The 43,904-nt window shown below is 64.0% G+C and carries 38 protein-coding genes and 1 pseudogene; 12 read left to right on the top strand and 27 right to left on the bottom strand.

Annotated features, from left to right (window positions below):
- The 16 genes and pseudogenes from PKA57_RS03205 to PKA57_RS03130 all read right to left on the bottom strand — a co-directional run.
- A partial coding sequence (locus PKA57_RS03205) for an ABC transporter ATP-binding protein (protein WP_324297487.1) occupies positions 1-557 on the bottom strand: 557 nt, incomplete at its 3' end.
- 32 nt (positions 558-589) lie between these two features.
- Positions 590-1,417: pseudogene (locus tag PKA57_RS03200) on the bottom strand (ABC transporter ATP-binding protein); the annotation flags it as partial.
- Entirely contained in the window at positions 1,414-2,721 is a 1,308-nt protein-coding gene (gene livM / locus PKA57_RS03195) for a high-affinity branched-chain amino acid ABC transporter permease LivM (protein ID WP_324297486.1), read from the bottom strand. The gene livM and the pseudogene PKA57_RS03200, both read right to left, overlap by 4 nt.
- A gap of 3 nt (positions 2,722-2,724) precedes the next feature.
- On the bottom strand, positions 2,725-3,639 hold the full coding sequence (locus PKA57_RS03190) for a branched-chain amino acid ABC transporter permease LivH (protein ID WP_324297485.1): 915 nt from the start codon (positions 3,637-3,639) through the stop codon (positions 2,725-2,727).
- A 138-nt stretch (positions 3,640-3,777) separates the two neighbouring features.
- On the bottom strand, positions 3,778-4,686 hold the full coding sequence (locus tag PKA57_RS03185; RefSeq protein ID WP_324297484.1) for a protein-glutamate O-methyltransferase CheR: 909 nt from the start codon (positions 4,684-4,686) through the stop codon (positions 3,778-3,780).
- Positions 4,683-5,834 carry a chemotaxis response regulator protein-glutamate methylesterase gene (locus PKA57_RS03180; protein WP_324297483.1) on the bottom strand — a complete coding sequence of 384 codons (1,152 nt, stop codon included), beginning with the start codon at positions 5,832-5,834 and terminating at the stop codon, positions 4,683-4,685. Before PKA57_RS03180 ends, PKA57_RS03185 begins: the two co-directional genes overlap by 4 nt.
- 107 nt (positions 5,835-5,941) lie before the next feature.
- Positions 5,942-6,451, bottom strand: a complete 510-nt coding sequence (locus PKA57_RS03175; RefSeq protein ID WP_324297482.1) for a protein phosphatase CheZ — start codon at positions 6,449-6,451, stop codon at positions 5,942-5,944.
- Positions 6,451-6,837, bottom strand: coding sequence for a response regulator (locus tag PKA57_RS03170; RefSeq protein ID WP_324297481.1), 387 nt, complete (start codon positions 6,835-6,837; stop codon positions 6,451-6,453). The genes PKA57_RS03175 and PKA57_RS03170 overlap by 1 nt, the downstream gene beginning before the upstream one ends.
- A gap of 35 nt (positions 6,838-6,872) precedes the next feature.
- On the bottom strand, positions 6,873-7,346 hold the full coding sequence (locus PKA57_RS03165) for a chemotaxis protein CheW (RefSeq protein ID WP_324297480.1): 474 nt from the start codon (positions 7,344-7,346) through the stop codon (positions 6,873-6,875).
- Entirely contained in the window at positions 7,343-10,405 is a 3,063-nt protein-coding gene (locus tag PKA57_RS03160; RefSeq protein ID WP_324297479.1) for a chemotaxis protein CheW, read from the bottom strand. Before PKA57_RS03160 ends, PKA57_RS03165 begins: the two co-directional genes overlap by 4 nt.
- 193 nt (positions 10,406-10,598) lie before the next feature.
- Entirely contained in the window at positions 10,599-11,087 is a 489-nt protein-coding gene (locus tag PKA57_RS03155; RefSeq protein ID WP_324297478.1) for a carboxymuconolactone decarboxylase family protein, read from the bottom strand.
- An 89-nt stretch (positions 11,088-11,176) separates the two neighbouring features.
- Positions 11,177-12,568: a carbohydrate porin gene (locus PKA57_RS03150; RefSeq protein WP_324297477.1), complete on the bottom strand. Its 1,392-nt coding sequence runs from the start codon at positions 12,566-12,568 to the stop codon at positions 11,177-11,179.
- 117 nt (positions 12,569-12,685) lie between these two features.
- Positions 12,686-14,404 (bottom strand): DUF87 domain-containing protein, encoded by a 1,719-nt coding sequence (locus tag PKA57_RS03145; RefSeq protein ID WP_324297476.1) that lies wholly within the window; start codon positions 14,402-14,404, stop codon positions 12,686-12,688.
- The gene (locus PKA57_RS03140; protein WP_324297475.1) at positions 14,401-15,324 is read right to left on the bottom strand and encodes a HAMP domain-containing sensor histidine kinase; all 924 of its coding nucleotides are present in this window, start codon (positions 15,322-15,324) and stop codon (positions 14,401-14,403) included. The genes PKA57_RS03145 and PKA57_RS03140 overlap by 4 nt, the downstream gene beginning before the upstream one ends.
- Positions 15,325-15,489: 165 nt before the next feature.
- The gene (gabT, locus tag PKA57_RS03135) at positions 15,490-16,776 is read right to left on the bottom strand and encodes a 4-aminobutyrate--2-oxoglutarate transaminase (protein ID WP_324297474.1); all 1,287 of its coding nucleotides are present in this window, start codon (positions 16,774-16,776) and stop codon (positions 15,490-15,492) included.
- A 250-nt stretch (positions 16,777-17,026) separates the two neighbouring features.
- The gene (locus PKA57_RS03130) at positions 17,027-17,611 is read right to left on the bottom strand and encodes a polymer-forming cytoskeletal protein (protein ID WP_324297473.1); all 585 of its coding nucleotides are present in this window, start codon (positions 17,609-17,611) and stop codon (positions 17,027-17,029) included.
- A 269-nt stretch (positions 17,612-17,880) separates the two neighbouring features.
- Here PKA57_RS03130 and PKA57_RS03125 point away from each other — a divergent pair, with 269 nt between their 5' ends.
- Together PKA57_RS03125 and PKA57_RS03120 are read left to right on the top strand one after the other, a co-directional pair.
- Complete coding sequence (locus PKA57_RS03125; protein ID WP_324297472.1) at positions 17,881-18,729, top strand: sterol desaturase family protein; 849 nt, start codon at positions 17,881-17,883, stop codon at positions 18,727-18,729.
- Between the two features lie 108 nt (positions 18,730-18,837).
- On the top strand, positions 18,838-21,219 hold the full coding sequence (locus PKA57_RS03120) for a heavy metal translocating P-type ATPase (RefSeq protein WP_324297471.1): 2,382 nt from the start codon (positions 18,838-18,840) through the stop codon (positions 21,217-21,219).
- Between the two features lie 37 nt (positions 21,220-21,256).
- Here the strand turns inward: PKA57_RS03120 and arcC are convergent, their stop codons facing one another.
- Genes arcC through ptcA form a run of 4 tightly spaced genes read right to left on the bottom strand, consistent with a single transcriptional unit; the run spans position 21,257 to position 25,738 of the window.
- A complete protein-coding gene (gene arcC, locus PKA57_RS03115; RefSeq protein ID WP_324297470.1) occupies positions 21,257-22,159 on the bottom strand; it encodes a carbamate kinase in 903 nt (300 codons plus the stop codon).
- A gap of 1 nt (position 22,160) precedes the next feature.
- Positions 22,161-23,258, bottom strand: coding sequence for an agmatine deiminase (gene aguA, locus PKA57_RS03110; protein WP_324297469.1), 1,098 nt, complete (start codon positions 23,256-23,258; stop codon positions 22,161-22,163).
- A gap of 4 nt (positions 23,259-23,262) precedes the next feature.
- Positions 23,263-24,666: an APC family permease gene (locus PKA57_RS03105; RefSeq protein ID WP_324297468.1), complete on the bottom strand. Its 1,404-nt coding sequence runs from the start codon at positions 24,664-24,666 to the stop codon at positions 23,263-23,265.
- A gap of 43 nt (positions 24,667-24,709) precedes the next feature.
- A complete protein-coding gene (gene ptcA / locus PKA57_RS03100; RefSeq protein WP_324297467.1) occupies positions 24,710-25,738 on the bottom strand; it encodes a putrescine carbamoyltransferase in 1,029 nt (342 codons plus the stop codon).
- Positions 25,739-25,853: 115 nt separating this feature from the next.
- On the opposite strand from ptcA, the gene aguB reads away from it, so the two are divergent.
- Positions 25,854-26,741, top strand: a complete 888-nt coding sequence (gene aguB / locus PKA57_RS03095; RefSeq protein ID WP_324297466.1) for an N-carbamoylputrescine amidase — start codon at positions 25,854-25,856, stop codon at positions 26,739-26,741.
- 354 nt (positions 26,742-27,095) lie between these two features.
- Complete coding sequence (gene folE / locus PKA57_RS03090; protein ID WP_324297465.1) at positions 27,096-27,680, top strand: GTP cyclohydrolase I FolE; 585 nt, start codon at positions 27,096-27,098, stop codon at positions 27,678-27,680.
- Positions 27,681-27,682: 2 nt separating this feature from the next.
- On the opposite strand, the gene PKA57_RS03085 is transcribed toward folE, so the two are convergent.
- The 4 genes from PKA57_RS03085 to PKA57_RS03070 all read right to left on the bottom strand — a co-directional run bounded on the left by PKA57_RS03085 (position 27,683) and on the right by PKA57_RS03070 (position 31,163).
- Positions 27,683-29,077, bottom strand: a complete 1,395-nt coding sequence (locus PKA57_RS03085; RefSeq protein WP_324297464.1) for a peptide MFS transporter — start codon at positions 29,075-29,077, stop codon at positions 27,683-27,685.
- Positions 29,078-29,119: 42 nt separating this feature from the next.
- Positions 29,120-29,719, bottom strand: coding sequence for a TetR/AcrR family transcriptional regulator (locus tag PKA57_RS03080; protein WP_324297463.1), 600 nt, complete (start codon positions 29,717-29,719; stop codon positions 29,120-29,122).
- Between the two features lie 108 nt (positions 29,720-29,827).
- Positions 29,828-30,247: a DUF1330 domain-containing protein gene (locus PKA57_RS03075; RefSeq protein WP_324297462.1), complete on the bottom strand. Its 420-nt coding sequence runs from the start codon at positions 30,245-30,247 to the stop codon at positions 29,828-29,830.
- Positions 30,248-30,257: 10 nt separating this feature from the next.
- Positions 30,258-31,163 carry a haloalkane dehalogenase gene (locus PKA57_RS03070; RefSeq protein ID WP_324297461.1) on the bottom strand — a complete coding sequence of 302 codons (906 nt, stop codon included), beginning with the start codon at positions 31,161-31,163 and terminating at the stop codon, positions 30,258-30,260.
- Positions 31,164-31,271: 108 nt separating this feature from the next.
- On the opposite strand from PKA57_RS03070, the gene PKA57_RS03065 reads away from it, so the two are divergent.
- Positions 31,272-32,588 (top strand): DsbA family protein, encoded by a 1,317-nt coding sequence (locus tag PKA57_RS03065; protein ID WP_324297460.1) that lies wholly within the window; start codon positions 31,272-31,274, stop codon positions 32,586-32,588.
- Positions 32,585-34,321 (top strand): sulfatase-like hydrolase/transferase, encoded by a 1,737-nt coding sequence (locus PKA57_RS03060; protein ID WP_324297459.1) that lies wholly within the window; start codon positions 32,585-32,587, stop codon positions 34,319-34,321. Before PKA57_RS03065 ends, PKA57_RS03060 begins: the two co-directional genes overlap by 4 nt.
- Positions 34,322-34,367: 46 nt before the next feature.
- Here the strand turns inward: PKA57_RS03060 and PKA57_RS03055 are convergent, their stop codons facing one another.
- Both PKA57_RS03055 and PKA57_RS03050 read right to left on the bottom strand, forming a co-directional pair.
- Positions 34,368-35,399, bottom strand: a complete 1,032-nt coding sequence (locus PKA57_RS03055; RefSeq protein WP_324297458.1) for a glutathione S-transferase N-terminal domain-containing protein — start codon at positions 35,397-35,399, stop codon at positions 34,368-34,370.
- A 44-nt stretch (positions 35,400-35,443) separates the two neighbouring features.
- Complete coding sequence (locus PKA57_RS03050) at positions 35,444-37,720, bottom strand: arylsulfatase (RefSeq protein WP_324297457.1); 2,277 nt, start codon at positions 37,718-37,720, stop codon at positions 35,444-35,446.
- Positions 37,721-38,285: 565 nt separating this feature from the next.
- On the opposite strand from PKA57_RS03050, the gene PKA57_RS03045 reads away from it, so the two are divergent.
- Together PKA57_RS03045 and PKA57_RS03040 are read left to right on the top strand one after the other, a co-directional pair.
- Positions 38,286-38,789 (top strand): hypothetical protein, encoded by a 504-nt coding sequence (locus PKA57_RS03045; RefSeq protein WP_324297456.1) that lies wholly within the window; start codon positions 38,286-38,288, stop codon positions 38,787-38,789.
- Positions 38,790-39,077: 288 nt separating this feature from the next.
- Complete coding sequence (locus tag PKA57_RS03040; protein ID WP_324297455.1) at positions 39,078-39,761, top strand: response regulator transcription factor; 684 nt, start codon at positions 39,078-39,080, stop codon at positions 39,759-39,761.
- 63 nt (positions 39,762-39,824) lie between these two features.
- On the opposite strand, the gene PKA57_RS03035 is transcribed toward PKA57_RS03040, so the two are convergent.
- The gene (locus PKA57_RS03035) at positions 39,825-40,367 is read right to left on the bottom strand and encodes a hypothetical protein (RefSeq protein ID WP_324297454.1); all 543 of its coding nucleotides are present in this window, start codon (positions 40,365-40,367) and stop codon (positions 39,825-39,827) included.
- Positions 40,368-40,770: 403 nt separating this feature from the next.
- Between PKA57_RS03035 and PKA57_RS03030 the strand changes: the two genes are divergently transcribed.
- The 4 genes from PKA57_RS03030 to PKA57_RS03015 all read left to right on the top strand — a co-directional run bounded on the left by PKA57_RS03030 (position 40,771) and on the right by PKA57_RS03015 (position 43,601).
- On the top strand, positions 40,771-41,598 hold the full coding sequence (locus PKA57_RS03030) for a CsgG/HfaB family protein (RefSeq protein WP_324297453.1): 828 nt from the start codon (positions 40,771-40,773) through the stop codon (positions 41,596-41,598).
- Between the two features lie 19 nt (positions 41,599-41,617).
- Positions 41,618-42,640, top strand: coding sequence for a hypothetical protein (locus PKA57_RS03025; protein ID WP_324297452.1), 1,023 nt, complete (start codon positions 41,618-41,620; stop codon positions 42,638-42,640).
- A 70-nt stretch (positions 42,641-42,710) separates the two neighbouring features.
- The gene (locus PKA57_RS03020; RefSeq protein ID WP_324297451.1) at positions 42,711-43,127 is read left to right on the top strand and encodes a hypothetical protein; all 417 of its coding nucleotides are present in this window, start codon (positions 42,711-42,713) and stop codon (positions 43,125-43,127) included.
- Between the two features lie 171 nt (positions 43,128-43,298).
- The gene (locus PKA57_RS03015; RefSeq protein ID WP_324297450.1) at positions 43,299-43,601 is read left to right on the top strand and encodes a transposase; all 303 of its coding nucleotides are present in this window, start codon (positions 43,299-43,301) and stop codon (positions 43,599-43,601) included.
- Positions 43,602-43,904 lie beyond the last annotated feature (303 nt).

The following is a 43,904-nucleotide window of genomic DNA, read 5'->3' as shown; positions in this document are numbered from 1 at the left end:
GTCATTTTCCGCTCGCGGTTGATGCGCAGGATGTTTCCAAAGAGCTGCTTGGTGACGAGAGGCGCGAGGCCGAGTGACGGCTCGTCGAGAAGAAGAAGCCTCGGCCGGCTCATCAGCGCCCGGGCGATGGCGAGCATCTGCTGTTCGCCGCCCGAAAGCGTGCCGCCGCGCTGGGAAATGCGCTCCCTGAGGCGCGGAAAGAGCGTCAGCACGTCTTCGAGATCCTCCGCGAAATGAGAAGGATCGCAAAGGATCGCGCCCATCTGAAGATTTTCGAGCACGCTCATGCGAGGGAAGATGCGCCGCCCTTCCGGCGCATGCGCGATGCCGAGCGCGGCGATCTCATGCGTGCGCAGGCGCGTGATGTCGCGCCCGTCGAAGCGGATGCTTCCGCGAGTTGCGGCGGGCCGCCCGCAAATCGTCATGAGAAGCGTCGTCTTGCCCGCGCCATTGGCGCCGATAAGCGACACGATCTCGCCCTCCGGCACATCGAGGTCGATGCCGTGCAGCGCTTCGATCTTGCCATAACCGGAATGAAGGCCGCGGATTTCGAGCATCAGACATGCCCTCCCTGCGGATCGCCATGCAGCACGGCTTCGGCGGTTTCCTCATCCTCGACGCCGAGATAGGCGCGGATGACCTCCGGGTCCGCCCTGACCTCGGCGGGCGCGCCATCCGCGATCCTGCGTCCCTGTTCCAGCACGACGATATGATCGGAGATCTGCATGACCACGCTCATATCGTGCTCGATGAGAAGAATGCTCGTGCCGTGCCCGTCGCGTATATCGACGAGGAGTTCGTTCAGTTCCTGGGATTCGCGCGGATTGAGACCGGCCGCGGGCTCGTCGAGACAGAGAAGCACGGGCCCGGCGCACATGGCGCGCGCGATCTCCAGACGACGTTGCGATCCATAGGGAAGGCTTGAGGCGGGAAGATCCGCATCGGCGAGAAGCCCCGTCTTGTCGAGCCAGTAGCGCGCGCGCTCGAGCGCCTCCGCCTCGGCCCGCATATAGGACGGCAGGCGAAGAAAGCCAGCGACCGAAAACGACGAGGCCCGCATGAGCGCAACATGCTGCGCCACCATGAGGTTCTCTATGACGCTCATGCCGGGAAAGAGACGGATGTTCTGGAAGGTGCGCACGATGCCCGCATCGCGCGCGATGCGGTGGCCGTCCATGCGCTCGAGCAGAAATTCCCGCCCGTCCTCGCGGCGAAGCGTGAGCCTGCCGATATCGGGTTTGTAGAAGCCGGTGATGCAGTTGAACGCCGTCGTCTTGCCCGCGCCGTTCGGGCCGATGATGGCAGTGATGTCGCCCCGCGCGGCGGAGAAGCTGAGATCGTCGATGGCGACGAGGCCGCCGAAACGGATCGTCAGATGCTCGACCGTGAGGATCGCCTCTCTCGCGCCGCCGTTCACGCTTCTGCCCTCTTTGCGGGGGCGCCGGGCCGGTCGCCGCCGAGACGAAGCGTCGGCTCGCGATGAGCGAGCAAGCCTTGCGGCCGCCACAGCATGATGAGCACCATCGCGGCGCCGAAGGCGAGCATGCGGAATTGCTGCAACTCGCGGAACCACTCAGGAAGGCCGACGAGAAGGAACGCGGCGAGCACGATGCCGATCTGGCTTCCCATTCCGCCCAGCACGACGATCGCGAGAATGATCGCCGATTCGATGAAGGTGAAGCTCTCTGGACTGATGAAGCCCTGCCGCGTGGCGAAGAACGAGCCGGCAAAGCCCGCAAAGCAGGCGCCGATGGCGAAGGCGGAAAGCTTCACCGTCGTCGGATTGATGCCGAGGCTGCGGCAGGCGATCTCATCCTCCCGCAGCGCCTCCCAGGCCCGGCCGATGGGAAGCCGCCTGATGCGAAGCGTGAAGAAGTTGGTCACGAGCGCCAAGGCGAGAATGAGATAGTAGAGAAAGATGATGCGCTGGTCCGGCGAGAAGGCGATGCCGAAGAAATCGGCGAAGGTGGTGGCGCCGGGCGCGCTCGGCTGCATCGGCAGGCCGAAGAAGGACGGGCGCTGAATGCCCGAAATTCCGTTCGGCCCGCCCGTCATCTCGTCCCAGTTGATCAGCACCTCGCGCACGATCTCGCCGAAGCCGAGCGTGACGATGGCGAGATAGTCGCCGCGGAGCCTGAGCACCGGAAAGCCGAGCGCGACGCCGAAGGAAGCGGCGAAAAGCCCGGCAAGCGGCAGGCAGAGCCAGAAGGAAAGGCCGAAATATTGCGAGAGCAGCGCATAGGAATAGGCGCCGACGGCATAGAAGGCCACATAGCCGAGATCGAGAAGCCCTGCGAGCCCGACAACGATATTGAGCCCCCAGCCGAGCATCACATAGATGAGGATGAGGGTCGCCTTGTCGATGATGTTGCGGTCGGCGAAAGGCAGCATGGGCAGCACGAACGCGACTGTCACCATCGCGATGCCGATGACAATCCGCGATCTGCCCGTGGGCGTGGCCGCCGCCCCGGCGCGCCCGAAACGCTGGCGGAGGCGCGGGGCGAGCGCGATGCCGCCCAGCGAGAGGGCGAGGCGCCCCAGAAAGACCGCGCCCGACGCATAGACGACCCAGATGAGCCGCATGTCGAGGGAGAGCCCTTGCGCCGTCGCATTGAGCTTGAAGCCGAGCAGCGGGAAGGCGAGCAGCGCCGCAACGAGGGCCGCCATGCCGGCGTCCCGCAGGAGAGCGGTGATGGAGATCTCCGGGCGCGCCGCCGTCATCGGTCAGACCTTCTCGATTTCGGGTCTGCCGAGAAGGCCGGTCGGCCTGAAGATCAGCACCAGAACGAGGATGGAGAAGGCCGCGACATCCTTGTATTCGATGCTGAAATAGCCGGACCAGAAGGCTTCGATGAGGCCGATGAGCATGCCGCCGAGCATGGCGCCCGGCAGCGAGCCGATGCCGCCGAGCACGGCCGCCGTGAACGCCTTGATGCCGACGATGAAGCCTATATAGAAGTCGATGACGCCATAATAGAGCGTGACCATGAGCCCGGCGACGGCGGCGAGCGCCGCGCCGATGATGAAGGTCATGGAGATCGTCCGGTCGACATCGACGCCGAGAAGCGCCGCCATGGTCTTGTCCTGCTCGGCGGCGCGCTGCGCCCTGCCGAGAGAAGTGTACCGCAGCATGAAGGTGAAGCCCGCCATCAGCGCGACGGTGACGAGGATGATCCCGATCTGCAGATAGCTGATCGTCACCGCGAATGCGCCTTCGGAGGAAAGGGTGAAGGAGCCGCCGATCATGGGCGGCAGGGGCTTCACGCGCGCGCCCTGCGAAAGCTGGACGAAATTCTGCAACACGATCGAGACGCCGATGGCCGAGATGAGGGGTGCAAGCCGCTGCGATCCGCGCAAGGGGCGATAGGCGACGCGCTCGACCGTCCAGCCGTAAACGGCGGTGAAGGCCATGGCGAAGATGAGCACAAGAAAGCAGGCGAGCGGCACGTTGGTCACGCCGAAAAGCGCAAGCAGAAGGAAGCCCACGAGCGAGATGAAGGCCCCGACCATATAGATGTCGCCATGCGCGAAATTGATCATGCCGATGATGCCGTAAACCATCGTGTAGCCGATGGCGATGAGCCCGTAAGTGGCTCCGAGCGTCACGCCATTGATCAATTGCTGCAGAAAATAAGCCATCCGCCCCGTCCCGGCCCCCTCCGATCACCTCGCGCGCCCCAGCGCGAAGATGCCCGAACACTGCCATTCAATTAACGGACGGACAAGCGCGTCGAGGCGCGGCACCGGCAGGGATGCCGGCGCGGGGAAATGGTTTCCTCAGCGCTGGCCGGACACAGCCGCGAGCGGTGGAACGGAGGCAGCGGGCCTCGGTGCGGCGGCAGGCTGGCCCGCAGCCTGCGCGGCCGGTACCTCGCCAAGGCCGAAGAGCCCCCGCTCGCCCGGCAGGATGCGGAAGGCATCCGATATGCCGATGACGGTCTCGGCGCCGCCGAGGCAGAGATAGCCGCCCGGCTTCATCACCCGCGCCATGCTGGCAAAGACCTTGCGGCGCGTCGCCTCGTCGAAATAGATGAGGACGTTGCGGCAGAAGATGAGATCGAGCCCGGTGATCCCGGCCGCCGCCGGATCGTGCAGCAGGTTGAAATTGCGGAACTTGACCATGGCGCGCAGCTTCTCGCTGATGAGCCAGCCGTCGCCGTCCTTCGTGAAGTATTTCTTCAGCAGGTCAGGCGGCAATCCGCGCTGCACCTCGAAAGTCGAGTACCAGCCCTTGCGGCAGCGCTCGAGCATTTCGTCGGAAATATCCGTGGCGATGATCTCGATCTGCCAGCCCGCGAGCTTGCCGCCCGCTTCGGCAAGCAGCATGGCGAGCGAATAGGGCTCCTGACCGCTCGAACAGGCCGCGCACCAGATCCTGATCCGCCGCGTATTCTTGTTCAGCTCCATCAGTGTCGGGAGGATCATCGCGCTGAAGCGATCAAACGGCCAGCGGTCGCGGAAGAAGAGCGTCTCGTTCGTCGTCATGGCCTCGACGACCGCGATGGTCAGCGCCTCATCGCCCCCCTTGCGCAGATGCGCGACGAGTTCGGAAAGCGTCTTCATCTTGAGCTTGCGCGCTATGGGCGCGAGCCTGCTCTCAAGGAGATAACTTTTGTCGGGCGTCAGCGCGAGCCCGGACCGCTGATAGAGAAACTGGCGCAGGAATTCGAAATCGTTCGTATTCATAACGCTTCCCCGCGCGCAATGCGCCCTATGGCCTTGCCGATCTCGGAAAGCGGCAGCACCGCATTGCAGATGCCTGCCTGCGCCACCGCCCCCGGCATTCCCCAGACGACGCTCGATGCCTGATCCTGTGCGATCAGCGCCGCGCCTGCCTCGACCGCGACCTTTGCCCCCTTGAGGCCGTCATAGCCCATGCCTGTGAGGATCACGACGAGGAGCTTCTGCCTGTAGATGGCCGAAAGGCTCCGCAACATGGGATCGACCGCCGGCCGGCAGGAATTTTCCGGTGGCGCGTCACTCAGCCTGACGACGGTGCCACTCGCGCCCGGCTCCATGACCATGTGGAAGCCGCCCGGTGCGACATAGATGCGGCCGGGCTGAAGGAGTTCGCCATCGACCGCCTCGGCCGCGTTCCGGCCCGCATAGCGCGTCATATGCTCGGCGAGGATCGCCGTGAAGGTCGGCGGCATGTGCTGCGTGATCACGATGGGCTGTGTGACGCCGGGCCCGATGCTCTTCAGAACTTCGGCAAGGGCCTGCGGTCCGCCCGTCGAGCTTCCGATCGCGATGACCGAGGGCCTGTCGATCGCCGCCTTGCGCAGCACGACCGGACGGGCCGGCGCCTGCGTTCGCGCGGGCTGCGCCGCGCTCGGTACCGTCGTGGGCCGCACCTGCCGGCCGCGCGGCGCGCGCGCGGCATATGCCTTGACCTTGGTGACAAGCTCGAGCCTGAACTGATCGGCACTGCCAAGCCCCGTGGCGGGCTTCGGCAGATAATCGGCCGCCCCGAGCGAAAGCGCGCGAAGGCTGATCTCGGCATTCCGCCGCGTGAGCGAGGAAACCATGATGATCTTGACGCCGGGGCTGATCTCGAGAAGGCGTGGCAGCGCCGTCATGCCGTCCATTTCCGGCATCTCGATATCGAGAACGATCACATCGACCGGCGTCGACGGCAGCATCCTGACCGCTACCGCGCCATTGGGGCAGGAGGCGACGACGCGAATGGCCGGATCGGCTTCGAGGGACTTGGTGATGATGCCGCGCACGACGGACGAATCGTCCACCACCATGACGCGGTAATGATCGTCGGCCGCTGAGGGAGCCGGCGTTCTTTCTGTCGCGGCCGGGGCCTTGGCTCGATCGTCAATCATCCTCGCGCCCATTCTCGCGCCTGTCCACGCGCATTGTTCTTATTCCGCTTCAACCGGCCGATATGTGCGGGCGAACGGTGTGACCCGGCCCGGAAAATCGCGCGGGATCAGGCGAAAAGCTGGTCGATGTCATCCTGCGCGATGCCTTCGCCCTCGAGCGCCGGCCCGTTGAGCAGGGCGGCGTCTCCGGTGGCGGGCTGCTGTTCGGCCTGGAGCGCGGAGGTGTTCGACCACGCCGTCTCGATCTGCTCGACCTTCGCCTCGACGAGTTGCAGCGTCTTCAGGACGTTGGAGATGCGCTGCCCGGTAATATCCTGAAAGGAGCACGCCTCGAAGATGCGCATGCAGGAATCGTTCACCAGCTCCTGCGCGCGGTCGGGATCGGAAAAATCGGCCGCCATCATGTCTTCGGCTGCGAGCATGATGTCGTTCGTCGCCGACTCGGTCAGGCTCAGAATGGCGCCGATCTCTTCCGTCGCGCGGGGAAGATGCACATCGCGCAGCGACGGGTCGTGCAGCTTCGACATTTCGCGCCGGGCGATGAGGATCGTCCGCACGATATCCACGCATTCCTGCGTGAGCTTCTTGATCCGCTCCGAAGATTCATCGCTGTTCATCAGAAATCTCCCAGCACGGCTTTGAGCTTGGCTTTGAGCACGGCCGCGCTGAAGGGCTTTATGATGTAGTTGTTGACGCCCGCCTGGCGCGCGGCCACGACGTTTTCGACTTTCGATTCCGCCGTCACCATGATGAAGGGGGTTGCCTTCAGCCCCTCATCCGCCCGCACCGTCTTCAGAAGCTCGAAGCCCGTCATCGGCTGCATGTTCCAGTCGGAAATGACGAGGCCGTAATTGCGGGCCTTCATCATCGCCAAGGCCTGGCTTCCGTCCGAAGCCTCGTCGATATCCGTAAAGCCGAGTTTCGAAAGAAGGTTGCGGACGATCCGCAGCATGGTCCGGTAGTCGTCCACGATGAGGATGGGCATACCCATATCTACAGCCATTACCTGGTCTCCTTGGCAGTGACCCGTCGCGCGCCCTAGGCGTCAGCGCGGATTGCGCCCAGCACGGCGCCGATGTTGAGAACGATGAGAAGGGTTCCGTCGAGGCGATAGAGCCCGTCGGCGATCTGCCGCCACTTCGCGTCGAGCGTCGCCGGGTTCGGCTCGCGCTGACTTTCCGAAAGGCTCAGAACCTCGCCGACTTCATCGACGAGAAGGCTGTAGGGCTCGTCCTCATGTTCGACGACGACCGCCATGGCCTTCTCCACGAAGTCCTCCGACGGGAGGGAAAGACGCTGGCGCATGTTCACCGCGGTGACGATGCGGCCGCGCAGATTGAGCGAACCGGCGATTTCCGGCGGGGCCAGCGGCACCCGCGTGATCCGCTGCGGCCCCAGCACATCGCGGACGTGGAGGACCGGGATACCGAAAGTCTGGCCCGCGACCGACATGGTCACGAAGTCTTCGGAGCGCTCGCGATCGAGCACCGCATCAGCCTGCTGCACACTCATGCCGCTGTCTCCTCACGCACGTTGCCCTCGCCTGTTCCATCGACCGAGAGCACCCGCGACAGCGCCGCCAGCAGCGCCTTCGGGTCGAGCTTGGTCACATAGTCGTTGAAGCCCGCATTGCGTCCGCGCTCGAAGTCCTGCGGATTGGCGTGGGAGGAGAGCGCCACCATCGGCACCTTCTTCCAGCGCTCGTCCTGGCGGAGCGTGCGGGCGAGATCGAAGCCCGACAGGCCCGGCATCTCGATATCCGAGATGATGATGTCGAAGGCATCGCCACTGCGGCAGATCGAAAGCGCCGCCTCGCCATCCTCCGCCGTCGTCACCCGGTAGCCGGCCATCTTCAGCATCGGCATCAGCAGATTGCGGAAGAAGCTCGAGTCCTCGACGAGCAGAACCTTGCGTTCGCGCTCGTTGCCGAAGGGTTCGCGCGTCTGAAGCTCGAACCAGGCATCGTCGCTCTGGCGCAGATAATAGACCGTGTCGATGACATCGGTGGAGCGGCCGGCGATGATCGAGCTGCCGAGCACGCCCGGCTGGGCGCTGCCGACGAGCTGCAGATCGAGCGAGCCTTCGACGATATCGACCACCTCATCGACGACGAGGCCGAGCATACGCTCGCCTTCAGCGAAGACGAGGATCGGATGCTTGCCCTCGCGCGGCGCGGGCGTGCCGTCGATGCCGACGAGCGGCATGAGCCCGCCGCGATACTGAAGCACGGTGCGGTGGCCCGCTTCCTCGGCCGTCGCGAGATCCGCCTCTTCGAGACGCGCGATGAGCGAGAGCGGCACGGCTTTGGTGCTGTCCCCGCCCGCCTTGAAGACGAGCATGGATACCGTCTCGCGCTGATCGCGGCGTTCGCCATGCGCATCGTCGTCGGTCTTCGCTTCCGACTGGGCCGAACCGCTCGTCGCGGCGGCAATTCCGTTCGGATCGAGGATCATGATTACCCGCCCGTCGCCGAGAATGGTCGTGCCCGAGAAAAGCGTGATGTGGCGCAGCGTCCGCGAGGTGGGCTTCACCACGATTTCTTCCGTGTCGAAGACGCGGTCGACGATGATGCCGAAGACGAAGCTGCCGACCTGCGCGACGACGACATAGAGTTCCGCCGCATCTGCCGCGTCATCGCCTGTCTCCTCAAGGCCGAGAAGCTCGCTCAGGCCCACCAGCGGCAGGAGCCTGTCGCGCAGGCGATAGACGGGCCTGCCATTGATGAGTTCGACGCCCTGCTGCGAATTCTTGCTGATGCGCACAAGCTCGATGACGCTGCTCTGCGGCATGGCGAAGCGCTCGCCACGGCATTCGACGATGAGCGCCGAGACGATGGCGAGCGTCAGCGGAATCTTGATGACGAAGCGCGAGCCCTGCCCCTCGGTCGAGGAGAACTCGATGGCGCCGCCGATCTTTTCGATATTGGTACGGACGACATCCATGCCGACGCCGCGTCCGGAAACGCTCGTCACCTGGCTCGCGGTCGAGAAACCCGGGCGGAAGATGAACTGCTGGATCTGCTGTTCGCTCATGCCCTCGAGCTGCGCCTCGGTGGCAAGCCCGTTCTGGATCACCTTGGCGCGGATGCGCGCCGTGGCGAGGCCACGGCCGTCATCGCTCACCTGAACGATGATGTGCCCGCCTTCATGGCGCGCGCTCAGATGGATCGTGCCGTGCTCGGACTTGCCGGAAGCGCGACGCTCATCCGGCTCCTCGATGCCGTGATCGGCCGAGTTGCGGACCATATGCGTGAGCGGATCGCGGATCGATTCGAGAATCTGCCGGTCGAGTTCCGTATCGGCGCCCGACATGACGAGGTCGATCTTCTTGCCGAGTTCCTGCGCGAGATCGCGCACCACGCGCGGCAGCTTCGACCACGCATTGCCGATCGGCTGCATGCGCGTCATCATCACGCTTTCCTGCAGCTCGGTCGTGACCTGGTTGAGCCGCTGCAAGGGCGCGGAGAAGGGGCTGTCGCCCACGCCGCGCAGGATCTGCAGGAGCTGGTTGCGCGTCAGCACCAGCTCGCTGACCATGTTCATCAGGTTTTCGAGAACATTGATGTTGACCCGCAGCGTCTGCGACTGCGCCTGAGCGGCGGCCAGGGCGGCGGAGGCCGCCGGATGATCCCCCTGCTGCTCGGCCGGCGCGGAGCGGGCAGCGCTCTTCGCGGCGGCGGGCTTCGCAGGCGGGGCTGCGACCGGCTCCGGCTCGACGATTTCTTCGGCGACCTCTTCGACAACCGCTTCCGCCATCTCAGGGACGGGGCTCGCCGCAGGCATCGCCGCCGCGACATTGAAGCGCGAGAGAACGGCCGCGACATCGGCATCGGCCACTTCGAGCGTCGACAGCGCCTTGCCGAATTCATCGCGAAGCATGTGAAGCTCGCGCTCGGTCCAGCCGCTGGCGAGAAGACCGGCGATCACGCGGTCCATGTCGTCCGTCGCGCCGGCCTTGCCGGTCAGCGCCGAGGCGAAGGCGCCCGCAAGCGCGAACTGGAGATTGAGAAGCTCGCTCTCGGGATCGGGATGATCGGAAATGGCGGCCAGCAATTCCGCGCAGGCCTGCTCGCAGGCCGAATCGAAAACGGAAGCGCCGCCGATCCGTTCATAAAGGCCATCGACCGAGATGGGCGCGGCCGGGCTGGCCGTCTCGAACGTGGCTTCTTCCGCCATTCCGGCCTCGGACACCCACTCGCCGCTCGCCATCTGGCGAAGCGCCGCGATGACATCCTCGTCGCTGCCCTCGGGCTCGGCTCCGGAGACGCCGAGCGCCGCGATCAGTTCCTTGATCCTGTCGAGAGCCGCGAGAACCAGCGACACCGCATCCGCGCTGACATCGAGCTCGCCATCGCGGATCTTGCCCAGCACATCCTCGGCGGCATGCGCGACCGCCTCCAGGCGCGGCAGCCCGAGGAAGCCGCAAGTGCCCTTGATCGTGTGCATGATGCGGAAAATGCTGGCGAGCAGCACCGGATCGGCCGGGCGCTGTTCAAGCTCGACAAGCTCGCTGTCGAGCATTTCCAGCGCTTCGGTCGTCTCGGCGAGAAATTCTTTGAGGAGGTCGTCCATTGTCAGGTACCCACTTGGCCGAACCCGAGGATTTGGGGTTCGAATGAGCGGCAAGTATTCCCGGCAATGCTTAACAATTAGGGAAGCCGCATCGCGGCTTCCCTTACGAGATCGGCAAGAACTGGGCCTCGCCGCGGCCCGCAATCCGCGTTGCCGTTACGGCAACCGCAAGCGGAGACGCGGCTCGGCGAATTCAGGAAGCGGCGCGTTCCCGGAGCGAGCCCGCCTTGTAGTGGCCCGCCTCGGCGCCGAAGGCGATGCTGAAGCGGTTCCAGCCATTGATGGCGACCACCGCCGCCGTGAGATCGACGAGGCCCGCCTCGCCGAACTGCGCGAGCGCCTCGTCATAGATGGCGTCGGAAACACCCTCCTCGCCAAGCCGTGTCAGCGCCTCCGTCCAGGCGAGGGCGGCCCGCTCGCGCGGCGAATAGAGGGATGTCTCCCGCCATACGCTTAGAAGATAGAGCTTCTGCTCCGACGCGCCTGCCGCGCGCAGCTCTTTCGTGTGCATGTCGATGCAGAAGGCGCAGCCATTGATCTGCGATGCGCGAAGGCTGACGAGTTCGATGAGTTCTTCCTCGAACCCGGCCGCATGCGCGTGGCCGCTGAGCTGCATCATGGCCTGAAGGGCTTTGGGGGATGCCGCCGGATAGTTCAAACGGCGGAAATTGCGTGTCGTCATCTTGTCCTCGCTTGTTGAGCGTGTGATCTGCGGACAAGACGAAGGCAGGCCCGCACGTGTGACAGCCCGCCGCAAAAAAGATCGCCTGATCAGAAAGTGAGGTTCGCCCTTACGCCAACGACGGTGGCGTTTCCGGCAACGCGGCCCGCGGAGTCGTCCGCATCACGCACATGGCCGCCGGGATGAACGATGTACTGGAAATCGGGCTGCACCGACCACCAGGGCGTGAGCTGCGCAGTATAGCTCACCTCGAACACCATCTCGTAATTGCGAACGGGAAAGGCCGGGTCCGCGTCGAACACCCTTGTGTCGCGGTCAAGATCGGCGGCCCTGCCGCTGATCCTGGAATAGGCGACGCCAAGCGCAAGGACATCATTCTCACGTTCGGGAATGAGCCCCTTGAGGCCCAGACCGCCATCGACATAGAAGGAAACGAGATTGCGGTCGTCAGGCGCTGCGCCCACGCGCGAAAACAGCGAAAGACTGCGTGCGCCCCTTGCCCACACGGTCTGATCCGCGGCCGCGTAAATGCCCTTGTCGCCCCGATGATAGTAGGGCTCGATGACGCTGGGATCGGCAAGCGAGACGGTCAGACCGCCAGCATCGAGACCGAAGCGCTGGTCGGCGAAGCGGCTGTTCTGATACCACGCGCCGATCTTGTAGACCCCCGGAAGGCCCGTCGCGCCCTCGCCCTGATTGAGCGCGTATTGAAGCTCGCCCATCCAGAGCGCGCCGCCGCTCATGCTGAATGCTGTGCCATGCCGGTTGCAGACTTGCGGGTCCTCGAAGCAATTCTTCCCCGCCGGATCGCCACTGAATACGGCGCCGAGGATGGTCACGTCCTGCACTGGCCGAATCTGAACGCGAAGGCCGGGGCTCGCCAGCGGATAGGCGGGCCCACCCCCGGTCATGTTGGCCGAAGCGATCGGCGCCCAGCCGAACGTGCCGTTGAGGAGATGCGCGCCCGTATCGCTCGTCATGAACTCGTCATCGGCCGCGAGTTGTCCGGCGCGTATGGAGAGCGCGTCATTGAAGAAGCTTTGCTCCAGCCAGAGCGTGAATAGCCGCGTGGATTGCCGTGCTTCGATATTGCTCGGACCGGCAATGCTTCCGGTGTAATTCACCGCGGGCGAACCGTTCGCATGATGGATCTGGAAGCCGCTCGCATGGGCGCTTCCGCCTTGCCAGCCTGCAAGTTTCTCGAGATCGAGGTCGAGTGAAAGCTCCACCCTCCCCCCGTAGCTCCAGCCGCTCTTGACGCCGCCTGAAAGATTGCCGAACGCCTCGCTCGCATAGTTGAGGCCGACCTCGATGCCATGCGCGCGCATCGCATCGCGGGCCCCGCCCCAGTCGCCGGTCATGTAGTCCTGCTCCTGCCCGGCGAAGGACGGGGAACCGGCCGCCAGCCCCTCCGCCTTGGCAGGAAGGGCAGCGCAGGAGCACAAAATGGCAACCGCGATCGAATAACAATTCCGCTTCATCGAGAGTTCTCTGGCTTGACGGCTGTTGCCGACCAAATTGCAATTAACTCTCGATAGCAAATAGGCGGCCCCTCCACAACCCCGGGAAGGGCGAGGCCCGCGCCATATTTGGCGGCTTTAGCGGCCGGAGCCCGAATCCGTCCTTTCGCGCCCGGCGACCCGCCATCTGGCGATGATCGTTTCGAGCTGCTGACGGTCCATGTTCGGCGATTTCCAGTGATGCGAGAAACCGGCCTGAAGGTTATGCGGCGCGTGCTCCTTGCCGAGATCCTCGAACCTTATGCGCATGGGCATGGCGACACCTTGCCCGAAGACGATCGCCTCCCGGTCGCCGAGCAGCGGCAGGAAATCGAGAAGATCGAGGGCGCCGTCATGCGTGTTCGCGCGCATCACCGTCTGGTCGCGCTCGGTCGAAAGGCGCATGGCGACGGCGGTGCTGCACTGGGACAGCACGGTCGGATCGAGATCGGAGGGACGCTGGGTGACGAGCGCAAGCGAGAGCCCGTACTTGCGGCCCTCCTTGGCGATCCGCGAAAGCGCCTGACGGGTAGGCGCGAACTTGTCGGCTGGGCCGGCGGGCGCGTAGCGATGCGCCTCCTCGCAGACGAGCAGCATCGGCAGGCCGCCCTTGCTCCAGACGGCGAGGTCGAAGGCGAGCCGCGAAATGACCGAGATGACGACGTCGAGGATTTCCGACGGCACGGTGGAGAGATTGATGACCGTCACCGGGCGCCCGTCGCTCGGCACGCGGAAAAGCTGCCCGAGCGTTTCCGTCATCGTATCCTGCACGGTCAGGCTGCCGAACATGAAGCTGTAGCGCTGATCGGCGACCAGCGTTTCGATGCGGTTCTTGAGCCGGCGATAGGGAACGGTCGCCTGCACGCGTTCGAGCTTGCCGAGCTGCTCGTCGATATAGGCGACGACATCGGAGAGGCGGAAGGGCGTCGGCGTCTCGACGGTGATGCCGCCGCCATCGAGCGGCCTGCGGATCATGGTCGGCGTTCGCGTCGTGCCCGCATCGACGAAACGCCTTTTGGCGACGACGACGGCATCGCGCAGGATCTCCGCTTCCGCGTCGCGATGCGAGTCGGCGCTCGTCAGCGCCTCCGTCAGTTCCTGGAAATTGAGCAGCCAGATCGGCAGATGCAGATTGCCCGGATCGATGAGTTCGGCCTGATCGCCAAAGGCGCTCGGATATTCGTTGTGCACGTCCAGCACCACGATATGCGCATATTGATGATCTTCGAGAACGCGCCTCAGGATGGAGGTGAGCGCGGACGACTTGCCGCAACCCGTCGTGCCCACCACGATGAAGTGCTTGGCGAGAAGCTCGTCAATCAGCAGCCGCGCCGGCACGGCGGGGTCCTGGTAGAGCGTGCCGACCTTGATGCTCGGAACGGCGGGCTGCGCATAGACGCGCGTGAGGTCGTGCCGGTCCGCGATCAGAACCGCATCGCCGAGGCTCGGAAGCGAGGCGACGCCGCGCCGGAAGGAAAGCCGGCCGGTCGCCGGATCGGCCACCAGCTCGCCCGCCAGATTGATTTCGATAAGGCCGAGTTCGGGGTTTCCGGCGTCGATCGAAGGCGTCGGCGACGAAATCGCCGAAACGAGCCCGACGACCGAGGAAGTCGGCGTGGAAATCTTCAGGAGCGACCCGATCTGCACGCGCGAGTCGCGCCGTCCCATCTCGTCGAAGATCGCGCGATCGAGAACGGCGACCGCCTGGGAGCCGGACACCGAGACGATATGCGCGATCCGCTTCGGCTCGGCGATGGGTACGCCGCGGCGCTCCTGCTCGGGAGCCGACGGTCGGGGTGCCGCTGTAGGAATGGTCATGAGCTTAGGCCTGACTGGAGGGATACCGCCTCGAGGGACGGCGGGCGGGAGGGAGTGACGGGGGGCGCGGCCCGGTTCACATGATCGGTGCCGGGCACGGCCGGGCGCAGCGTCACCACCACGGTCGTGCCGGTGCCCTGCTCGCTGGAAATATGGAAGTCTCCGCCATGCTGCCTTGTGAGCGCGGCCGCGATCGGAAGCCCCAGGCCCGTGCCCTCATGCGCGCGGGAATAGCTCGACTGGACCTGCCCGAAGGGCTGCATGGCAAGGGCGAGCTGATCTGCCGTCATGCCGATGCCGGTATCGGCGATGGCGATCGTTGCGCCGCCCTCCGGCGTGCGCTGCGCGACGACCAGTATCCGCCCGCCATCCGCCGTGAACTTGCTCGCGTTCGAAAGAAGATTGATGAGGATCTGCTTCATGCGCGCGGCATCCGCCGGCAGGATCGGCAGGTCGGGCGCCGCCTTGAATTCGAGCGACTGCCGCTTGGCGCGGGCGCGATCGCGGACGAGCAGCAGGCTCGCATCGACGAGTTCGCGAATGCTGCACTCCTCGATATTGAGGGTGAAGGTGCCGCTCTCGATCTTCGAGATGTCGAGAATGTCGGAGATGATGTTGAGAAGGTGACGGCCAGCGCCCGAGATATGCGCCGCATATTCGAGGCTCTTGCCGGGGTCGCGCCCCTCCGAGGCAAAATGCCGCATGAGATCGGCAAAGCCAATGATCGCGTTGAGCGGCGTCCTCAGCTCATGGCTCATATTGGCGAGAAATTCGGACTTCGTCCGGCTCGCCGCATCCGCCTCGAGCTTCGCCGCCCTGAGTGCCTGTTCTGCCTGCTTGCGCGAAATCAACTCGCCCAGATTGGTCGAATACTGCGCTAGAAGACCTTTTTTCTTTGCCGGAGTTCTTTGTGCGCTCAACATCATCTTTGTGCACCTGAATGGTGCCCAAGATTAGCGTTCCGAGTGTTGAGCTAGTGTAAATGCATCCCTAAAGTGAACATACTGTTTCGCGGCAAATTCGGCTTATTGCACTCGTCAGTTGAGGCGCAAAAGGGGTAGGCATTTCGAGCGGCTGTTCCGGGTCTAGCTTCGCGACGAGACGAGCGCACGCTCGAGCTTGTCGAGCCCTTCGTCGAGGATCGCATCCGTCGCCGTCAGCGGCACGAGGATGCGGATCGCATTGCTGAAGACGCCGCACGAAAGAAGGATGAGCCCCTCCGCAAGCGCCGCATTGGTGACGCGCTTCGTCGCATCCGCATCCGGCTCATAGGCGCCGCGATGCTGCACGATGTCGAAGCCGATCATCGCCCCATGGCCGCGAATGCCGGTGATCGGGACCGTATCGTTGCGCGAGGCGATCTTCTGGAGCCGCCCCTTGATATGGGCGCCCATTGCATTGGCGCGGTCGATGAGCTTTTCCTCCGCAATCGCGTCGAGCACGGCGAGCGCGGCGGCGCAGGCGACCGGGCTCCCCGCATAAGTGCCGCCAAGGCCGCCCGGCTCCGCCGCATCCATGATGTCGGCCCGCCCGATGACGCCCGAAAGCGGGAAGCCGCCGGCAAGCGACTTCGCCACCGTGATCATGTCGGGCTCGACGCCCGAATGCTCGATGCCGAACATGCGTCCCGTCCGCGCGAACCCCGTCTGCACTTCGTCCGCGACCAGAAGAATTCCGTTCTCGTCGCAAAGCTTGCGCAGCGCGACGAGCAATTCCTTCGGCGCTTCGTAGAAGCCGCCCTCGCCCTGCACCGGCTCGATCATGATCGCCGCGACGCGCGAGGGCTCCACATCGGCGCGGAACAGGAATTCGAGCGCGCGCAGCGAATCCGCGACCGTCACCCCGTGATCGGCGACCGGGAACGGCACATGAAAGACCTCGGCCGGCATCGGTCCGAACTTCTTCTTGTAGGGCAACGTCTTGCCCGTGAGCGCCATGGTCATCATCGTGCGCCCGTGAAACCCGCCGGCAAAGGCGATGACCGCCGAACGCCCCGTCGCCGCGCGCGCGATCTTCACCGCGTTTTCGGTCGCCTCCGCGCCCGTGGTGAAGAGGATCGTCTTCGCGGGTCCCTTGAAGGGCGCGAGAGCGTTCAGCCGCTCCGCAAGCGCGATATAGGGCTCATAGGCGACGACCTGAAAGGCCGTATGCGTATAATGCTTGAGCTGCTTCTCGACCGCAGCGATCACCTTCGGATGCCGGTGGCCGGTATTGAGCACCGCTATGCCGCCCGCGAAATCGACGAAACGCCGCCCCTCCACATCCCAGAGTTCGGCATTTTCCGCGCGCGCGGCAAAGACCGGATAGGCGGTCGCCACACCACGCGGCACAGCCCGCTCGCGCCGCGCCAAAAGCTCCCTGTTATCGCTCATCTATGAACTCCCTGAGAACGGTTCGCATCGCACTGCTCCCGGCCGGCTCGGATCCGGTCGGCGCATCGGCCTATCGCTCGCAGGCGCATCGAACCATCCCGGCCTGCGGGGGCGAATGAGCGCGAGAGCAACTCTGCCTCTGCGCCGCGTGTCCGGCAAGCCGCCCCACGATGAAAAAAGCGCCCGCGGCGAAGCGCGGGCGCAAAGGCGAGCGGTACGAGATGCGCGTACCAGCGAGGATCGATGATGCTCAACTCAACATGAGGGAGATGATGCCGATCGAACCGAGCGTGAAGAAGACGCCATAACCAAAGCTCATGGAACGGCGCAGGAACGAACCGGTGACATTGGCGCGCAGCGGGAACATCTTGAACGGACGGCCTTCCTCGAGCGCCTCGCCCGCCTCGATTTCGTCGTCCATCACCTTGACCTGCGCGCGGATCGTCGCGCCGCGATGGGTGATGAGCTTGCCGCACTGGATTTCGCCGGTGACATGGCTCGACGAGCGAAGGATGACCTCGCCGGTGACGACGAGCTGCCCGTCGAAGGCGCCCGCAATCTCCGCGCGCGCCGCATGGGCGTCGCCCTCGACCGAGCCCGAGACACCGATGGACAGGAGCGAGGTCTTCAGATCGGCGCGGCTCATCCGCCCGTCGACGAACATCGAGCCCTGCGTCTCGAACGAACCTTCGAGCGAGCTGTTCTCACCGACGACGATATCCTCGCTGCCGGCACGCATGACCCGCAGCGTGGCCGCCGACGCCTTTTTCCCCTTGTCGTTGGAGGCGCTGGCGGGAAGGGTCCCGGCAAAGGATTCGACCGCGTCACTGCTCATGGGAACCTGCTCCTTGCGAGTTCGGAGGCCATCCTGCCGGCCCCCGCGTCATTTCACGAAGGTTCACGCTGCGGCCGGGTGGCGCCATGTGCAAGCGCGTCACGCTCCAATCTGGAGCGATGGAAGGTTTGGCGCCGCAAAAGGGCGGGAAGTCCCTTCATATTGGAGGCATCAGCCGCAATGCGCCGCCGCGCGCTTTTCGTTATCATGCCCCGGCTCACTTCAGGGGGCGAACGGGGAGCGTTCGTCGACGAACGCAGGGGAAAAGCGTGCGCCTTATTCTTTCCTATCTGTGGTGGCCGGTTCTCTTTGCCGGATCGCTGGGTCTGGTCTGCCTCGGCATGGCGACGGGACATGACATCCTCGCCTTCAATCTCACCTATCTCGGCCTTGCCGTCACCGTCGCGGTTGTCGAGCGCCTCATGCCGCATGAGCGGGAATGGCTCGCCAATGATGGCCAGATGGGCCCCGACCTCGCGCACACGCTGCTGAACAAGGGGCTCGCTCAGGTCATCATCACCGTCGTCACTTTCATGGGAATTGCCGACTGGCTCGCCCCTGCGGGCGGCGGGTTCTGGCCTACCGGCTGGCCGCTCGCGCTCCAGACGGCGCTCGGCCTCGTCGTCGTCGAGGCTGGCCTCTACTGGAAGCACCGCCTTGCCCATGAATGGCCCTGGCTCTGGCGCTTTCATGCCGTGCATCACAGCGTCACGCGCCTCTGGTTCTTCAACACCGGCCGCTTTCACGTCGTCGATACTGTGACGGGCCTCATGGTCGGCATGCCCGTCCTGCTGCTTCTCGGCGCTCCGAGGGATGTCCTCCTCCTTGTGAGCGCGATTACCGCCATCATCGGCATGCTCACCCATTGCAATATCGAGATGCGCTGCGGCGTGCTGAACTATGTATTCAACACGCCCGCACTTCATCGTTGGCACCATTCGAAGGATCTGAGGGAAGGCAACCGGAACTACGGCGAAAATCTGATGCTGTTCGACCAGATCTTCCGCACTTTCTACAATTCGCCGCGCCGCCCCCCGGCCGATATCGGCATCCGGCATTACATGCCGCCGGATTTCGTCGGCCAGTTGAAGGCACCCTTCACCGGCCAGCCGCTCTGAAAGCACTTCGGCTGGGGCAAATTCCCGGCCGCATATGGCGCTTGACCCTCCAGTGACAGGAAGGTTTACGGTCCCTTTCATCGACAGTCGCGACGAAAGGACCGGACCATGGCCACTGAAACGAAGCCCGCCTGCTGCGGCGGCCACGCGCATGATCAGGCGCACGCCCATGGCCACGCGCATGGAAACGGCCACAGCCACGGAGTGAAAGATCCTGTCTGCGGCATGACGGTGGGCCCCGCCAGCGCCGAATTCAGCGCTCGCCACGAGGGCGAGACCTATTATTTCTGCTCGGATGCCTGCCGGAAGAAATTCATCGCCGATCCGGCGAAATATCTGCACCCGCAGGAAGCGGCGCCCGCCGCCGCCTTGCCCGAAGGCACCCTCTACACATGCCCCATGCACCCTGAGGTGCAGCAGGTGGGCCCCGGCGCCTGCCCCATTTGCGGCATGGCGCTCGAGCCTCTGCTGGTCACTGCCGATACCGGCCCGAGCCACGAACTTCTCGACATGCAGCGGCGTTTCTGGATCGGCCTCGTGCTCACGCTCCCCGTCTTCATTCTCGAAATGGGCGGGCATCTGACCGGGCTCACCGTGAGCCTCGGCAGCACCGTGTCGAACTGGATCCAGTTCGCGCTCGCAACGCCCGTCGTGCTCTGGGCGGGCTGGCCCTTCTTCGAACGCGGATGGCAATCGCTCCTCACGCGCAACCTCAACATGTTCACGCTCATCGCCATGGGCACAGGCGTCGCCTGGGGCTACAGCGTGGTCGCAACCGCCATGCCCGGCCTCTTCCCCGAGGCCTTCCGCGCGGCGGACGGCTCGGTCGCGGTCTATTTCGAGGCGGCTGCGGTCATCACCGTTCTCGTGCTGCTTGGGCAGGTGCTCGAACTGCGCGCGAGAGAAAGAACGAGCGGCGCCATTCGCGCGCTGCTCGACCTCGCGCCCAAAACGGCCCGGCGCGTGCGGCCCGACGGCGAGGATGAAGAGATCGCGCTCGACCTCGTCGCCGTCGGCGATCGCCTGCGCGTGCGGCCCGGCGAGAAAGTGCCCGTCGACGGCGTGATCGCGGACGGGCGCGTCTCGATCGACGAATCCATGGTCACGGGCGAAGCGATGCCGGTGACGAAGGAGCCCGGCGCCCGGGTGATCGCGGGCACGCTCAACGGCTCCGGCAGCTTCATCATGGTCGCCGAGAAAGTCGGCCGCGACACCATGCTCGCCCGGATCGTGCAGATGGTCGCCGACGCCCAGCGCTCGCGCGCGCCGATCCAGCGGCTCGCCGATCGCGTGTCCGGCTGGTTCGTGCCGCTGGTGATCGTCACCGCGGTTCTTGCCTTTGGCGCATGGGCGATCTGGGGGCCCGAGCCGCGCTTCTCCTACGGGCTCGTCGCCGCCGTGGCGGTGCTCATCATCGCCTGTCCCTGCGCGCTCGGACTTGCCACGCCCATGTCGATCATGGTCGGCGTCGGACGCGGCGCGGGCGCGGGCGTCCTCATCAAGAATGCCGAGGCGCTGGAGCATATGGAAAAGGTGGATACGCTCGTCATCGACAAGACGGGCACGCTCACCGAGGGCAGGCCCTCCGTTGTCGGCATGGCGACGGCCGGAGGCATCGCCGAAGATGAGTTGCTGCGCCTTGTCGCCAGCGTCGAGCGCGCGAGCGAGCATCCGCTGGCGCACGCGATCGTCGCCGCCGCCAGGGATCGCGGCCTCCCTCTTGCGGAGGTGAGCGACTTCGACTCGCCCTCCGGCAAGGGCGCGGCTGGCACGGTCGAAGGGCGGCGCATCGTCATCGGCAATGCGAACTATCTGGACGAGATCGGCATTTCGACGGCCTCGCTCGCCGCGCGCGCGGAAGAAATGCGGCTCGACGGCGCGACGGCCATTTTCGCCAGCGTCGATGGAAAGCTCGCAGGCGCCATCGCCATCGCCGACCCGGTGAAGGAGACGACGCCGCAGGCCCTTGCCGCGCTCAGGGCCGAAGGCATTCGCATCGTCATGCTGACGGGCGACAATCCGACGACGGCGCAGGCCGTCGCGAGCCGCCTCGGCATAGAAGAAGTGAAGGCCGAAGTCCTCCCCGAGGAGAAGGCCAATGTCGTCGCCCAGCTCACAAAGGCGGGCCGCGTCGTCGCCATGGCGGGCGATGGCGTGAATGACGCGCCCGCGCTCGCCGCCGCCGAAATCGGCATCGCCATGGGAACGGGAACCGACGTTGCGATGGAAAGCGCCGGCGTCACGCTTCTGAAGGGCGACCTCATGGGTATTGTCCGCGCGCGTCGCCTTTCCGAGGCGACGATGCGGAACATCCGCCAGAACCTTTTCTTCGCCTTCATCTACAACGCGGCCGGCATCCCCGTCGCGGCGGGCGTGCTCTACCCCGTCTTCGGACTCCTTCTCTCGCCCGTCATCGCGGCGGCAGCCATGGCGCTTTCATCTGTCAGCGTGATCACGAATGCGCTCCGGCTGCGCTACGTGCGGCTCTGAGGCGCGCGAGAGACGAGCGGGCTTGCGCTCGAAAACATCAGGGGTCGATGCGGGTTCCCGCCTCGCCCTCGATCACGCGCTTCGCATCGGCAAGATTGCCGATGAAGGCGGGGCGGCCCGTCGCTCTGGCGAAGCGGCAGGCCGCATCGACCTTCGGCCCCATCGAGCCGCTCGCGAAGGCGCTGATGTCGAATTCGCCCGCGCATGCGCGATTGATGAGGTCAGGCTCCTCGCCGCCCCAGTTGCGATAGACGCCTTCGACATCGGTGAGAATGACGAGGCGGTCCGCATCAAGATTGCAGGCGAGAAGGGACGCGCCGAGATCCTTGTCGATCACCGCCTCGACGCCGTCGAGAACGCCACCCGCCCTCTCGACGACAGGGATGCCGCCACCGCCCGTGCAGATCACGATCTGCCCCGCCTCGATGAGGAGCCTGATGGCATCGAGTTCCACGATGCGCCGCGGTTCCGGAGAGGCGACGACGCGGCGGAACGCCTCGCCATCCGCCGCCATCGCCCATCCCCGCTCGGCGGCGAGCCCGCCCGCGCCGGCTTCCGCATAGACGGGTCCGATCGGCTTGGTCGGCCGCGCGAAGGCCGGATCGCCGCCATCGACCACCGTCTGCGTCAGCAGGGTGACGATGCCGCGCCGTGGCAGCATGCGGCGCAGCTCCTGCGCGATCACATAGCCGATCATGCCCTGCGACTCGGCGCCCAGCACATCGAGCGGATAGGGCGGCACGGCCTTGTAGGCATCGGCCTCGAGGGCGAGCAGCCCTACCTGCGGGCCATTGCCATGCACGAGGACGAGCGTATGGCGGCCCGCGGCTTCCGCAAGCGCGGCGGCCGAGGCGCGCATGTTCTTCCGCTGGTTCTCGAAGCTCAGAACCTCTCCGCGCTTCAGAAGGGCGTTGCCGCCAATGGCTACCACGAGCCGCATGTCAGGAGCCGCCCGGCTGCTGCTGCGTGATGCAATGGATATTTCCGCCGCCGAGAAGGATCTCGCGCGCCGGAACGCCCTTCACCTTCCGGCCTGGAAACACCCTTGCCAGCGTTTCGACTGCCGCGCCGTCATGTTTCGGATCGAGGAGCGGCATGATGATCGCGCCATTCGCGATGTAGAAATTGACATAGGACGCGGCGAGCCGGAGCCCGGCCACGCGCGGCTGCGTGCCCTCGACATGATCGACACCCTCGGCCTCTTCCGCCGTCTGGAAGAGTGGCCCCGGCTGATGGAGCTTCACCACCTCGAGCGAGCGACCCCTGGCGTCCTTCGCATGGGAGAGGCGCTCCAGCGCATCCTTGCTGATCTCATATTGTGGATCGGCGGTGTCGTCCGTCCAGCTCAGAAGCACGACGCCGGGCCGCGCAAAACAGGCGATATTGTCGATATGGCCGGACGTCTCGTCATTATGGACGCCACGATCGAGCCAGATCGTGCGCGAGATGCCGAGATATGCTTCGAGCTGCGCCTCGATCTCCGCCTTCGACAGACCCGGGTTGCGGTTCGGATTGAGGAGACATTCCTCCGTCGTCAGAAGGGTTCCCTCGCCATCGACATGGATCGACCCGCCTTCGAGAACGATGGGCGCCTTGTACCGGTCGAGCCTTTCGATCCCGAGCACCTTCTGCGCGACAAGCTCGTCCTGATCCCAGGGAAAATAGAGCCCGCCTTCGAGCCCGCCCCAGGCGTTGAAGACCCAGTCGACGCCACGCACATGCCCCTTGCCGTCGACGACGCAGGTGGGGCCACAATCGCGCATCCACGCGTCATTGGTCGTCATCTCGACGACACGCACCGCTGGCGAAAGCACGCGCCGCGCGTTCTGATACTGCGCGGGCGAGACGCACATGGTGACGGGCTCCGTCTCGGCGATGGCCTCCGCCACGCGGGCGAAGGCGGCCTGCGCGGGCTTCGCGCCCATGCGCCAGTTGTCGGTGCGCTCCGGCCAGATCATCCAGGTGCCCGCATGCGCCGCCCACTCCGCCGGCATGAAGAAGCCGTCGGCGCGGGGCGTCGAGGCGAGAAGTCGCGACATAAATTCAGGCTCCCTTTCGGCGCGTCTGCAGCGCGAGAATGACTTCGCCGACGAGAACGGTGAGGACGACACCGCCAAGGATCGGCCCGGCCGTGCTCCAGTCGACCGGCTCACCCGGCACCCAGACGAAAAAGAGAATGGCCTGGAGAATGAAGAGAACGCATATGGTGGCGATGAGCGTCAAGGCCCCCATGCCGCCCGGCACGCGATAGGGCCGCGACGTCCCGGCATCGATCCGCCTCAGCCGCAGGAAGGCCGGAAAGACGAGAAGATAAGGCAGCAGGAAGACGATCGAGCTGAAGGCGAAGAGCGACCAGAAGAGATCCTCCGCATTCGCCGCCATGAAGCCGTAAAGCACGATGACGACCGTCGAGACGATACCCGTCCAGAGAAAGGCGCCGACAGGCGTCTGATAGGTCGGATGGAGCGAGGCGAAGACGGCGGGCAACTCGCCATCGGCGGCGGCGGCCTGCGCGGTGCGGTTCGCACCGAGCGTCCATGTCACCATATTGGCGAAGAACGTGTAGAGCGCGCCGATGCCGATGAGAACCGTCGCGGTCTTCGCGAGCTGGGACTCGCCCAGCAGCCGCGCGACCGTGTCGATGACGCCGCTGATGAGACCGATCTCGTTCACCGGAAGCGCGACGAGGATGCCGAAGGTAGCGAGCAGATAGAAGCCGACAATGGCAAGACCGGCGACGACGATCGCGATCGGTACATCGCGAGCCGGATTCTCCATTTCCTCTCCCGCGCCCGACATGAGCTCGAAGCCGAGAAAGTTGTAGACGACGACGGGAAGGAAGGCGAGGCCGACATCCCAGCCGGGCGTCAGCGTGGAGAGCGTCATCTCGTTGGCGAAGCCCCGCGTCGAGGCGATCCATATGCCCGCGACGCCCATGATGAGCATGATCGCGGCTTTGACCACCGCGCCGATATTCGGCACCCACTTGCTGTTGGCGAGGCTTGCGATGCCGACGCCGACGGTGATCCATGTCATGAACACGCCGAGGGCGATCTTCACCCAGAGGCTCATTTCGGGCGCGAAGAGCTGCGCGAACATGCCTGCGAATAGGATGTAGACGGATGGCATCCAGAGCGCGACGTTGACCCAGTAATACCAGACCGTCCGTCCCGCCCATTTATCGCCATAGGCGCGCCTGATCCATTGCTGTATGCCGCCTTCGCCCGGATATGCCGCGCCGAGTTCGGCCACGATGAGGCCATAGGGCACGAAGAAGAAGACGAAGGTGATGATCCACCACGCCAGCGATGACACGCCGACCTTGGCGGAAGCCGCGAGCGTGTCGATGACGAGGATCGCGCAGACGGTGAAAAGCGTCATGTCGAGCTGATTGAGGACGCGCTTGAAGCCGCGACTCTGGGGCACCGGTTCATTGAGAGCGATCATTTTCATATCTCCACGCTTTCCGATCTGGTTTGGCCGTTGCAATTCACGAGGGATCGAAGGTGAGACGGAGACTTTCGCCAAGGAACGCCTGAATGCGTCCCGCATGCCAGTCGCGCAGTGTCTGCGGCGGACGGCTGACGCGCGGATAGACGAATTTGATGAGAATGGCCTTCTCGGTGTGAAGGCGGTTTTCGGACTGGTCGTAGATGATGGAACGGGGATGATCGAGAACCTCGTCCGTCGCCTCGACGCCGCGGCTCGCGGGCAGGCAGTGCATCATCTTCGCGTGGCGGGGCGCCTTCTCGAAGAGGGCGAGATTGACCTGAAACTTGGGCATGAAGGCGGCCTTGCGTTCAGGGATTTCCGCCTCCTGCCCGACCCACCACCACAGATCGGTATAGATGAAGTCGGCATCGCTCACGGCGGCGACGGGATCGTCCGTCACCACGAGCGTTCCGCCCGACAGCTTGCAGTTTTCTCGCGCGATCTCCTGCAAGGCTTCCGGCGCTTGATATTTTTGGGGCGCCGCCTGCGTGAAGCGCATGCCGAGCTGCGTGCAGATGAGCATGAGCGAGGAGCACACATTTGTCGTGTCGCCGATGAAGACGACATTGAGATCCTCCAGCGACTTTCCGGGCAATTTGTGCTCGAGCATGGTGAAGACGTCGCAGACCACCTGCGTCGGATGGTTGTAGTCGGTAAGGCCGTTGATGACGGGCACGCTTGCGTGGCGAGCAAGCTCCAGCACCGTCTTGTGCGAGAGTGTCCGCGCCTCGATGGCGTTCACCATCCGGCTGATGACCTTCGCCGTGTCCTTGGTGGATTCGCGCTGCCCGAGATGGATTTCACCCGGCCGGAGATAGAGCGCGTGCCCGCCGAGTTTCGTCATCGCGACTTCGAAGGAAACGCGCGTGCGCGTGGAAGGCTCCTCGAAGATCATGCCGAGCGACGTGCCGCTCAGAAGTTGCGGCAACGCGCCCTGCTTGTCCGCGTCCTTGGTGAGATGGATGAGCTGGATGAGATCGAGAAGCTCGGCCTTCGAGAAATCCTGCGTGTCGATGAAGTGACGCATGAGGAACCTATGGTGCTGGCTGCAAGGAGGTTGCGAAGGCGCGGCGCGGCGATCTAGAGTCGATGCGCCCTTCCATTCCGGATGAGCCCTCGTTTCCGTATCGCCGGGTGCTGAGATGTCCGAACTGACCGTTGCCGCGACGCAGATGGCCTGCGGCCCCGATCGCGAGGAGAACATTGCGAGAGCGGAAAAGCTCGTCACGCATGCCGCCGAGCGCGGCGCGCAGATCGTCCTGCTTCAGGAGCTCTTCGAGACGCCCTATTTCTGCAAGGACACGGAGCCCGGCTTTCTTCATCTCGCCTTGCCGGTGGCGGACAATCCCGCCGTGCGGCACATGCGGGCCCTCGCATACCGTCTCGGCGTCGTGCTGCCTGTCTCCATCTATGAGCGAACGAACAACGCCCTCTACAACTCGCTCGTCATGATCGATGCGGATGGAGAAATCCTCGGCGTCTACCGCAAGTCGCACATCCCCGACGGGCCGGGATACAAGGAGAAATACTATTTCTCCCCCGGCGACAGCGGCTTCCTCGTCTGGAACACGCGATATGCCCGCATCGGCGCGGCCGTCTGCTGGGACCAGTGGTTTCCGGAAACCGCGCGCATCCTCGCGCTCAAGGGCGCCGACGTCATCTGCTACCCGACGGCGATCGGCTCCGAGCCGCACGACCCGACGATCCATTCGCGCGACCACTGGCAGCGCACCATGCAGGGGCACGCGGCGGCCAATATGGTGCCCGTCATCGCCTCGAACAGGATCGGGCGCGAGGAAGGGCGCACATGCGAAATCACCTTCTACGGCTCGTCCTTCATCGCCGACAACACGGGCAAGAAGGTGGCCGAAGCTGGCGAATCCGATGAAGCCGTGCTGACCGCGCAATTCGATCTCGACGCGCTTCGCCGCGCGCGGCTCGAATGGGGCGTCTTCCGCGACCGGCGCATCGACATATATGGCGAATTGCTGACGCTCGACGGCACGCTGCGCCACCCGGTGCACAGGTGAACGGCGATGAGGTGACGGGCGGACCGCTCCGTCCTGGCTTCGCGCCTCGCTGCCCGACCGCGCCATCGTCTGTCCGATCGTGATCGTTTCGTCGTCAGATGATCGCGGCGGGCGGAAAATGCGGCATTGATCGGTATCAAACCCTCACAAATCCATGATGGCTTCAGGGTTAAACACGGCGCCACGGCCATTTCGCGCCCCAAGGAGGTGATCCAGCGGCGCAAATGGCGCATATGAAGGGGAGAGATCGGCGCCGCGGCCGCATTGCGAGGGAAATGCTGGAATCCCCAGCCTCGCTCTTGCATAAAAGTGGCGCGACGAAGACCAACAAGAACAATCAGGTGAGGCTCCTCAGTGTCAGACGATCAGAAACCAACAGAGGAAGAAGCAGAAGCCGCGGTCCGCACCCTCATTCGCTGGGCGGGCGACGATCCGAAGCGCGAAGGATTGATCGACACGCCGGGCCGCGTGGTGCGCTCCTACCGCGAACTCTTCTCGGGCTATGACACCGATCCGCGCGCCTATCTCGAGCGCGTGTTCGAGGAAGTTGGCGGCTATGACGAGCTGGTCGTGCTGCGCGACATCCGCGTCACCAGCTTCTGCGAGCATCACATGCTGCCCGTGGTCGGGGTCGCGCATGTGGGCTATCTGCCTTCAAGGCGCGTCGTCGGCATTTCCAAGCTCGCGCGCGTCGTGCAGGGCTTTGCCAAGCGCCTCCAGATTCAGGAGAAGCTGACCGCGGACATCGCGCGGGCGATCTACGAGATCCTGCAACCCAAGGGCGTCGGCGTCGTCATTCGCGCCGAGCACAACTGCATGACGCTCCGCGGCGTCAATTCCCCCGGCGCGACGCTGACGACGAGCCAGCTTCTGGGCGATGTGCGCGACGACCCGAGAACGCGCCAGGAATTCCTGCGCCTCACCGCCAATCACGACTGAGGCTACTGGTCGAGAGCGGATTTCAGCGGTCTGGCGAGGAGACGGATCGCCACCGATGCGACAAGGGCGATGAGCGCGATCATGAGGAAGAATTCCACCTTCCCCATCGCGCTCCAGAAGCCGCCGAGCCAGCCCGCGAGAAGATTGCCGGCGAAGCTCGTCGCAAGCCACAGCCCCATGAGAAGCGAGAGAATGGAGGCCGGCGCGATCTTCGAGACGAGCGAAAGGCCGATGGGCGAGATGTAGAGCTCGCCGATGGTGATGATGACGAAATAGGCGAAAAGCCAGAGCCAGCCCGCCTTGCCGTCCACGCCCGCCTGCCAGGCCGCGAATGCGAGGATCAGATTGGCGATAGCGACGCCGAGGCAGCCAAGCGCCATCTTGGAAATTGTCGAGGGCTCGCGCCCCTTCCGTGCCTGCCGCGCCCAGAGGCTCACGACGAGCGGCGTGAAGGCAAAGATCAGGAACGGGTTGAAGGACTGGAACCACGTCGTCGGAATCTCTCCCTGCCAGAACAGGAGATCGAGCGAGCGGTCCGTGAAGCCGTCCGCCCAGAGAACGATCGTGTTGCCCTGCTGCTCATAGGTCGCCCAGAAGAAACTGACCGGCACGAAAAGGGCGAGCAGAACCGCAATGGCGCGCCAGTCTTCGCGGCCGAGCGGCCCTGCCTCCCTCCTTGCGGCCGCGAGACGCTCGCGGGGATCGGGCGGCAGATGGCGCTGGCCGTAAAGATAGATGACAAGGCCGAAAAGCATCCCGATGCCTGCCGCGCCGAAGGCATAATGCCAGCCGACCTTTTCGCCGAGCGTGCCGCAGACGAGAGGCGCCATGAACCCGCCGAGATTGATGCCTACATAAAAGATCGAGTAGGCGCGGTCGCGGCGATGATCGCCCGGCGCGTAGAGGCTGCCGACCTGCGTCGATATATTGGGCTTGAAGGCGCCATTGGCGAGGATGAGCGTGAAAAGCGCGAAGAGAAAAAGCCCCTCGAACGCCATCATGAAATGACCCGCCGCCATGAGCACGGCACCGATGATGACGGTCCGCCGCTGACCGAGAAGGCGATCGGCGACGAGCCCGCCAATGATCGGTGTGAGATAGACGAAGCCCGTATAGAGGCCGTAGATCTGCGAGGCGAGCGGCTGGGGGCCGAGCGGCCCGAGCACCCATTCGAGCGTCGCCCTGAGCGTCGCAAGCCCGACGACGCTTTCCGCCTGTCCCGGCAGAAGCAGATATTTGACCATGTAGAGGACGAGGACGGCGCGCATCCCGTAATAGGAGAAGCGCTCCCACATTTCCGTTCCGAACAGAAATGTGAGCCCTTTGGGATGGCCGAACAGATCGGCGGAGGAACGCCACTCGGCGGCCGTCTCCCCCGTGGCAGGCTCTGCGCTCATGGAGGTCATTTTCTCCTGCCGCGCGCAAACATCAATACCGGGTCACTTCCCCCTGCCGGCGCTGATCGCGGCGGCGGCCGCCGCTATGGTCTTCTTCGCCTGCTGGACGGAAAGCCCTTGTTCGAGACGAAGCCGCCGCCACGCATCGAAGCTCAGGAGCAGTTCGAGCGCCTCGAAGGCAATGCGGTCCTTCCGCATCTCCGGCGGCAGGGCCTCGCGCAGGACCGCGCGCTGCATTCGCGTCAGCAGCTCGTGGTCCTCGCGCAGAAAGGCGGATCGATGCTTGTGCACATCGGCGGCGATCTGGAACGGCATGATCTTCTCGAACACCTGCGCACGCCGTTCGACGATCGCATCGAGACGCACCGGCCAGCCGCCCTCGGGCCATGGCCGGCTCATCACGGGCTCGATTTCCGCCCGGATCATTTCGGACAATTCGCGATAGAGGCTGTCCATATCGTCGAAATGCCGGAACACCGTCCGCAGGCCGACATTCGCCCGCGCCGACACATCCTCGGCGCCCGGTGAAATATTTCCCCCGCGCACGAGTTCGAGCATGGCCTCCACGATCCGGCGGCGGTTTTCCTGCCCGCGCAGCCGCCGCCCATCCGTGCCTGCTTCGATTTTTACGGTTCGCGCCATCGGCCCTTCCATGGAGATAAGCCCTGATGGTTATGCCGCCCGCTGACGGGAAAGAAAAGACCGCGCCTTGCACGCCCGCAAGAAAACGGGAACGAGAGGCCACCGTCCCTAGACGTGATCCTCAAGCAGCGTCGAGCGGATGAGGAGCTGGCCGGCAAGGCCCGCCTCCCGATGCTTGCCCAGCGCAAGAACCTCCGGCGAAGCCGCGATGGCGAAAAAGGCCGCCGCCGAGGGATATTCGACGAGCGCCACCATGTCCCAAAGCTCCTCCACCTCACCGATGACGACGCTGTCGAGCGCCGCCGAGATGAGGAAACGCCCGCCCGCTGCTTCCACGATCCGGCGCATTTCCACGCCGTAGCGCATATAGGCTTCGCGCCCGCTGATCCTTTCCGTGCCGCCATCCTTGTACTCGGCGACATCGCGGAACTTCAGCAGGTTGACCATGACGATAGGCGCGGGATCGGTCGATCCCGCAAGCTCCATCAGTTTCTCCCGCTCCGGATAGACGGCGATTTCGTATTTCATCTGTCTCCCCTCAGGCCGTTTTGCGAATGAGGCCGTCGATCACATCGACAAGTTCGGCCGGCTTGTCTTCCTGGAGGAAATGCCCTCCCCCGGCGATCGTCACATGGGCCTGCCCGCGCGCGCCCGGCACCCGCTCCCGGAAGATGCGCTCGCCGCCCGCCGTCACTGGATCGCCGTCGCTGAAGGCGGTGAGGAAGGGCTTGTCGAAACGTTCCAGAACCTTCCACGCTGCCTTGTTCTCCTCGACCGAGGCATGCTCCGGCGTGATCGGAACGAGCGCCGGAAAGGCCCGAGCGCCCGCTTTGTATGCCTCCTCCGGGAAGGGCGCGAGATAGGCCGCCTTCTCCGCCTGATCGAGCCCGCGCTTCGTCCCCATGCTGACGATTTCGCCGACGGGAAGCTCGGGCACGGTCTGGCTGAAATCGAGCCACTGCTTGAAGGCTTCCGTCCAGCCCGTGCCGGTCGGAAGCCCGGTATTCGCGACCACCACGCGCGCGAAACGGTCTGGGAAGGCGGCGACGAGGCGCAGACCGATGAGACCGCCCCAGTCCTGACAGAAGAGCGTGATGCCCCTGAGATCGAGCCCGGTTAGCCAGTCGCTCATCCATTTCACATGGCGCTCGTAAGTATAGTCGGCGACCTGATCCGGCTTGTCCGAGCGCCCGAAGCCGACGAGATCGGGCGCCAGCACGCGGTGACCGCGCGCCGCGAGCCCGGGGATCATGTGGCGGTAGAGATAGGACCACGAAGGCTCGCCATGCATGAGAAGGACGGGCGCCGCCGCTTTCGCCCCCTCATCGACCGTGTGAACCCGCAACACCGTTCCATCCGCATCCTTCACATCGAAGTAATTGGGGGCAAAGGGAAATCCCGGCAGGTTCGCAAATCGCGCATCCGGCGTTCTCAGCACTCTCATGATGTCTCCTTCGGAAGGGCGTTCCGCCCCATGCCCATGCCCGTATATTGACATTAATCGTGTCACTATATAAACCGGTGCGTCAAGGGCGACGGGAGGAAAACCGACATGAAAGCTATGATCGGCCGCGCGGGAAGCTCTCTCCTGACGAGCCGGGCGCTGCACAATTCGCGCCGCGCCTTCCACGCGCTTTCGCGCAAGCTGCGCGGCGGCAAACCCACCATCCATTACTTCCACCAGGCCGACGATCCCTACAGCCATGTCGCGGCCCAGATGCTCGCGCCCCTTCTCGCGCGTTACGATGTCGCCTTCACGCCCTGGATCGTGCCGCCTCCCGACGATGCCGCCGCGCCGGAGCGCGAGAGACTGCGGCGCTATGCGCTGAGGGACGCGCCGCGCCTTGCCCGCGAATATGGCCTCGAATTTCCGCCGGCTGACGCCTTGCCCGCGGCAGACATCGTGGCGGCCTGCAACGCGGTTCTCGCCGGAGCCGCGGCGAGCGGCCGGTTTGTCGAACTCGCGGCCGATGCCGGGCGCGCATTATGGACGGACGACAGGGCGGCGCTCGACCGTCTCGGCGAAACGGCGGGCCGCGCCGACCCCGCTTCGCTCGCCTCGGCGCTCGCGGCAGGCGACAGGGAAAGGCGGCGTCGGGGACATTATCTCGGCGCCATGTTCTGTTTCGAGGGAGAGTGGTATTGGGGCGTCGACCGCCTCAACCATCTCGAGGAAAGGCTGACCGGTCTCGGGCTCGACCGGGCACCGAAAGGAACGCCGCCGCTCGCGCCCTATCTCGGGCTGAAGCTGCTGCCCCGCCCGCAAGGCGGCGCGCGGCCCGTCATCGACTACTGGTTTTCCTTCCGCAGCCCCTATTCCTGCATTTCCTTCCCGCGGATGAGGCAGATCGCCCGGCATTACGATGCCGAATTGCGCCTCCGCTTCATTCTGCCCATGGTGATGCGCGGCCTGCCGGTGCCGCGGGTGAAGCGCTTCTACATCATGCTCGACACGAAGCGCGAGGCCGAACGCGCGGCGACGCCCTTCGGCAAATCCGTCGACCCGGTGGGCGCCGGCGCCGAGCGCGCGCTCGCCGTTCTGCACCATGCGGTCAAACGCGGCCGAGGCGAGGAATTCGCGGAACTCGGGCTCCGTGCCGCCTTCGCCGATGGGATCGACCTCGCCTCCGACGAAGGACTGATGGATGTTGCCCGCCGCGCTGGCCTCGATGCCGAAACGGTGAAGGCAGCCCTTGCCGATGAAAGCTGGCGCACGGTGGCGGAGGAAAATCGCAAGGCGCTCTTCGACGCGGGCCTCTGGGGCGCGCCGAGCTTTCGCGTCAACGGCCTGCCCGCGCATTGGGGCCAGGATCGCTTCTGGGCGCTGGAAGAAGACATCATCGAAGTCATGAAAGGACGCGTCCCATGAGCGACGGCACCGGTAACGGCTGGAAGCCCACGCGCCGCCAGCTTGTCGGCACCGGCATGGCGGCTCTCGCGGCCGTTCAGGCAGGCCCCGTTCTCGCCGCCCCGGCGATCGCCGGACGCAAGCGCCCCAACATCCTTTTCGTGATGACCGATCAGGAGCGCTCCGCGACCACGCTGCCCTCCGGCCTCGATCTTCCCGCCCATGAATGGATCGGCGAGCGCGGGACTTTCTTTGCAAAATACAACGTCAACACCACGCCCTGCTCGCCCTCGCGCTCGGTCGCCTATTTCGGGCGGCACACGCAGCAGACGGACATGGTGGTGAATGACGGCGCGCCGCCTTTCCCTCGGCTCAACGGCAAGCTCCGTTCCATCGGGCACCATCTGCGCGATCTCGGCTACTACACGGCCTATAAGGGCAAATGGCACCTGAGCGACATTCCCCACGCCGCGCAGCTCGGCTACGGCCCCTATATCAAGACCGACCGCTCGCTCGAGCCCTTTGGCTTCAGCGACTACAACATCGACGGCGATCCGCATGGCAAGGTGTGGGACGGTTATCGCTATGACGGACCGACGGTAAGCTCCGCGATCCAGTGGCTCGACGAGGTGGCGCGCAAGCTCCCCGCCGAACAGCCCTGGTTCCTCGCCGTCAATCTCGTGAACCCGCACGACATCTGCTTCTTCGAGTCCTGGCAGGGCCAGACGGCGACACGCGGCAACCCGGATGTGCTCTCCCCGCTCGCGCCCGCGCCCGCGAGCGAGATCTATGACCGCGACTGGAGCGATGTGCCCCTTCCCGCGAGCTTCTATCGCAAGCCCGCCGAAGGCGAGCCCTGGGCCGTGAACTCCTACCGCAAGGTCTGCGACCTCACCTATGGCGCCATGCCCGATGACGAGCGCGTCTGGCGCAGGAACCAGAGCTATTATTTCAACTGCATCCGCGATGCGAGCTACAAGGTGCGCCGCCTTTTCTCCGCGCTCGAAACGCTCGGCCTCGCCGACGACACGATCGTCGTGCTCACCGCCGATCATGGCGAGATGGCGGGCGCCCAGCGCCTGCGTCAGAAGGGCCCGGTGATCTTCAAGGAGAATGTGGCGGTCCCGCTCTATATCAGCCACCCCGACGCGCGGAAGGCGCGCACTACGGATAGCCTCGGCAGCACCGTCGATCTCTTGCCCACGCTTTTCGAATTCGCGGGCGGAAATCCGGGCGAACTCGAAGACCCGCTCGGCAAGCTGCCCGGCGTGAGCCTCGCCAATGCGCTCACCGGCGGCCGCACGGAGCGCGACGAGCGCGGCGCCTTCTATAATTACGGCGTGCCCTTCTATATCGACCCGCAGATGATTGAAGGCATGATGCGCAGTGCCCGCACGCCTTCAGCCTGGGCGATGCTGATCGAGTCGCTGAAGCTCGGCCATCTCGGCCCCTCGCGGACCAATCGCGGCCTCCACAGGGGCGTGTTCGACGGGCGCTACAAATTCGCGCGCTTCTTCGGGCTTGGCGAGCATCACATGCCGAGGGACTGGGAGACGCTTCGCGCCCATAACGATCTCGCGCTTTATGACACCCAGACGGACCCCGACGAGCTGCACAACCTCGCGCTCGAGCCCGAGGCGCACAAGGACCTCATCCTCGCCCTCAACGCGAAGACGAACGCGCTGATCGAAACGGAGGTTGGCCGCGACGAGGGGCAGGAATTCGTGGGCCCCGGCTGGCTCTATCGCCTCTGACCGGGCCCTGACCGATGGACGCGCGAGCCGGAGGCGACGCTCCGGCTCAGGCGGTGAAAAGCCGCTCGCAACCCGTGCCCGCGAGGATCCGGTCGACATCCGCGCGGTCGGCTGCTCTCAGCGCCGCATATTTCTCGCGCAGCCATTGCAGGCACTTGCCCTGATAAGGGAAGGGCTGCTGCACCCAGACTTGCCCGTCGATCTCGGTGCGGACCTCCGCGCTGCCCGAGGCGAGCGCCGCCGCATTGGCGAGCAGCGCCGGCACATAGACCCGGCCGACTTCCGCAAGGAGCGCCCGGAGCGTGCCCGGAATGTCGTCCCGCGCCATCCAGTCGCTCTCGGCGGGATCGAGGCCGGACAGATCCTCGACCACATCGACCCAGGCGAAGACGCGCGGCGCGCGCGCAAGCGTCACCTCCATCGGCGTCGGGTCGAAATGGGTGAGCTGCGTCAGCTGGCCGTAGAAACCGAAATCCGATGCGCCCGGACGACGGCCCATGAGGAAGGGCCGCTGCTCGAGATGCGCCTTGAAGGCGTCGAGGATGCGCTTGTAGCTCGCCTCGATGACGGGCGCGGTCGTGTCGTTCGAGCCGACGACATAGAGGCGCGAGATCTGCCGCTCGGCGAAGATCTCGCCCATCTTCAGCGCCTCCGCTTCCGGCGCCGTCAGATCGCGCCAGCGCGGCAGGATCGCCGCCGCGCGCTCGATATCCGGCTTGTAGTACCAGCGATAATGGAACATGGCCTTTGTCAGCCATTCGTCGCCGAAATCCTCGAGCAGATAGTCGAGAAACTCGACCACCGGATCGGCGGGCACGACGCGGCGCTGCGGAAACGCCGCCTCGAAGCGGCGGATGAGCGGCGTCGAGTCGACCACGGCTTCCACCTCGCCCCGCTCGTTCGGCAGATAGAAGGTCGGCAGGAGTTGCACCTTGGGCCTCGGCAGACCGCGCTTCTCCGGCGCATCGCCCTGAAGGAACTCATAGGGAATATGCCTGTAGCGAAGCACGGCCAGCATCTTGCGCGTATAGGGCGAGCCCGGCGCGCCGCGCAGAAGCAGTGGTGTGGGCAACGACATGAATGACCTCCCCGAAATGTCGGCTCTTCCCTGATACGTCGATATTACTGCCGCGACATGGCGGCGCGCACATGCGCGCGGTCGGCATTGGCGGCGGCCGCGTCGGGCTCCGCGCGCGGCAGCTCGAACACGACTTTCGCGATCCGGCCCGGATAGGCGAAAGGCGCGCGATAAGCCTCGCTGACCGGCGAAAGGCTGCGGCCGATATCCATGCCGATGCTGGAAATGAGGAAGAGAAGCTTCGGGATCGCCGCCGTTACGACCGTCCTGCCGTCGATGATGAGCGCGACCGTGCCGGAGCCGTCCGCCATGCGCTCGACCACGGCGCCGACCTCATGCTTGCCGGGCGTCAGCGCCTCCGGCGCCGCGACGAGCGTGTGGTCGTGGAAGCAGTTGTAGTCGAAATGCAGGCGGTCCTGGTCGATATAGAAGGCGAAGCCGCTATTGATGCTGCCCCGCGCCACCAGCGCCCCATTCGCGGCGCCCGCCGGATGGTCGATCTCGGCCGTCATCTGCCAGCCGCGGAAGACGGGCGGGCAGGCATCCGAAACGATGTGCGAGACGGGCGGATAATAGACGAAGCGCGAGCGCGATGTCGGCATGCCGGGCCTGCGCGACGCGCGGAAGAGATCGAAGGCGCCGCGATCGTCGAGTGGCAGGACGCCATGCGCCTCCGCCTCCTGCCACCACCGTTCCACCATGGCCTTGAGCCGATCGGGCTCGCGCTCGGCGAGATCGTGATACTCGGAGAAATCCTCGTCGAGATGATAAAGCTCCCAGCGATCCTTCTCGAAAGGCGTGCCGCGCGCATGATGCGTGACGGCCTTCCAGCCATCGAGCCAGAGGCCGCGATCGCCGCCCATCTCGAAATACTGGACGGGGCGCGCGGGCTTCGCCTGCGGATCGCTGAAGGCCGACAGGATGCTCGCGCCATGGATCGGCATTTGCGGCACGCCCGCCACGACCGATGGCGGCTCGATGCCCATCACGTCGAGAACGGTCGGCGCGACGTCGATGGCGTGGCAGAACTGGCGCCGGATCTCGCCGGGCCGCCCGATCCCTTTCGGCCAGTGAACGATGAAGGGATCGCGCACGCCGCCGCCATGCGTGTTCTGCTTGTACCATTTGAGCGGCGTATTGCCCGCCTGCGCCCAGCCCCAGGGAATATTGCTGTGGCTCTGTGGCCCGCCAATGTCGTCGAGCCGCTCGACGGCCTTCTCCACATCCTCGGCCATGAGATTGAAGTACCGCATCTCGTCGAGGACGCCGGTCGGCCCGCCCTCCTGGCTCGCGCCATTGTCGGAGACGAGCATGAAGAGCGTGTTCTCCATGAGGCCCAGCTCTTCGAGGAAACTCACCAGCCTGCCGATCTGCGCGTCTGTGTGCTCAAGCATGGCGGCGAAGGCTTCCTGAAGCCGCGCCGCGAACTTCCTTTCATTGTCGCTGAGCTCGACCCAGGGCTTCACGCCGGGATTGCGCGGCGCAAGCCCCGTGCCGGGCGGCACGATGCCCATCTCCTTCTGCCGCGCGAACCATTCTTCCCGCGCCACGTCCCAGCCCGCATCGAAGCGCCCTCGATATTTGTCGAGATAGGCGCGCGGCGCCTGATGCGGCGCATGCATCGCCCCGAAGGCGAGATAGAGGAAGAAAGGACGCTCCGGCACGATGGAGACGCTGTCCCGGATGAAGCCGATCGACTTGTCCACGATGTCTTCCGAAACGTGGTAGCCCTCATCGGGCGATTTCGGCTGCTCGACGAAGTGATTGTCATGCGTGAGCTCGGGGTGGAACTGATCCGTCTCGCCCTGAAGAAAACCGTAATAGCGGTCGAAGCCGCGCTGGAGCGGCCAGTTGTGGAAAGGCCCTGCGGCCGTGCATTCAGCCATGGGCGCGAGATGCCACTTGCCCGCCGCGAAAGTCGCCACGCCATGATCGCGCAGCACCTCGGCGAGCGTCGCGGCAGACCGGGTGACGGCGCCGCGCATGTTCGGATAGCCCGTATCCATGTTCGAGATCGCCCGCATGCCGACCGCGTGGTGATTGCGGCCGGTGAGGAGGCAGGCCCGGGACGATGAGCAGAGCGCCGTCGTGTGGAACCCGGTGAATCTGAGCCCCTCGCCCGCCAGGCGATCGATATTCGGCGTGGCGATGGTCGAGCCATAACAGCCCAGATGCGCGAAGCCCGTATCGTCGAGCACGATGAGCACCACATTGGGCTTGCCCGCGCTCGAAGGGGCGGCCGGCCAGTCGGGCGAGGATTCCTGCACCGTCCGCCCGATCGAGCCTTTGAAATCCCGCTCCGCCGGATGCCGGAATGTCATCTGCGTCCCTCCCTCGCTTCGTCTGTTCCGCGAATGGCCGCGGGGGCGGCCCGCGACGCCCTCGCGCCATTTTAATGCTTATCATTAAAAAGGGAATGCTGCGGCCGGGCAAACGATATTTCCGCCGCCGCTGCCGGCCCATCGTCGGGCTTTCATGAGCCCGCGAACTTCGTGCCGGCGGACCCTCCCTGCAGCCATGCCTATCGGCAGAAGGCTCGGCGGCCGGCAATTCGTAACTTTCTTGAGGCGCCTTTAGTTAACAGCTTGTAAATATCCAGCACCAAAACATGCAATATTTCTGAATGATTACAATAAAAACGAAATGAACAATTCATCCTGCGATGCATATCTGGCGCTTTATATAAAATAATTTCCAGATTCTTATAGACTAAAATGTGCATTCTTGCAGGCAATGCCTCGATTTAGGAAGCCAATTGAATATCGACGTTAACTATTATCAAAACGATGGCACTACTACTTACGTATTTATTTTTTTTACATAGAGTGTGTGATTAAATGAATTGCTCTGTAGGTATCCCCATCGAAGCCAATTGGAGGGATGACGATGGCCGGACAGGTTAATGAGATGATGAAAATGCTTTCGATCCGAACCGCATGTGTTCTGGCCGCCCTTCTGATCGGCGCAGTCGGCACCGCCATTTCGGCTGACGCGGCGACGCCCGTGCGCAAATTCGAGAACTGGTCCGTCCAGTGTTTCGACAAGAATGTTTGCATCGCCTATCTCGAAGGCAGCGGTGTGCAGATCCTTGTCGGCCGCACGGCCGCCGATCAGCCGATCAGACTGGGCTTGCGCATCCTGCCCAAGGCAAAAACGGGCCAGCCCGCCTCCCTTCGGCTTGAGAGCGGTTGGCAAGCGGGCCTCAAGATCGGCAAATGCTCGGACAAGTTCTGTGAAGTACCGGTGGGAGAATCCAGCACCAATCTCGCCCTCGATCAGTTCCTGAAAACCAGAGAGGGTGTCATCGCCTATCAGGTCGGGGAAAAGATCCTCATCGCTCCGTTCTCGCTGGCAGGCTTCAAGGCCGCTCTGAAGGAAGTTCGCGGGTGAGTATCCGTTTTTTCAGCAAAGGCGGGCGCAAACCGTCATGCCGCTTTGATGACCGCTTCGGGAAGGCATATCATTCACACGAAAAGCTCGACCGATATCGACTGGAGAAGAGCGCCCGCCGGCGGGCGCCTGTTATCTGAGACCCGGGAATATCGGAGACCAAGGGCGCCAGGGGCTTCGCCCATCTCCAGAAAACTCATTGTTCACGACACTCGGCCGCCCCCTGAAACTGCTTCGGCCCGAGCATATGGAAGTATTGTTCATTCGTGTAGTTGAAGGAGACGGTAAATGCTTCTTGCAGACGCCAACATCGCAATCGTGGATTCGAACCATCTGTTTCGCGCAGGTGTGGTTCGGCTTCTGCGGGATGCGAACGGGAACACGGCGCGCGATGCCCGCGACCTGTCCGCCCTCGAGGAACTCGTCAAGGCCGGCGAGCACTTCGACCTCGTGCTTGTGGAACTTCTTGCGCTGGACGGCGATCCGCCGGGCCGCGTCAATCGCCTGCGGCAGCTTCTTCCCGACTGCCGCATTGTTGTTCTGAGCGAAAGTCTCAACTCCACGCAGCTTTGTTCCTGTTTTGCCGCCAATGTCGATGGCTTTCTGTTGAAGAATATTTCTTGCGAAACCTTGATCGAGTCTTTGAAGCTCGTTCTCCTCGATCAGAAAGTCTTCCCCTCTTCGCTGGCCTCCCTGATCGCGGCCAATGGCACGCAGAACGGCCTGCCCCTTGCGATGAACCAGCGTCAGCCCGATTCCTTCGCCGAGCTGTCCGAACGGGAAATCGAAATCCTGCGCTGCCTCGTCGATGGCGACTCGAACAAGCGCATCGCGCTCCGCCTCAACATCGCGGAAGCGACCGTAAAGGTTCACCTCAAGAGCGTTCTCAGGAAGACGCATGTGATGAACCGCACACAGGCAGCGATCTGGGCGCTGAACAAGGGCATGCAAGGCAGGGATCCTTCGCTCTGAGGCCAGGGTGCAGCCGGGAGCGTGCGACGGGGACGTCCCGGCCTGTTCCAGACTGCGCGGCGACTACCGGCCAGGGAAAGCGAAGACCTGTGCAATCCACATGTCGATCGCGCTCTGGCCTGTCGGATAGAGATAGGTTCCCGGAGCTGCGCCGCCGACCATTGAAGTCCAGCTCGTCAATGTGGTGCTGGTCAGCATCCCGACATCGCCCGCATCCGATCCGTAAAGGGCCGGATAGGTCCATGGACTGATGCGGTAGGCGCTGAAAGGCGAGGCCCCGGGAATGCCCACGACGAGCCGGCCCGCGGAATCGAAGACGAGCGCGCTGTGTCCCGGCCCCTGAATGACGGTGTAGAGGCTGCCATCGGGCCCGCGCAGAATATTTTCCGGCCTGACGTTGAAGACCTGACTGCCGATGATTGCCTGCGCGCCGCCAATGCCGATGGTCGGCGCACCGCCGAACCTGCCGAACGAGTAGGCCTGGTTGTTGAGGCCCGCAGCACCGAGCGCCGCGGCGGATACACCGACCGTGAGTGCCAACCCTGCAAGAATCCCCAGAGCGAGAGCACGGCGCGGCCGGTCTGAATTCTTCATTATGATTTTCATCGCGATCCTCCTTTTGAAGATCTGGACCTCCCGCTCCGCCTCGAACGATCGCCGGGACAAGGCGCCTCCCGCCTCTCTCAAGGTCCGCACGCGAATTCATCGGGGTATAATTTTCCGTTCCGCGGACGCGCGCCCTGAAGACGGACGCATCGACAGCGAGCCGTTGACCATTCATTTTTAGATCAGCAGCGGCCCCCGGTGCATTCACTCAAAAGAGGTAGTACCGGACTAAGATATAATAACGCATTTTATATAATATTCGCCCATCCGGTTAGGAACTGTAAGGCCAAATCCGCAACCGGATACCTCGTTCTATTTGTATTATATTCCGATCAAAATCGTATCCTGACTTTCAGCATTCATCTTCTCCACCCTCGATGGAGATGCAAGTCGGGGCGCGATAATGAAAAAGTCAGCAATTGCCGGTGCGGCTGCGGCACTTTTGCTCGCCGGATGTACGACTCCGGGGGTTCTCGGAAGCAAGGGCGTCGATCCGCTTTACAGCTTTCCCGTCACCAGCAACGAAACACCTTACAGCCAGTGCCTCTCGCACCTGGCCTCGCTGCCCGGAGACAATCTGCCAACTTTCGCCGTGGGTGAAGTGGCCGACAAGACCGGACAGATCAATTACAACGAGAACGGACATCAGTTGACGCAAGGCGTCTCCGAGATGGTCGTCAGCGCCCTCTACAAGACGAAGAAGGCGCGTCTCGTCGAACGGATGGACCTCCGTATACCGCTCGCCGAAGTGAGACTTGCCGAACAGGGCCGCCTTTCCCATGGAACCAGCGATTACACGGCGCTTCCCGCGAGTGATTTCATCATCACCGGCGCCCTTACGGAACTCAACTACAACATCGTCAGCGGAGGCACCCAGCTCTTCGTCACGGGCATCGGCGGCGGCGCGAAGATGGTGGTCATCAATGTCGCGCTCGACATGCGCGTCGTGAATTCCAGGACCTTCGGCGTCGATTACGTCACCAGCCTGCAGAAGCAGATTTACGGCTACGAGGTCGAAGCGGGCGTCTTCCGCTTCTTCGGCACCACACTTGTTCAGTTTGACGCCGGGGCGATCAAGAACGAGCCGCTCCAACTCGGCGTCAGATCCGTCGTTGAAATGGCCGTGTATCAGATCATGACGGACTTCCTCCATCTGCCCAAGGAGCAGAAATGCGACATTGTGCAGACGGATCATATGGCAAGGCAACTGGATCGGCTCAGCGCACATTAGCCACAGGAGGACTAAGCACATGATGAAGCACACAAGATCCGTGCTTATGCTGGGAGGTGCTGTAACCGCCCTTCTCGCATTCGGCGCAGGCAGTTCAGCCTCGGCCTTCGACAAGGTCCACTGGTCCTGGTACCAGAGAGTTCACGAGCACGTCGATATCGACGTGAACGTCGATCCCGGGACGCTTGTCCCGACGGGTATCGTCGATCTCGAGAAGCTGCAAGTGTTCATCGGCGACGTGAGTGCGGTATCGGTCGTTAAGCACGTCACCAATAATCAGCCCTCGGAAGGCACCGACGGCACTGTCGACTTTACCGTGAACTGGAGTGGCCCCTATGGTCCGGACGTCGATCCGGAACTGCTCGACGCCAGCGTGCCTGCTACGCTGAGCGGTGATCTGAGCGGAAACGGCGATGTCACGGGCAGCACCGTATCCGAAGGCACAAATCAGGTGAACTTCACCGCCGCCTTCACCGACGTTCCGGTGACGATTGAGCCTCTCGGTTCATTCGACGCATCGACCGAGCTTCCCTCGCTCACCAGCGCGGCCACGGCCGTGGGCAACAACCAGTCCATCACAACCGATGTGGCAGTCACGCTGCATGACGGGCAGTTCCTGTTCGGCGGCTTCAACTGCAACTTCGAGGGTGATGGCATCTCTGGTGTTCCCTATACGGGGAACTCGAACCTCTCGGCTGCTCTCGCTCTGGTCTATGCGGGCTCCGATGGCCTGATCAGCCCCTCTGAGATCGAAGCGAAGTCGATCGTCGAGGACATCACCAACGTCGCGGTCGACAGCAATGCGACAGCGGTTGGCAACAACACGAGTGTCGATATCGCCTATGGGTCTGGCACCGGAAACGGCGTCCTGATCGGCGATATCACCCAGGTCGCCTATGCCGACGTCTCGGCGAAGTCGATCGTCAAGGACGTGACGCTGTCTAACTACACCGGTCTTGCCGCCGTCAGCCCGATCGTGAACTCCGTCGCGACCGCGGTCGGCAACAACGTGAACATCACTGTCAAGGCGGCGACGCCCTGATAGCGGCGAGGGGGAGGTGCGCACCTCCTCCCCCTCGCTCCTTTTCCGGCTCTTGCAAAGGACACGGATCATGTCAGCACTGATTCATCTGAAACGGGGGATGGCGCCGAGCTGGCTCGTGGGGCTGGCGGTCTTGTCCTCGGTAACGCTTGCACCGGCCGCCGCACTTGCCGAAGCCGGGCAAAGAAAGGAAGCCTGGAATTTTCCGCAGACTGATGGTTTGACCATGGCGGCGATCCAGCGGCAGGCGACCAACCCGGTCAACAGCACCATCGCAGGAGGCAGCGGCACGACGCTTGTATGCGGCGGCGGCGGCTCTGGCGGCGCGACGGCGACGGCCAACTCGACCTGCGTCATCTTGAATAATTCGACCGGGCAGATCGACGTGGGGCAGGACAGCAAGGGCGACCAGAGCGCAAGCAACAGCACGTCAACGACAACGAACAACAACAGTCTGAGCGATGCGCTGAGCACGCTTGCCCCCTGAAAGGGCCGCGGTTTACCCGCGTCATACACAGTTTTCTTGAAACCAGAGCTGTGTCCTGCGGCCAGTAGTTACACGACCGCGGGACACAGTTGCGTCTGGCGCTCCAATACTCCCGAGCGGTGTCGCATGCGAAATGAAAGGGGAGACGCCGAAACCCGGAAGGATCGATCGATGAGGCGTTCGAGATTCACCGACGAACAGATTGCGTCAATTCTGGAAGAATATCGCAAGGGCTCGCGTGTTTCCCAGCTCAGCCAGAAGTACAACGTCTCGGGAGCCACCATCTATTCATGGAATGCGAAACTTCAGGGACGCCCGGCGCGGATGGAACGGGCGATCAAGCAGCTCGAGGAAGAAAACCGCCGCCTGAAGGAGCGCCTGATCGACGCCCTCATCGACAATGAAGTCCTCCGCGATCTTCTCCGAAAGAAGCGAGGCACCCCCCAGGACCCGGCCGCCGGCGGCGCCGGCTAGAGCGGCCTCATACCAATCGAAATCGAGTCGGCAACGCAGCCTTGCCGGCGCTTGACGATGATACGGACACGGAAAGTTAGGCCGGTGGAGGGGGGGGCATCTCCACCGGCCCGCGGGGGTTTCCGCGCCCGTCGGGGGAACAACGAGTTGCGCGGATGATTTATAATAGAAATATTCGAAGCTTCAGCCGAGTGCTCATCCGGCTAGATAATCTGGGCATTTGGGCCGAAAGAGTAGTTCTAACGCCTGGAAAATTATCCGGACGAAGTAATCCTTTCTGGACGAAGCGCTCGAGACCATGGC

Source organism: Parvibaculum sp., from assembly GCF_035325945.1.
Classification (GTDB): Bacteria; Pseudomonadota; Alphaproteobacteria; order Parvibaculales; family Parvibaculaceae; genus Parvibaculum.
Note: the sequence above shows the minus strand (reverse complement) of the source record. Positions and strands in the feature narration are given on the sequence as shown.

Coding starts and splice junctions, on each gene's coding strand:
- gabT (WP_324297474.1), bottom strand. CDS start 16,776: ATGAGCGATAACAGGGAGCTTTTGGCGCGGCGCGAGCGGGCTGTGCCG.
- PKA57_RS03185 (WP_324297484.1), bottom strand. CDS start 4,686: ATGAATACGAACGATTTCGAATTCCTGCGCCAGTTTCTCTATCAGCGG.
- PKA57_RS03175 (WP_324297482.1), bottom strand. CDS start 6,451: ATGAACAGCGATGAATCTTCGGAGCGGATCAAGAAGCTCACGCAGGAA.
- PKA57_RS03025 (WP_324297452.1), top strand. CDS start 41,618: ATGATGAAGCACACAAGATCCGTGCTTATGCTGGGAGGTGCTGTAACC.
- PKA57_RS03070 (WP_324297461.1), bottom strand. CDS start 31,163: ATGAGAGTGCTGAGAACGCCGGATGCGCGATTTGCGAACCTGCCGGGA.
- PKA57_RS03030 (WP_324297453.1), top strand. CDS start 40,771: ATGAAAAAGTCAGCAATTGCCGGTGCGGCTGCGGCACTTTTGCTCGCC.
- PKA57_RS03065 (WP_324297460.1), top strand. CDS start 31,272: ATGAAAGCTATGATCGGCCGCGCGGGAAGCTCTCTCCTGACGAGCCGG.
- aguA (WP_324297469.1), bottom strand. CDS start 23,258: ATGTCGCGACTTCTCGCCTCGACGCCCCGCGCCGACGGCTTCTTCATG.
- PKA57_RS03105 (WP_324297468.1), bottom strand. CDS start 24,666: ATGATCGCTCTCAATGAACCGGTGCCCCAGAGTCGCGGCTTCAAGCGC.
- PKA57_RS03180 (WP_324297483.1), bottom strand. CDS start 5,834: ATGATTGACGATCGAGCCAAGGCCCCGGCCGCGACAGAAAGAACGCCG.
- PKA57_RS03045 (WP_324297456.1), top strand. CDS start 38,286: ATGGCCGGACAGGTTAATGAGATGATGAAAATGCTTTCGATCCGAACC.
- PKA57_RS03060 (WP_324297459.1), top strand. CDS start 32,585: ATGAGCGACGGCACCGGTAACGGCTGGAAGCCCACGCGCCGCCAGCTT.
- PKA57_RS03015 (WP_324297450.1), top strand. CDS start 43,299: ATGAGGCGTTCGAGATTCACCGACGAACAGATTGCGTCAATTCTGGAA.
- PKA57_RS03055 (WP_324297458.1), bottom strand. CDS start 35,399: ATGTCGTTGCCCACACCACTGCTTCTGCGCGGCGCGCCGGGCTCGCCC.
- PKA57_RS03190 (WP_324297485.1), bottom strand. CDS start 3,639: ATGGCTTATTTTCTGCAGCAATTGATCAATGGCGTGACGCTCGGAGCC.
- PKA57_RS03040 (WP_324297455.1), top strand. CDS start 39,078: ATGCTTCTTGCAGACGCCAACATCGCAATCGTGGATTCGAACCATCTG.
- PKA57_RS03035 (WP_324297454.1), bottom strand. CDS start 40,367: ATGAAAATCATAATGAAGAATTCAGACCGGCCGCGCCGTGCTCTCGCT.
- PKA57_RS03130 (WP_324297473.1), bottom strand. CDS start 17,611: ATGAGCAGTGACGCGGTCGAATCCTTTGCCGGGACCCTTCCCGCCAGC.
- livM (WP_324297486.1), bottom strand. CDS start 2,721: ATGACGGCGGCGCGCCCGGAGATCTCCATCACCGCTCTCCTGCGGGAC.
- PKA57_RS03075 (WP_324297462.1), bottom strand. CDS start 30,247: ATGAAATACGAAATCGCCGTCTATCCGGAGCGGGAGAAACTGATGGAG.
- PKA57_RS03150 (WP_324297477.1), bottom strand. CDS start 12,568: ATGAAGCGGAATTGTTATTCGATCGCGGTTGCCATTTTGTGCTCCTGC.
- aguB (WP_324297466.1), top strand. CDS start 25,854: ATGTCCGAACTGACCGTTGCCGCGACGCAGATGGCCTGCGGCCCCGAT.
- ptcA (WP_324297467.1), bottom strand. CDS start 25,738: ATGCGTCACTTCATCGACACGCAGGATTTCTCGAAGGCCGAGCTTCTC.
- arcC (WP_324297470.1), bottom strand. CDS start 22,159: ATGCGGCTCGTGGTAGCCATTGGCGGCAACGCCCTTCTGAAGCGCGGA.
- PKA57_RS03050 (WP_324297457.1), bottom strand. CDS start 37,720: ATGACATTCCGGCATCCGGCGGAGCGGGATTTCAAAGGCTCGATCGGG.
- PKA57_RS03020 (WP_324297451.1), top strand. CDS start 42,711: ATGTCAGCACTGATTCATCTGAAACGGGGGATGGCGCCGAGCTGGCTC.
- PKA57_RS03170 (WP_324297481.1), bottom strand. CDS start 6,837: ATGGCTGTAGATATGGGTATGCCCATCCTCATCGTGGACGACTACCGG.
- PKA57_RS03165 (WP_324297480.1), bottom strand. CDS start 7,346: ATGAGTGTGCAGCAGGCTGATGCGGTGCTCGATCGCGAGCGCTCCGAA.
- PKA57_RS03155 (WP_324297478.1), bottom strand. CDS start 11,087: ATGACGACACGCAATTTCCGCCGTTTGAACTATCCGGCGGCATCCCCC.
- PKA57_RS03080 (WP_324297463.1), bottom strand. CDS start 29,719: ATGGCGCGAACCGTAAAAATCGAAGCAGGCACGGATGGGCGGCGGCTG.
- PKA57_RS03160 (WP_324297479.1), bottom strand. CDS start 10,405: ATGGACGACCTCCTCAAAGAATTTCTCGCCGAGACGACCGAAGCGCTG.
- PKA57_RS03120 (WP_324297471.1), top strand. CDS start 18,838: ATGGCCACTGAAACGAAGCCCGCCTGCTGCGGCGGCCACGCGCATGAT.
- PKA57_RS03145 (WP_324297476.1), bottom strand. CDS start 14,404: ATGACCATTCCTACAGCGGCACCCCGACCGTCGGCTCCCGAGCAGGAG.
- PKA57_RS03085 (WP_324297464.1), bottom strand. CDS start 29,077: ATGAGCGCAGAGCCTGCCACGGGGGAGACGGCCGCCGAGTGGCGTTCC.